The 57,671-nt window shown below is 62.5% G+C and carries 53 protein-coding genes (2 of these 53 cut by a window edge); 32 read left to right on the top strand and 21 right to left on the bottom strand.

The features are described from left to right. From BTW07_RS08810 to BTW07_RS08820, 3 genes are all read left to right on the top strand, one after another. A protein-coding gene (locus tag BTW07_RS08810; RefSeq protein WP_075569810.1) for an ABC transporter ATP-binding protein crosses the window boundary here: on the top strand, positions 1-490 show its 3' portion. Its footprint begins 215 nt before the window's first position; 490 of the gene's 705 nt are visible here — the last part of the coding sequence; its start codon lies beyond the left edge, outside the window; it ends in the stop codon at positions 488-490. Between the two features lie 69 nt (positions 491-559). Next, positions 560-1,558: a branched-chain amino acid ABC transporter permease gene (locus BTW07_RS08815; protein WP_075569811.1), complete on the top strand. Its 999-nt coding sequence runs from the start codon at positions 560-562 to the stop codon at positions 1,556-1,558. Continuing rightward, positions 1,558-2,901 carry a branched-chain amino acid ABC transporter permease gene (locus BTW07_RS08820; protein ID WP_075569812.1) on the top strand — a complete coding sequence of 448 codons (1,344 nt, stop codon included), beginning with the start codon at positions 1,558-1,560 and terminating at the stop codon, positions 2,899-2,901. The genes BTW07_RS08815 and BTW07_RS08820 overlap by 1 nt, the downstream gene beginning before the upstream one ends. A 107-nt stretch (positions 2,902-3,008) precedes the next feature. Here the strand turns inward: BTW07_RS08820 and BTW07_RS08825 are convergent, their stop codons facing one another. Further along, entirely contained in the window at positions 3,009-4,211 is a 1,203-nt protein-coding gene (locus BTW07_RS08825; RefSeq protein WP_075569813.1) for an ABC transporter substrate-binding protein, read from the bottom strand. Between the two features lie 309 nt (positions 4,212-4,520). On the opposite strand from BTW07_RS08825, the gene BTW07_RS08830 reads away from it, so the two are divergent. The 3 genes from BTW07_RS08830 (at position 4,521) to BTW07_RS08840 (ending at position 7,376) form a co-directional block, all read left to right on the top strand. Further along, complete coding sequence (locus BTW07_RS08830) at positions 4,521-4,823, top strand: hypothetical protein (RefSeq protein ID WP_075569814.1); 303 nt, start codon at positions 4,521-4,523, stop codon at positions 4,821-4,823. 126 nt (positions 4,824-4,949) lie between these two features. After that, positions 4,950-5,732 carry a trehalose-phosphatase gene (gene otsB, locus BTW07_RS08835; RefSeq protein ID WP_075569815.1) on the top strand — a complete coding sequence of 261 codons (783 nt, stop codon included), beginning with the start codon at positions 4,950-4,952 and terminating at the stop codon, positions 5,730-5,732. A gap of 261 nt (positions 5,733-5,993) precedes the next feature. Continuing rightward, positions 5,994-7,376: an alpha,alpha-trehalose-phosphate synthase (UDP-forming) gene (locus tag BTW07_RS08840; RefSeq protein ID WP_075569816.1), complete on the top strand. Its 1,383-nt coding sequence runs from the start codon at positions 5,994-5,996 to the stop codon at positions 7,374-7,376. A 210-nt stretch (positions 7,377-7,586) separates the two neighbouring features. Here BTW07_RS08840 and BTW07_RS08845 read toward each other — a convergent pair whose 3' ends face one another. Then, positions 7,587-7,961 carry a hypothetical protein gene (locus BTW07_RS08845; protein WP_075569817.1) on the bottom strand — a complete coding sequence of 125 codons (375 nt, stop codon included), beginning with the start codon at positions 7,959-7,961 and terminating at the stop codon, positions 7,587-7,589. Positions 7,962-8,203: 242 nt separating this feature from the next. Between BTW07_RS08845 and BTW07_RS08850 the strand changes: the two genes are divergently transcribed. The 10 genes from BTW07_RS08850 (at position 8,204) to BTW07_RS08890 (ending at position 17,944) form a co-directional block, all read left to right on the top strand. Continuing rightward, the gene (locus tag BTW07_RS08850) at positions 8,204-8,911 is read left to right on the top strand and encodes an SIMPL domain-containing protein (protein WP_075569872.1); all 708 of its coding nucleotides are present in this window, start codon (positions 8,204-8,206) and stop codon (positions 8,909-8,911) included. Between the two features lie 468 nt (positions 8,912-9,379). Beyond that, positions 9,380-9,526 carry a hypothetical protein gene (locus tag BTW07_RS20005; protein ID WP_167369282.1) on the top strand — a complete coding sequence of 49 codons (147 nt, stop codon included), beginning with the start codon at positions 9,380-9,382 and terminating at the stop codon, positions 9,524-9,526. Positions 9,527-9,549: 23 nt separating this feature from the next. Further along, positions 9,550-10,248, top strand: coding sequence for a metal ABC transporter ATP-binding protein (locus tag BTW07_RS08855; RefSeq protein ID WP_075569818.1), 699 nt, complete (start codon positions 9,550-9,552; stop codon positions 10,246-10,248). After that, positions 10,245-11,129, top strand: a complete 885-nt coding sequence (locus tag BTW07_RS08860) for a metal ABC transporter permease (protein WP_075569819.1) — start codon at positions 10,245-10,247, stop codon at positions 11,127-11,129. The genes BTW07_RS08855 and BTW07_RS08860 overlap by 4 nt, the downstream gene beginning before the upstream one ends. Before the next feature lie 64 nt (positions 11,130-11,193). After that, positions 11,194-12,204, top strand: coding sequence for a metal ABC transporter substrate-binding protein (locus BTW07_RS08865; RefSeq protein ID WP_075569820.1), 1,011 nt, complete (start codon positions 11,194-11,196; stop codon positions 12,202-12,204). A 119-nt stretch (positions 12,205-12,323) separates the two neighbouring features. Then, positions 12,324-13,583, top strand: coding sequence for a winged helix-turn-helix domain-containing protein (locus tag BTW07_RS08870; RefSeq protein ID WP_075569821.1), 1,260 nt, complete (start codon positions 12,324-12,326; stop codon positions 13,581-13,583). Between the two features lie 154 nt (positions 13,584-13,737). Further along, the gene (locus BTW07_RS08875) at positions 13,738-14,451 is read left to right on the top strand and encodes an OmpW/AlkL family protein (protein ID WP_083941702.1); all 714 of its coding nucleotides are present in this window, start codon (positions 13,738-13,740) and stop codon (positions 14,449-14,451) included. Positions 14,452-14,681: 230 nt separating this feature from the next. Further along, complete coding sequence (locus tag BTW07_RS08880) at positions 14,682-16,781, top strand: FUSC family protein (protein WP_075569822.1); 2,100 nt, start codon at positions 14,682-14,684, stop codon at positions 16,779-16,781. Continuing rightward, on the top strand, positions 16,771-16,986 hold the full coding sequence (locus BTW07_RS08885) for a DUF1656 domain-containing protein (protein WP_075569823.1): 216 nt from the start codon (positions 16,771-16,773) through the stop codon (positions 16,984-16,986). The genes BTW07_RS08880 and BTW07_RS08885 overlap by 11 nt, the downstream gene beginning before the upstream one ends. Positions 16,987-16,999: 13 nt before the next feature. Next, positions 17,000-17,944, top strand: a complete 945-nt coding sequence (locus BTW07_RS08890) for an efflux RND transporter periplasmic adaptor subunit (protein WP_075569824.1) — start codon at positions 17,000-17,002, stop codon at positions 17,942-17,944. 102 nt (positions 17,945-18,046) lie between these two features. Here BTW07_RS08890 and BTW07_RS08895 read toward each other — a convergent pair whose 3' ends face one another. Continuing rightward, positions 18,047-19,192: a M42 family metallopeptidase gene (locus tag BTW07_RS08895; RefSeq protein WP_075569825.1), complete on the bottom strand. Its 1,146-nt coding sequence runs from the start codon at positions 19,190-19,192 to the stop codon at positions 18,047-18,049. A 119-nt stretch (positions 19,193-19,311) separates the two neighbouring features. Here BTW07_RS08895 and BTW07_RS08900 point away from each other — a divergent pair, with 119 nt between their 5' ends. Further along, positions 19,312-20,217, top strand: a complete 906-nt coding sequence (locus BTW07_RS08900) for a polysaccharide deacetylase family protein (RefSeq protein ID WP_075569826.1) — start codon at positions 19,312-19,314, stop codon at positions 20,215-20,217. Positions 20,218-20,232: 15 nt separating this feature from the next. Here BTW07_RS08900 and BTW07_RS08905 read toward each other — a convergent pair whose 3' ends face one another. Together BTW07_RS08905 and BTW07_RS08910 are read right to left on the bottom strand one after the other, a co-directional pair. Further along, positions 20,233-21,594, bottom strand: a complete 1,362-nt coding sequence (locus BTW07_RS08905) for a Na+/H+ antiporter family protein (protein ID WP_075569827.1) — start codon at positions 21,592-21,594, stop codon at positions 20,233-20,235. A 188-nt stretch (positions 21,595-21,782) separates the two neighbouring features. After that, positions 21,783-23,435, bottom strand: coding sequence for an OpgD/OpgG family glucan biosynthesis protein (locus tag BTW07_RS08910; RefSeq protein ID WP_075569828.1), 1,653 nt, complete (start codon positions 23,433-23,435; stop codon positions 21,783-21,785). A 249-nt stretch (positions 23,436-23,684) separates the two neighbouring features. Here BTW07_RS08910 and BTW07_RS08915 point away from each other — a divergent pair, with 249 nt between their 5' ends. Further along, positions 23,685-24,941: an alpha-hydroxy acid oxidase gene (locus BTW07_RS08915; RefSeq protein WP_075569829.1), complete on the top strand. Its 1,257-nt coding sequence runs from the start codon at positions 23,685-23,687 to the stop codon at positions 24,939-24,941. Here BTW07_RS08915 and gloA read toward each other — a convergent pair. Next, positions 24,938-25,471 (bottom strand): lactoylglutathione lyase, encoded by a 534-nt coding sequence (gene gloA / locus BTW07_RS08920; RefSeq protein ID WP_075569830.1) that lies wholly within the window; start codon positions 25,469-25,471, stop codon positions 24,938-24,940. The two genes, BTW07_RS08915 and gloA, sit on opposite strands and share 4 nt — an antisense overlap. A gap of 336 nt (positions 25,472-25,807) precedes the next feature. On the opposite strand from gloA, the gene BTW07_RS08925 reads away from it, so the two are divergent. After that, positions 25,808-26,260: a C40 family peptidase gene (locus tag BTW07_RS08925; protein WP_075569831.1), complete on the top strand. Its 453-nt coding sequence runs from the start codon at positions 25,808-25,810 to the stop codon at positions 26,258-26,260. A 263-nt stretch (positions 26,261-26,523) separates the two neighbouring features. Further along, on the top strand, positions 26,524-27,159 hold the full coding sequence (locus tag BTW07_RS08930) for a peroxiredoxin (RefSeq protein WP_075569832.1): 636 nt from the start codon (positions 26,524-26,526) through the stop codon (positions 27,157-27,159). A gap of 161 nt (positions 27,160-27,320) precedes the next feature. Here BTW07_RS08930 and hutG read toward each other — a convergent pair whose 3' ends face one another. The 5 genes from hutG to hutU all read right to left on the bottom strand — a co-directional run bounded on the left by hutG (position 27,321) and on the right by hutU (position 34,338). Next, the gene (hutG, locus tag BTW07_RS08935) at positions 27,321-28,157 is read right to left on the bottom strand and encodes an N-formylglutamate deformylase (protein ID WP_075569833.1); all 837 of its coding nucleotides are present in this window, start codon (positions 28,155-28,157) and stop codon (positions 27,321-27,323) included. Then, a complete protein-coding gene (gene hutI, locus BTW07_RS08940) occupies positions 28,154-29,359 on the bottom strand; it encodes an imidazolonepropionase (protein WP_075569834.1) in 1,206 nt (401 codons plus the stop codon). Before hutI ends, hutG begins: the two co-directional genes overlap by 4 nt. Before the next feature lie 34 nt (positions 29,360-29,393). After that, positions 29,394-30,953: an HAL/PAL/TAL family ammonia-lyase gene (locus BTW07_RS08945; protein WP_075569835.1), complete on the bottom strand. Its 1,560-nt coding sequence runs from the start codon at positions 30,951-30,953 to the stop codon at positions 29,394-29,396. A gap of 4 nt (positions 30,954-30,957) precedes the next feature. Further along, positions 30,958-32,559: a BCCT family transporter gene (locus BTW07_RS08950; protein ID WP_075569836.1), complete on the bottom strand. Its 1,602-nt coding sequence runs from the start codon at positions 32,557-32,559 to the stop codon at positions 30,958-30,960. Between the two features lie 111 nt (positions 32,560-32,670). Next, entirely contained in the window at positions 32,671-34,338 is a 1,668-nt protein-coding gene (gene hutU, locus BTW07_RS08955; protein WP_075569837.1) for a urocanate hydratase, read from the bottom strand. Positions 34,339-34,596: 258 nt separating this feature from the next. Between hutU and BTW07_RS08960 the strand changes: the two genes are divergently transcribed. Both BTW07_RS08960 and BTW07_RS08965 read left to right on the top strand, forming a co-directional pair. Continuing rightward, positions 34,597-35,967 (top strand): formimidoylglutamate deiminase, encoded by a 1,371-nt coding sequence (locus tag BTW07_RS08960; protein WP_075569838.1) that lies wholly within the window; start codon positions 34,597-34,599, stop codon positions 35,965-35,967. A 160-nt stretch (positions 35,968-36,127) separates the two neighbouring features. Then, the gene (locus BTW07_RS08965) at positions 36,128-37,342 is read left to right on the top strand and encodes a YjiH family protein (RefSeq protein ID WP_244158337.1); all 1,215 of its coding nucleotides are present in this window, start codon (positions 36,128-36,130) and stop codon (positions 37,340-37,342) included. A gap of 63 nt (positions 37,343-37,405) precedes the next feature. Here the strand turns inward: BTW07_RS08965 and hutC are convergent, their stop codons facing one another. Together hutC and BTW07_RS08975 are read right to left on the bottom strand one after the other, a co-directional pair. Then, complete coding sequence (gene hutC, locus BTW07_RS08970) at positions 37,406-38,164, bottom strand: histidine utilization repressor (protein ID WP_075569840.1); 759 nt, start codon at positions 38,162-38,164, stop codon at positions 37,406-37,408. Between the two features lie 9 nt (positions 38,165-38,173). Next, positions 38,174-38,833, bottom strand: a complete 660-nt coding sequence (locus tag BTW07_RS08975) for a HutD/Ves family protein (protein ID WP_144076875.1) — start codon at positions 38,831-38,833, stop codon at positions 38,174-38,176. A gap of 215 nt (positions 38,834-39,048) precedes the next feature. Between BTW07_RS08975 and BTW07_RS08980 the strand changes: the two genes are divergently transcribed. After that, positions 39,049-39,909, top strand: coding sequence for a glycine betaine ABC transporter substrate-binding protein (locus BTW07_RS08980; protein WP_075569842.1), 861 nt, complete (start codon positions 39,049-39,051; stop codon positions 39,907-39,909). Between the two features lie 68 nt (positions 39,910-39,977). Here the strand turns inward: BTW07_RS08980 and BTW07_RS08985 are convergent, their stop codons facing one another. From BTW07_RS08985 to BTW07_RS09020, 8 genes are all read right to left on the bottom strand, one after another. Then, a complete protein-coding gene (locus tag BTW07_RS08985) occupies positions 39,978-40,184 on the bottom strand; it encodes a hypothetical protein (RefSeq protein WP_075569843.1) in 207 nt (68 codons plus the stop codon). A gap of 173 nt (positions 40,185-40,357) precedes the next feature. After that, positions 40,358-41,389 (bottom strand): histone deacetylase family protein, encoded by a 1,032-nt coding sequence (locus BTW07_RS08990; RefSeq protein ID WP_075569844.1) that lies wholly within the window; start codon positions 41,387-41,389, stop codon positions 40,358-40,360. Positions 41,390-41,406: 17 nt separating this feature from the next. Beyond that, complete coding sequence (locus tag BTW07_RS08995) at positions 41,407-42,402, bottom strand: 2-hydroxyacid dehydrogenase (RefSeq protein ID WP_244158338.1); 996 nt, start codon at positions 42,400-42,402, stop codon at positions 41,407-41,409. A gap of 24 nt (positions 42,403-42,426) precedes the next feature. Beyond that, on the bottom strand, positions 42,427-44,079 hold the full coding sequence (locus BTW07_RS09000; protein ID WP_075569845.1) for an ABC transporter ATP-binding protein: 1,653 nt from the start codon (positions 44,077-44,079) through the stop codon (positions 42,427-42,429). A 10-nt stretch (positions 44,080-44,089) separates the two neighbouring features. Next, positions 44,090-44,923, bottom strand: coding sequence for an ABC transporter permease (locus BTW07_RS09005; RefSeq protein ID WP_075569846.1), 834 nt, complete (start codon positions 44,921-44,923; stop codon positions 44,090-44,092). 9 nt (positions 44,924-44,932) lie between these two features. Then, positions 44,933-45,913, bottom strand: coding sequence for an ABC transporter permease (locus BTW07_RS09010; RefSeq protein WP_075569847.1), 981 nt, complete (start codon positions 45,911-45,913; stop codon positions 44,933-44,935). A gap of 66 nt (positions 45,914-45,979) precedes the next feature. Further along, on the bottom strand, positions 45,980-47,545 hold the full coding sequence (locus tag BTW07_RS09015) for an ABC transporter substrate-binding protein (RefSeq protein WP_075569848.1): 1,566 nt from the start codon (positions 47,543-47,545) through the stop codon (positions 45,980-45,982). 112 nt (positions 47,546-47,657) lie between these two features. Continuing rightward, positions 47,658-48,422, bottom strand: coding sequence for a class II aldolase/adducin family protein (locus tag BTW07_RS09020; RefSeq protein WP_075569849.1), 765 nt, complete (start codon positions 48,420-48,422; stop codon positions 47,658-47,660). Positions 48,423-48,588: 166 nt separating this feature from the next. Between BTW07_RS09020 and BTW07_RS09025 the strand changes: the two genes are divergently transcribed. The 9 genes from BTW07_RS09025 to BTW07_RS09065 all read left to right on the top strand — a co-directional run. Then, positions 48,589-49,272: a GntR family transcriptional regulator gene (locus BTW07_RS09025; RefSeq protein WP_075569850.1), complete on the top strand. Its 684-nt coding sequence runs from the start codon at positions 48,589-48,591 to the stop codon at positions 49,270-49,272. A 138-nt stretch (positions 49,273-49,410) separates the two neighbouring features. Further along, positions 49,411-50,436, top strand: a complete 1,026-nt coding sequence (locus BTW07_RS09030) for a histone deacetylase family protein (RefSeq protein WP_075569851.1) — start codon at positions 49,411-49,413, stop codon at positions 50,434-50,436. After that, positions 50,436-51,524, top strand: coding sequence for a phosphotransferase (locus BTW07_RS09035; protein WP_075569852.1), 1,089 nt, complete (start codon positions 50,436-50,438; stop codon positions 51,522-51,524). Before BTW07_RS09030 ends, BTW07_RS09035 begins: the two co-directional genes overlap by 1 nt. Positions 51,525-51,526: 2 nt before the next feature. Continuing rightward, entirely contained in the window at positions 51,527-52,825 is a 1,299-nt protein-coding gene (locus tag BTW07_RS09040; protein WP_075569853.1) for an aspartate aminotransferase family protein, read from the top strand. A 288-nt stretch (positions 52,826-53,113) separates the two neighbouring features. After that, positions 53,114-53,722: an HAD family hydrolase gene (locus BTW07_RS09045; RefSeq protein ID WP_075569875.1), complete on the top strand. Its 609-nt coding sequence runs from the start codon at positions 53,114-53,116 to the stop codon at positions 53,720-53,722. A gap of 543 nt (positions 53,723-54,265) precedes the next feature. Beyond that, positions 54,266-55,207 carry a metal ABC transporter substrate-binding protein gene (locus BTW07_RS09050; protein ID WP_075569854.1) on the top strand — a complete coding sequence of 314 codons (942 nt, stop codon included), beginning with the start codon at positions 54,266-54,268 and terminating at the stop codon, positions 55,205-55,207. Further along, positions 55,204-56,136, top strand: a complete 933-nt coding sequence (locus BTW07_RS09055; RefSeq protein WP_075569855.1) for a manganese/iron ABC transporter ATP-binding protein — start codon at positions 55,204-55,206, stop codon at positions 56,134-56,136. Before BTW07_RS09050 ends, BTW07_RS09055 begins: the two co-directional genes overlap by 4 nt. Next, positions 56,136-57,080: a metal ABC transporter permease gene (locus BTW07_RS09060; RefSeq protein WP_083941714.1), complete on the top strand. Its 945-nt coding sequence runs from the start codon at positions 56,136-56,138 to the stop codon at positions 57,078-57,080. Before BTW07_RS09055 ends, BTW07_RS09060 begins: the two co-directional genes overlap by 1 nt. Beyond that, a protein-coding gene (locus tag BTW07_RS09065) for a metal ABC transporter permease (RefSeq protein ID WP_075569856.1) crosses the window boundary here: on the top strand, positions 57,077-57,671 show its 5' portion. The gene runs 248 nt beyond the window's last position; only the first 595 of its 843 coding nucleotides appear in the window; the start codon lies at positions 57,077-57,079; its stop codon lies beyond the right edge, outside the window. Before BTW07_RS09060 ends, BTW07_RS09065 begins: the two co-directional genes overlap by 4 nt.

Consider the following 57,671-nt stretch of genomic DNA (forward strand, 5'->3'; position numbering starts at 1 on the left):
GCACAAGCTGGTCGAGATGGGAATGGGCTTCGTCCCGCAGGAGAAGAACATCTTCCCCAGCCTCTCGGTCGAGGAAAACCTGGAGATGGGCGCGTTTCTCAAGCCCGCCACCGCCTCGCGCCTGAAGGCACAGATCTACGAATTCTTTCCTCCCCTGCTCGAAAAACGCCGCCAGCCGGCCGGCGAGCTCTCCGGTGGCCAGCGCCAGATGGTGGCCATGGGCCGGGCGCTGATGAACGAACCCAGCTTGCTGCTGCTCGACGAGCCAACCGCCGGGCTGTCGCCGCGCTACATGAACGAGATATTCGATCGGGTGAAGACCATCAATGCCGCCGGCGTCGGGGTGCTGATGGTCGAACAGAACGCCAAGCAGGCACTGCGCATCGCGCACAAGGGCTTCGTGCTCGCGGCCGGACAGAATCGCTTCAGCGACACCGGCGAGGCGCTGCTCAACGATCCCCAGGTGGCCAAGAGTTTTCTCGGAGGCTGACGCCGCCACGGTGGCCCTATTCAAAAGCGCCCGTGTTCGAGAGAGCCCGTATTCCAGAGAGATTTTGTCGTGAATGAGCTGATCTATTTCTTCAACTACGTGGTGGTCGCCGGCAGCGTGACCGGCTGCATCTACGCCATCGGCGCCGTCGGGGTGACGCTGATCTACAGCATCCTGCGCTTCGCCCACTTTGCCCATGCCGACATGATGACACTCGGCACCCTGGCCGTGCTGTTGCTGACGCTGGCCTTTCCCCATGCCGGCGATCCCCTGGGGTTACCCACCGCGATCGTGATGCTGCCGGTGGCGATGGCGTTGACTTCGCTGGTGGCCGTGGGCATCGATCGCGCCTTCTATCAGCCGCTGCGCAGCCATGGCGTCAAACCGATCGTGATGGTGATCGCCTCGCTCGGCGTCACGCTGATGCTGCAGGGGCTGATCCGGCTGTTCGCCGGCACCGGGTCGCAGAATCTCTACGTCGATGCGCGCAAGGAGATATTCCGTATCGACGTCCCCGGCGTGACCCGGCCGATCATTCTCACCGAACCGCAGATCATTCTGTTCGTGATCACCATCGTCGCCGTGGTCGGGCTGCATCTGTTCCTGACTCGGGCGCGGCTGGGCAAGGCGATGCGGGCGATGTCGGACAACCCCGATCTGGCTCGCGCCTCCGGTATCAATACCAGGCTGATCATCACCCTGACCTGGATCATCGCCGGCTCGCTCGCCACCATTGCCGGTACGCTGCTGTCGCTGGATGTTGCCTTCAAGCCGGATCTCAGCTTCTTCCTGCTGCTGCCGATCTTCGCTGCCGCCATCGTCGGCGGGGTCGGCCATCCGTATGGCGCCATCGCCGGCGGCTTTCTGGTCGGCTTCGCCGAGACGCTGGCGGTGTTCAACTGGTCGGTACTGCTCAGGCCGGTGCGGGACAGCCTGCCGACCTGGCTGGAGCTGCCGAACAATCTGGCGCTGGTGGGTACCGAGTATAAAATCGTCGTGCCCTTCTTCATTCTGGTGGCGGTGCTGATCTGGCGCCCGACCGGCATCTTCAAAGGGAAGGTGATCTGATGACGGCCTCTTCATCACAACGACCTGCACCTCAGCAACCGGCACCCCAAGGTGCAACGCCGCCGGAAGCGCCCGCGCCACGCACGCTCCCCGTTCGCGAGCTCGCACTGTTCGGCGGCCTGGCCCTCGTGGTTCTCGCCGTGTTCGCGACCATGGGTCCGGCCTACTCCACGCGCATGCTGGTGGAAGCCTCCTGCTATGCCATTCTGGCCCTCGGCCTGACCATCCAGTGGGGCTACGCCGGCCAGTTCAATGCCGGGATCATGGGCTTCGTGGCGCTGGGAGGGTTCTCGGCCACCTTTTTCAGCATTCCGGTCAATCCCGCGTTCTGGGCCAGCGATCTCCCCGGCCGGCTGGGCTGGGTGCTGCTGGCGATGGTCGTGGTCACGGCCATCGTTTTCGGCATCAGCCGGCTGGATCGCATCGGGCTGCCCAAGCTGCTGCGCACGATTCTGGCCATCGCCGCGGGGCTGATCGGTTATCTGGTCGTGATCAGTTGGCTGCGCAGCGTCACCGGCGATATCGAATCCCAGGTGGAGTTCATCGGCGGCCTGGGCTTGCCGGTCTGGCTCGGCTGGATCGTCGGTGGCGTGCTGGCCGGTGGTGTCGGTTACGTCATCGGCCATATCTGTCTGGGGCTGCGCAGCGACTATCTGGTCATCGCCACGCTGGGTATCGCCGAGATCATCAAGGCGTTCCTCAAGAATTCGGACTGGCTCACCCGCGGCACCGCGACCATTTCGCCGCTGCCTTGGCCGGTACCGGATCCTGGCGAGGTCGGCTTCCTGACCGCTCGCGCGCTCTACCTGTCGGTCACCGTGGTGATGATCGCGGTGATCTTCTTCCTGCTGCATCGCGCCTATCACGCCCCCTGGGGCCGCATGATTCGAGCCATCCGCGACAACGAAGTCTCCGCCGCGGCCATGGGCAAGTCGATCAACCGCCGGCGCCAGGAGATCTTCGTCTTCGGCTGTATCCTGATGGGGGTCGGCGGTGCGGTGCTGACCAGCTTCAACGGGCTGTTCGATCCGCAGGGTTACCTGCCGCTGAACCACACTTTCCTGGTGCTGGTGATGGTGATTCTCGGCGGCCCGGGCAACAACCTGGGCACGCTGTTCGGCGCCGTGCTGGTCTACGTGATCTGGATCATGTCGGGCCCGTTGGCGCTGGCACTGATGCACGCCGTGACGGCGTTGGGCGACAGCTGGTTCGACTGGCAGCCGGGCAATCTCGACAGTCGCGCGCTACAGGCGAGAGTCTTCGTGATCGGCCTGCTGATCCTGCTGGTACTGCGCTTCGCCCCGCGCGGGTTGATACCGGAAAAGGTCGCGCATCACGATTGAGCGATTCTACGAAGCCTGAAACGCAAAAACCCCGAGCCTGAGCTCGGGGTTTTGCTGTCTGAACATTGACGCCGATCAGTCGTCGATGGCGCCCTTGGTGACGCTATTTATTCACCGATCGCCCCCTTGGTCACAAACTTGCCATCCTCGACGGCCATTTCGACCACGATACCCGGCACGTCGCCGTTGTCATCGAACTCCTGGTTGCCGGAAGCGCCTTCGTAGTTGATCTCCTTGCCCTCCTTGATCAGCTTCTTGGCCTTCTCCCACTCGCCCGGCAGGATCGTCTCGCCGGGCGCGGTGGCAACGTCACGCAACGCCTTGGACAAGCCTTCGCGATCCGCGCTGCCGTTCTTCTCGATGGCAAGCGCCAGCAGGAAGGCGGCATCGTAGGACTGCGCCGCAAACACCGCGCTCGGATCGATATCGGCTTTCTTGGCCAGCTCGTTGAAGACGTCACCACCCGGCGCATCCGGAGAGCCCGGGCGCGTCGCGATCATGCCCTCGAGCACGTCGGCACCGACAGCGTCGACCAGCGAGTTGCCAACCATGCCATCGCCACCGGCGTACTGGGTGAAAGCGCCGCTTTCATAAGCCTGACGCAGAATCGTCTGGCCGGAAGTATCAGCATAGGCGAGCACGACCAGTGTCTGTGAACCGCCGGAAGAGAGCTTGCCGACTTCCGAACGATAGTCCGCCCGGTTGTCTTCATGGGCCAGATTGGCGGAGATCGAACCGCCTTCCGCTTCGAAGGTCTTGGTGAAAGCCTCGTCGAGACCCTGACCGTAGTCATTGTTGACGTAGGTCACGGCGACATCCTCGATCCCCTTGGAGAGCAGCAACTTGGCCAGCTGCTCGCCCTGGAAGGCATCGGACGGCACGGTGCGGAAGACCAGATCGTTATCGTCCAGATCGGTCACCGCCGGCGCCGTGGAGGCCGGCGAGACCATCACCACGTTACCGGGGATCGCGGCGTTGTTGGCTGCAGCGATGGTAGCGCCGGTACACAGCGCGCCCACGATCGCGGTCACCTTCTCGCTATTCACCAGACGGTCGGCGGCGTTGGAGGCGGCCGAGGCATCCGAGCAGGTCGTGTCGCCGGAGGGCATGACCATCTCTTCGCCGTCCAGCAGGCCGCCCTGATCATTGACTTCCTGCACGGCGAGCTTGGCGCCATCGAAAATCGGCGGTGTCAGGCTTTCGATACCGCCAGTGAAGCCCCCGAGAAATCCCACTTTGACTTCCGCCTGCGCGACACCGGCGCACGCCGTGGTCGCCGCAATGGCGAGTGCAAGTACTGTCTTCTTCATCGCTGTTGTCGCTCTTTGTAGGGTTGCGAAAGACTTTTATCAGGTCGTGAAAGACTTTTATTAAGTCGTGAAAGACTTTTATTAAGTCGTGAAAGACTTTTATCAGGTCGTGAAAGACGATGTTAACTCTGCTGGCACGCCGCCCAAAACACAAGCTTTCGTAACCGTACGTGTCTCCACCTTTTGGCGTGCCCGTCCCGCTCATAGTAATGCATGGCGTCGGGGCGCCTCGCCACCTTCGTGCAACGACAGACAGCGCGATTAACGGCTACGCTGAACACGCACGCTTACCAATGTTAAGGAATCACTATGCACAAGCATGTTGAATGGGACACCCCGGGCGGCGCGAGTGTCGACGCTCACTATGCCAAGGACGAACAGCATCGCGTCACGCCGCAACCGGGGATGATGCTGACCGCTCGCTACCACGGCTCCACCGTGCGAGTGAAGGTAGAAGCCTACAAGGACGGCGTGACCATCGGTGAAGTCGCCGCGCTCGTTGGCGACGACGGCGACCGTCACGATACTCATGGCGATCTCAGCGTCGGCGACATGGTCCGCCTTCCCGACGACAAGCGTGCGTTTCAGGCAGCCGCCGACGACGACGATTGAGACACGGGACTTAACGCTTCCAGCCGTCTACGACCTGGAAGTCCGTCTCGGACAATGCCAGGGCAACGCCGGCACGCAGCCGGTGTTGCCAGTCGACCCTTCATCCAGATGAGCGTGTGCAGGCCAATGCCCAAATCTCCAACACCTTCTTATTCCTCGCCGCCGTCTTCGCAGCTTCCCGTGCCGCGCCGCGACTGGGCGCTGTTTCTCGACTTCGACGGCACCCTGGTGTCGCTCGAAGCCCATCCCGACGATGTCCACGTATCGCCGCGTCTGAAGGCGCTGCTCGGCGAACTCGACAAGACTTTCGGCGGCGCGGTGGCCGTGGTCAGCGGGCGGCCGCTGGACCAGCTCGAACGCCTGCTCGCACCGGTTTCCCTGCCGATGGCAGGCATTCACGGGCTCGAATGGCGCGAGGCCGACGGTACGCGCCACACGGCGATCGACCAGCCCGCCCCACTGGCATCGTGCCGCGACGCCCTGGCGGGCTTCGTCGCGGCCCATCCCGGGCTTCACTACGAGGACAAGGGCGTCACACTGACCCTGCACTACCGCGGCGCCCCGGAACTCGCTGAAACGTGTCGCAAGTTCTTCGAGGCCCAGCATCAAGCGCTTGGCGACACGTTCGAGCTGATCCTCGGCAAGTGCGTGCTCGAGCTGCGTCCCGGCGGATACCACAAGGGGACTGCCGTTGCCCGCCTGCTCGACGAAACACCGGCCTTCCAGACCCGTACGCCGGTTTTTATCGGCGACGACGTTACCGACGAGGATGCCTTTCGCGTCGTCAACGCCCGCGATGGCCATTCCGTGCGCGTCGGCAGCCAGGGTGAGACTGCCGCGACCTGCTATCTTGAATCAGTACAGGAGGTACTGACATGGCTGGAGAGCCTGACAACGCAAGGTCCCTGAGCGGCGTATCACGACGCGTCGCCACCCCGCGCATCCGGTCACACCGGCAGTTGCGAGATCGGCGCACCGATCGATGACCCGGCTCACCGCCAGAGGCGGCTCCGCCCCGATCTCGACACCACCGATCTCGACATCACCGATCTCGACATCACCAATTTCGAAACGACCGATCACGAACTGCGGACCCACTTTTCGCAGCCTACCGCATGGTCGAGTGATCCACTCGGCGTCACACCTCAGTCTTGGCTGGGAGGAGACCGTATGACCCGCCTCGTCGTCATTTCCAACCGTGTATCCATCCCGGAACCCGGCAAATCCGAAGCCGGTGGCCTCGCCGTGGCGATCACCGGCGCCCTCGACGAATATGGCGGGCTGTGGTTCGGCTGGGACGGCGAGGTCAGCGAAACGGCCGTCAGCGAGCTCACCACCGTGCAGCGCGAAAACATCACCTACGCCACGCTGCCGCTGCCCAAAGAAGACTATGAAAACTATTACCTGGGCTTCTCCAACGAAGTTCTCTGGCCGGTCTTTCACTTCAACCTGGGCGCCATGGACTTCCAGCTGGAGTACGCCAAGGCCTATCAGCGCGTCAACGAGCGCTTCGCCGGCGCCCTGAGCACCCTGCTCGAAGGCGGCGAGCTGATCTGGGTACACGATTATCACCTGCTGCCGCTGGGCAAGGCGCTGCGCAAGGAGGGCGTCAAGGACCCGATGGGGTTCTACCTCCACATCCCCTTCCCCAGCTACGATCTGCTGCGCGCGATGCCCGGCTACCGGGGACTGCTCGATGACCTGCTGCACTACGACCTGCTCGGCTTCCAGACCGACAACGATCTGCACGCGTTCCGCCAGGCAGTGATCGAAACCTTCGGCGCCGAAATTGCCGGCGACACCATCGAGTGCAACGGCCGACAGGTCCGTACCGGCGTCTATCCGGTAGGCATCGACGTCGACGAGCTCATCGCCGAAGCCGAGCACTCCCGAGACAACGAACAGGCGCGTCAGCTCGAGGAGGACCTCGGAGAGCGCGATTTGATCATCGGCGCCGACCGGCTCGATTACTCCAAGGGCCTGGTGCAGCGCTTCAATGCCATCGAGGCGCTGCTCACGCAATTCGAGCATCGCCGCCAGAAGACGATTTTCATGCAGATCGCCAGCCCCTCGCGCAGCGCGATCCCCGAGTACGACGATCTGCGCCGTCAGCTCGAGGAGATGGCCGGGCACATCAATGGCACCTATGCCGATCTCGACTGGATGCCGGTGCACTATCTCAACCAGACCTTCCCCCGCGAAGCGCTGATCGGCCTGTTCCGTTCTGCCCGGGTCGGCCTGGTGACCCCGCTGCGCGACGGCATGAATCTGGTCTGCAAGGAGTTCGTTGCCGCCCAGGACCCTGAAGATCCCGGCGTGCTGGTACTCAGCGAGCTGGCCGGCGCCGCCAGCGAATTGAGCGGCGCACTGCAGGTCAACCCGTATGACGTGGACGCCATCGCCGCCGCCATCGAACAGGCGCTGAACATGCCGCTCGATGAGCGCCAGGAACGCTACCGACAGATGCTTGGCGTGCTCAGGCGCAACAGCCTGCTCGAATGGCGTCGGCGCTTCATGGAACATCTGAGCCAGCAGAATTCAGACGCCGACTGAACGCAGCCAGCGGCAGGGCCAAAGCCTGCCTGCATGCCGAAAACCGGGCACAAAAAGCCCCGGTCCAGGGGATGGACCGGGGAAGTTGGAGGTACGGGGGAACCTTGGATTACCAGAAGTGCCGTGCCGACTCGAGCGTCATTCGGCTCGAGTGTCAATTTCTGTCAGGGCGCCCGATGACTCGGGCGCGAACTGCAACAGCGGTCTCGATCAGTCGAGGCTCGCAAAAGTCACTTCGACGTTGCCATGGCCGGTATCGCCGGCGCCATTCACGTTCTGCAGTGCCCGGGCAGCGGCAACGCTATGGCCTTGGCCTGCGAGTTCGCCGTTGCCGCCAATGAGATGCGTCCCGTGACGAGTGGACTCTTCGACACTCGCCAGCGCACGACCGGCTTCAACGCTGTAGCCGCTGGTGAAGGTGTTCACACGGTACTCGGTCGGCAGCGCCTGATAGCCGGACGTCGTCTGTGTATTCAACGCTTCATGCTGCTGAGCGAATGCCCGTTGCTCCATGACACTGTTGGCCTGAGCGGCAGCAGGTAGTGCAACAGCCAGTGCGATAGCGGCGAGAATGCGAGTTTTCATGGTGAACCTCCAATCATCTTCGTTTCAGTGGCCGGCCCCTTGGCCTGACCGATGAATGGATTATGGGAGTCATCTTATTAGCTGGCTAATCAGTTGACCCGAAGTCGAGTATCAGCGAGATTGATGGAACGATTTATCGGATTGCCAGGCGACGGAGAACTATCCCACGGCGCTGATAAACGGCTACGATGACCGTCTACGACGACAATGCCAGCAGACGGGTACCGAAACAGGGGGAAGCAATGCTACCGACACGGAGCGCGGTGATTCTGGGAGGCCTGCTGGCAATCGGCATGATCTGGGGTGGCAGCTATATCGAAGATGCCGCCGAAACCTGGCGCGATGCCGGCCGCAGCGTCACGGTCAAAGGCCTTTCGGAGCGCGAGGTGCCGGCGGACATGGCGCTATGGCCATTGCACTACACCGTCACCGCCAACGAGCTGGAAACGCTGCAGCAGGAACTGACGAGTCAGGAGAGCCGCATTCGCGAGTTTCTCACGCAGCGAGGCTTCGAAACCGACAACATCACCGTGACCTCGCCCCAGGTCACCGACCGATTCGCCAACCTCTACGGTGCCGACCGGCCCGACGAGCGTTATCAGGCCGAAGCCACAGTGCTGCTGCGAACCCAGGCAGTCGATGACGTCAAGAAAGCGATGCCCCAGACCGGAGAACTGGTGCGTGCCGGCGTCGTGCTGTCACCCAACTACGATTACCGCACCGAATTCCTCTTCACCGGCCTCAATGATCTCAAGCCGGAAATGGTCGCCGAAGCCACCAAGGATGCCCGTGGTGTCGCCCAGCAATTCGCCAGAGACTCCGGCAGCCGCGTCGGCGCGATCCGCAGTGCCAGTCAAGGCTACTTCTCCATCGAGGATCTCGACAGCTACACCCCCGATATCAAGCGAGTTCGCGTGGTGACGACGATCGATTACGCGCTGGAGGAGTAACTTTACGACCGTATTAGCATCTATACGAATTGAATTCCCGCGTCTGCGGGGAACGGCCATTGACATGCTCCCCAAGATGACAGACGGCCGGTTGATCCCCGCGCCTGCGGGGAACGGGATATCGCCTATGCGCTGGCCCGCGCCGGCCGCGGTTGATCCCCGCGCCTGCGGGGAACGGTCTAATTTTAGGTATTTGTTTTTAAAGAGCAAAATAGAGTCGCAAATTTTTACCGGTAAATTTCTGCTATTTTCGTTGATGCCAAATCCGCAAAAAAATTTAATTATCAGATGGTTACAAATTAGCCAAGTTTTTCCATCAACAGCAAGAGATTGAGCTGCTGATTCTCTAGACTTCTTCCAAGAAGATCCGCCAATGGACGAGGTAGCTGATGGGTATCGGAAAACTGCTTGGCAGCCATTTTGTTATGATATAACCTTTCCGCCTGTTTTCTTCAGGTAGATCTGTTCATGTCACATCGTCACCGGCATCGCCCCGATGGGCCGTGCCACTTTTCCTTGATGTCGCTGGGCGCGGGGCGGCGCGTGCTGCTCGCGCTCATTCCCCTGGCGGTGCTGTGGCTCATCGCCGGTTGGGCGGGCGGGGTGTTGGGTTGATGGCTCCGTTGCAGACACGATCCATGGCAGAGCCCGACACGCTACTGACGCTGGAGTCCCTATCGCTGGCGCAGGGCAACCGCATGGTGCTGGAGAATATCGACGGTCATTTCGAGGCCGGCACCATTACTGCCTTGGTGGGTGCCAACGGGGCCGGCAAGAGCACGCTGGTTCAGGGGATCATGGGCGAGCTGCGCCCGGTCAGCGGCCGCGTTCGCTGCGAGGTTCCCAATGCACGGCGCGCGTGGTTGCCGCAGCAGCTGGCGCTGGATCTGACATTCCCCATGAGCGTCGAGGAGCTGGTGATGAGCGGCTGCTGGCCGACCCATGGCAGCTTCGAGCGTTACGGCGCAGCGGAGTATCGGCGGGGCCAGGCAGTAATGCAGCGCCTGGGGCTGCAGGCGTTCGAACACCGCCCGCTGGGCGAGCTTTCCGGGGGCCAGCGCCAGCGTGCCCTGCTCGGCCGTACGCTGATGCAGGAAGCTCAACTTCTGTTGCTCGATGAGCCATTTGCCAATGTCGATGCCGCGACCGTCGAGGTGTTGATCGACGTGCTGCGCACCATGGCGGCCGAGGGCGCGGCGATCATCATCGTGCTGCACGATCACGATCAGATGACGCGACTAGCCGATCGCATTCTGCGCCTGGATCGCGGGCACGGCACCTGGTCGACGCCCTCTCGGGCCGGCGACGCCTCTTCATCGGCGGAGACGCTGACATGATCGATTGGCTATTCTCTCCGCTGCTGGATTTCGGCTTCATGCGTCGCGCGCTGGTGGCCGGGCTGGCGTTGTCGCTGGTGGCGCCGCCGCTGGGCGTGTTTCTGACGTTGCGCGGCATGAGTCTGGTCGGCGATGCCATGGCCCACGCCGTGCTGCCCGGCGTTGCGGTGGGCTTTCTGCTGGCGGGTTTTTCGCTGCCGGCGATGAGCTTCGGCGGCCTGCTCGCCGGGCTGCTGGTGGCGGGGCTGGCGGGCAGCGTGTCGCGCCTGACTGGCCACCGGGAAGACTCGGCCATCGCCAGCTTCTATCTGATTTCGCTCGCCGCCGGGGTGATGTTGATCTCGATGCGCGGGAGCAGTGTCGACCTGACCCACGTGCTGTTTGGCTCGATTCTGGCCGTCAACGGCACTGCGCTATGGCTGATCGTCAGCGTGTCGAGTCTGACCCTGATCGTGCTCGCCGCGATCTTCCGCATCCTGGTGGTCGAGTGCCTGGACCCGCTGTTTCTGCGCGGCCAGGGCATTCGCGGCGGCGCCGTGCACGGGCTGTTTCTTGGCCTGATGGTGCTCAACCTCACCGCCGGTTTTCAGACGCTGGGCACGCTGATGGCGGTTGGCCTGATGATGCTGCCGGCAACGGCGGCAAGGTTCTGGTCGAAGCGGCTCGAGGGATTGATGGGGCTGGCGATCGCCATCGGCATGGCCTCGAGCGTCGGCGGGCTGCTGCTCTCCTACCACGCCGGCTTGCCCTCCGGGCCCTGCATCATTCTGCTGGCCGGCGTGATCTACCTGCTTTCCGCGCTGTTCGGGCGTTATCACAGCGTCTTTGCCCGCTGGCGCCGCCGGGTGCAGCCGATGCTGCCGCCGGACGCCCACGGCTGAATCGACACTCATCACTCGCCAATCACTATTCAGCACCCCGTTCCACTCTTCACGAGGATTCACGATGTCCCGCCAATCGATCTCTTTCGCGCTGTTCAAGAGCCTGCTCGCCGGCAGCCTGAGCATTGCTGCCCTGACGCCGATCTACGCGCATGCGGATCCGCTCAAGGTCGTCACCAGTTTCAGCATCCTCGACGATATGGTCGAAACCATCGGCGGCGATCATGTCGATGTCCAGTCACTGGTCGGTCCGGATGGCGACGTGCATGCCTTTTCACCCAAGCCTGACGATGCCCAGTCTCTCGCCGACGCGGACCTGATCGTGGTCAACGGCCTGCAGCTCGAAGGCTGGATCGACCGGCTGATCGACGCCAGCGAATATGAGGGTGACATCGTCGTCGCCAGCGACGGCATCAAGACGCGGCCTTTCGAGGGTCATGAGGAAGAGGAAAACGGCGATCATGACCATGACCATGACCATGACCATGACCATGACGATCATGATCACGCCGCTGGCGGCGAGGAAGGCCATCATCATCACGGCGATGTCGATCCGCACGCCTGGCAGGATCTCGAGAACGGCGAACAGTACGCCCGCAACATCCGCGACGCGCTGGTCAAGCTCGACCCCGATAATGCCGACGACTACCAGGCCAACGCCAAGCAGTACATCGAGAAAATGGAGGCGCTGGACGCCGAGGCCAAGCAGCGCATGTCGCAGATTCCCGAGGCCAACCGGCTGATCATCACCAGCCATGATGCCTTCGGTTACTTCGCCGATGCCTACGGCCTCCAGCTGCTCTCGCCGGTGGGCATCAACACGCTGGCCGAGCCCAGCGCCAGCGACATGGGCAATCTGATCCAGCAGATCGAGTCCAGCCACGCCAAGGCGCTGTTCCTGGAAAACATGAGCAACCCGGCGCTGATCCATCAGCTGCATGAAGAGACCGGCGTCGCCATCGGCGGCACCCTCTACGCCGACGCCCTGACGCCGGACGGCGAGGGCAGCACCTATCTCGGCATGTTCCAGCACAACGTCGACACCCTGCTCGACGCGCTGGAAGCCGACGACTGAATCTGTCCAGCCAGCGCCGCGTCGGCGCTGGTCAGTCCCGGCGCTGGTCAATTGCCTCCGCTTGAACGACACTTTCCCGGCAACCTCCCTTGCCGTTTCGCCGAGAAAGTGTCCCTCGCATGTCGTCAGTGATTCCCCCGTTCCAACGCCGTCTCACGCTCGCCCAGGCACGTCGCCTTGCCCTGAAAGCGCAGGGATTCACGTCTCGGTCTCCCGATGCCGTCAACCGGGGCCATCTCAAGCGTCTGCTGGATCGCCTCGGCGTACTTCAGATCGATTCCGTCAACGCGCTGGCTCGCTCCCACTATCTGCCGCTCTTCTCGCGCCTCGGCCCTTACCCGACCGCGCTGCTCGACGAACTGGCATGGAGTCGCAACCGGCACCGGGCCCTGTTCGAATACTGGGGCCATGAAGCCTCCTTGCTGCCGATCTCGCTCTATCCCGCGATGCGCTGGCGCATGCGCCGCGCACAGGATGGCGTCGGCATCTACAAGCATCTGGCACGATTCGGCCAGGAACGCCGGGACGTGATCGATCGCGTCCTGGCCAGCGTGCACGATCACGGTCCGCTCGGCGCCGGCGCGCTGAATACACGGGAAGGCCCGGCCGGACCGTGGTGGGACTGGAGCGACGAAAAGCACGCGCTGGAGTGGCTGTTCGCCGCCGGCGAAGTCACCGTGGCCCGCCGCCGAGGCTTCGAGCGGCTTTACGATCTGCCCGAGAGAGTGCTGCCCGCCACGATACTGAATCAGGCCGAGCCCGATCTACTCGAGGCCCATCGTCAGCTGCTGCGCCAATCCGCCAGCGCGCTCGGGGTGGCGACCGAGAAGGATCTGCGCGACTACTACCGGCTGACACCGCAGGATACGCGTGCCGCGCTGCAGACATTGATCGAGGACGGCACGCTGACGCCGGTATCGGTGGAAAGCTGGCGCCAACCGGCTTATGTCGTCGGCGAGCCACGAATTCCCCGCCAGATCGAGGCCTCCGCCCTGCTCTCGCCGTTCGATTCGCTGATCTGGTATCGCGAACGGACCGAGCGCCTGTTCGATTTCCGCTATCGTCTCGAGTTCTACGTGCCGCCGGCCAAGCGAGTCTACGGCTACTACGTCATGCCCTTTCTTCATGGCGACCGCCTCGTGGCGCGTCTCGATCTGCGCGCTCGCCGGGTAGAGGGCGAGTTGACGGTGCTGGCAGTTCACCCGGAGCCGGACATCACGCTGGATGCGCCGGCATTAAAGGCACTCACGGAGCAGCTCGAAGCGTTGGCCCGATGGTTGGGGCTTCCGCGCATCCATCTGGCCTGCGAACGTCCGCTTGCCCAGAGGCTCGCCGCGCTGTGGCCGGTGGACCTCAAGCGGCGACGCCATCTGCCGTGATGATAAAACCTCTCTTCCTCTCTCTTTGCTTAAGAATACTTTTGCGACAAATAACCACATTAAAAATGTGGTTATTCCGGCGTAGGCTAATCCCGATGTCACGGCCTGAGTCGGTCGTGGCAACCCACCAGGGATCGATCAGGGAACGCCATTCATGAACACGACGCTTCTACGCCGAGTCAGACCACGACATCCAAGACTGCGACATTCCAGACTACGACATTCAAGACCACGACATTCAAGACTACGCCACGTTGGCATCGCCGGGCTGGCGATCGCGACCTCGCTCAGCGCCGGTAACGTCTTCGCTTACGGCGCCGGCGACTGGTTCACCCACTTTGGCATCGCCAAGGTTTCACCCAAGAGCGATAACGGCAACTTCGATGCCATCGGCGTCGACAGGATCGATGTCGACGATGAAAGCGGCTTCGCCTTCACGCTCGGCTATCGCTTTCTGGACAACTGGGGCGTCGAACTGCTCGCTGCCCAACGCTTCAAACACGACGTCAGCCTGGACGGGACGGAAATGGCATCCACCAAGCATCTGCCACCGACACTGACGCTGCAGTACTATCCGCTCGGCGGCACCCAGTCACGGGTTCAGCCTTACGTGGGCGCAGGCCTGAACTATACCCACTTCTCCGACGAGAAGGTCGATGGCGGCAGTCTGGACATGGACGACTCCTGGGGCGCCGCCGCCCAGTTGGGTATCGATCTGCTGATCGACGATCATTGGTCGCTGAATGCGGCCGCCTGGTATCTGGATATCGATTCCGACACCACTGCGACGATAGGCGGCAACGATTACGACACTACCGTGCATATCGACCCCGTCGTGGTCATGGGCGGTATCGGTTACCGCTTCTGAAGCAACCAGTATCCAGATTCGTCAGTTGAAGCCATGGCCACCGATCGGTGGCCTTTTGCGTTATCTACCTTTCACCGTGTCAAATCCTCTGACGCTTTCAGACGTAGCTATAGACATACGTCCAGGACAATGAGATCATTCGCAGCCTAACTTTTACTGCGCTTTGATATCATCACCGCGCTCCCATTCAGTGACTCGTGGATGTCCGCATTCATGAGTCTTGGTCGTTTATGACTCGAATTCCTGCCGATCACTGGTTACTGGCGTTGAGAACCGTGCTGGCCGTCTGGCTGGCGCTGTTCCTGTCGATGCGTCTCGATCTCTACCAGCCCGCCTGGGCCGTTCTGGCAGTCATGATCGTGACGCTGCAACCGGTCATGTTCACCGGCGGCACGCCGCCGATCGGTATCATCATCGGGCGCAGCGTGGCGCGACTGTTCGGCACGCTGTTTGGCGCGATCGTCGGTCTGGTGCTGATCGCGCTGTTCGGTCAGCAGCCGATGCTCTACCTGCTGTTTGCCGGGGCGTGGCTGGCGTTTTGCATGTACTGGGTCATGCTCGAGCCGGATGAGCATATCGGCTACGTGATGATGCTGAGCGGCTACACCGCAACATTGGTGTCGCTCACGGCGATCGGTACCGGCATCGAAAACATCTGGTCGGTGGCTCAGGGGCGGTTCAGCGAAACGGCGCTGGGCATCGGCTGTGGCCTGCTGATGCACGTGGTCATCGCCCCGCGCTTCGGCAGCCGTGCGCTACCGGGCGCGCTGTCTCGGTTCCTCTCCCAGGCCGCCACCGAAACGCTGGCCACACTCGCTGAAAGCCGTCCTCGCGAAAGCCGCGACGCGCAGTTGAAAGGGCTGTTCCAGCATTACCAGCAGTTCGAGAAACTGCGCGGGCTCACCCGCCTGGAAACCCGCCGCCTGAGCCATTTCATCCCGGCGCTGGACCGTTTTGCCAGCGACGGCCTGGCGCTGATCACTGCCGTGCGAGAGCTGGAAACGGCGCTGGACTATTTAAGGGAATGCGACGGCCCGCACGAATGCGACCGCGGCGAATACTGGCTGGCCGAATTGAGACAGCAGGCGCTGCCACTGCTGCAGGCCATCGAGTCCGAACCGGATGGCAAGCCGACCGAACGCCTGTTGCTGGCCGATTTCGACTGGGCCGATGATGCCGTCGCGCCGCGCACCCGCGCTCGGGCGGAGCTGGTTAGGCAGCGCCTGGGCGAAGTGCTTGGGCTACTGCAGCACGGTCGTCGGCTGCGCAATGCGCTCGACGACCCGACCTCGTCGAAGGTCAAGACGTTGCCTCGCGAGCGCCGCTCACGCACCACCCACAACGAGCACTTCGTGGCGCGTTTCAACGCCTTTCGCGTGTTCATCGCCTTCGAGCTGCTGGGTCAGGTCTGGATCCATAGCGGCTGGCATTCGGGCTATCTCGCCATGATGCTGCTGGGCGTCTTCACCATGCTGTTCGCCAAGGCGCCGAACCCGGCAGCCGTGGTGAGCCAATTCCTGTGGGGGTCGATCGCCGCGGTCATCCTGGGCGGTGTCCTGCTCTTTCTGGTGCTGCCGGTGATCAACGGATTCCCGCTGCTGGCCATTGCCATCGGCATCCCTGTCGCCATCGGCACCTTGATGACGCCTCATCCGCGCTGGTCGCTGATGGGCATGGCGGGCGCCATCACCATGATGACGCTGCTCAATCTGCATTCGACCTATACGTTTTCCCCCTCGAGCTACATCAATGGCGGGCTGGCTTCGATCATCGGCACCGTTGCCGCCATGATCACCTATTCGCTGTTCCGCCAGCGCTCGCCCAACGAGCGCATCGAGACACTGATGGCGGCCTACTGGGGCGGCCTGAGCCGGCTGCTGCGGGAGAAGTCGCTCCCCAATCGCGCACGCCTGGAGAGCCGTCTTTACGACCGGCTGGGTCGGCTGGTCGCGCTGGGCGGCAGTGACAGTGTCGTTCGCGAAGCCATCGACTTGAACGCCCTGGCGCTCTGCGTGTGGCGAATTCGGCGTCTGCGCGGTGCGCTCGGCCCCCACCGGTCGGAAATCGAAGCCTGGCTCGACGAGATCGGCATCCGCGTGGCGGCGCGCCATCGGCATGACCCGGCCGTCTGGCGTCAGCTCGCCGATGAGGCGATCGCCTGGGTCGAGCGTCTCTATCGCGAAACTCACCTGCCGATCGCCAGCATCGGGGAAATTGCCATGCTGGGCCATTTGATGCGCGAGGCCCCGGGCGTCGAGCTCGAAGCCCACGCCAAGCATGACATCGATGCGACCACGACACCGACCGGAGACCCCCGACATGCTCACTGAATGGTCATTCCTGGGGTTTCTGATACCGCCGTTGACGGTGCCGGTGCTGGTGGCGCTGGGGCTCTACTTGATCTTGCGCCGCCTATTCGTGCGCCTGGGGCTCTATCACTGGTTCTGGCAACCGGTGCTTGCGGATATCGCGATCTACGCTTTGCTGCTGTGGTCGGTACTGGCCTTGACGGGCTCGCTGCCGATCGCCGAATGAGGAAAAGACCTTGATGAATTGGCCTACCGGACTTCGCAAGACGCTCCGCCTGCTGCTGACCGTGATTCTGGTCATTGCGGCGATCGTCGCCGTCGCCCAGCTCTGGGATCACTACATGCATGACCCGTGGACCCGCGACGGTCGCGTGCGTGCCGATGTGGTGAATCTTGGCACCGATGTCGCCGGACTCGTCGACAGTCTCGACGTGCACGATAATCAGCGGGTGGAGAAAGGCGACGTGCTGTTCACCATCGACCAGCAGCGCTATCAGTTGGCGCTGGATGAAGCCCACGCCAATCTCAACCAGCTGGAACAGCAACGCGACGAAGCGCAGGCGGCCAACAGCCGTCGCCAGCGCCTGAAGAATTACGTCTCCCAGGAGGACAAGGACAACGCCCGCTTCTCGCTGGCCACCGCCCAGGCCGGAGTCGAGCAGGCAAAGGTCGAGGTCAACCAGGCCAAGCTGGATCTGGAGCGCGCCACCGTCCGTGCACCGGTCGACGGCTACGTCACCAACCTGCTGCTGCGCCCCGGACAATACGTGAGCGTGGGGACCGACGCGATGACGCTGGTCGATGCAGAAAGCTTCTACGTGCTGGGCTATTTCGAGGAGACCAAGCTCGACAGCATCGATATCGGCGCACCGGTTCGCGTTCAGTTGCTCTCCGGCGGCGAGGCCATCTGGGGGCATGTCGACAGCTTCGCCCGAGGCATCAGCGACAGCAGCCTGAGCAGCCAGGCCAACGGCCTTGCCTCGGTCAACGCCTCGTTCGACTGGGTTCGCCTTTCCCAGCGGATTCCCGTGCGCATCGCGCTGGACGACATTCCCGAAGGCACCAAGCTCTCCGCCGGCCTGACCGCTACCGTCTATCTCGACAGCGACCGCCACAACCGCGAAGACGCACCCGACTGGTGGAAGCCGATTCGCCAGTGGTGGGAAGGTTTGATCAGTATCTGACCCGTACGCAAACGCCCCGACGATCTCTCGGCGGGGCGTCTGGTCATCGCGGCGAACGCGACACGATCAAAGTCGCTGCCCGTTCAATTACGACATGCCAGTTTAATCGAAGTAGCTGAAAGTCTCGCCGGGTTTGATATCGAGCAGGGTGTGATAGATCAGCTCGATCACGTTTTCGACATCCTGCTTGTGGACCATCTCGACGGTGGTGTGCATGTAGCGCAGCGGCAGCGAGATCAGTGCCGAAGCGACACCGGAATTGCTGTAGGCGAAGGCATCGGTATCGGTGCCGGTGGCCCGCGAACGCGGCAGGCGCTGAAACGGGATCTTCTGCTCGGTGGCGACCTTGATCAGCCGCTCGCGCAGCTTGTTCTGGATCGCCGGGGCATAGCAGATCACCGGGCCGTCGCCGATCTTGTTGGCACCCTCGCGCTTGGGCTCGATCATCGGCGTCGAGGTGTCGTGGCTGACATCGGTGACGATGGCGACATTGGGATCGAGTCGCTCGGCGATCATCTCCGCCCCGCGCAGGCCCACTTCTTCCTGCACCGCGTTGACGATGTAGAGGCCGAAATCGAGCTTCTGCTTGCGCGCCTTCAGCAGCCGCGCCACTTCCGCGATCATGAATCCGCCGATGCGGTTGTCGATCGCCCGGCAGACCAGCTTGTCGCCGTTGAGCACGAAGAATTCGTCCGGGTAGGTGATCACGCAGCCGACGTGGACACCCAGCGCCTCGACTTCATCCTTGGTGCTGCAGCCGACGTCGATGAAGATGTTGTCGAGCTCCGGCGGCTTCTCCTTCGGCCCCTGGCGGCGGGTATGGATCGCCGGCCAGCCGAACACGCCATGCACGATGCCATTGTCGGTATGGATGTTGACGCGCTTGGACGGCGCAATCTGGTGGTCGCTGCCGCCGTTGCGGATGACGTAGATCAGACCGTTGTCGGTGATGTAGTTGACGTACCAGGAGATCTCGTCGGCGTGGCCTTCGATCACCACCTTGTACTCGGCACCCGGGTTGATCACGCCGACGGCGGTGCCGTAGGTGTCGGTGATGAACTCATCCACGTAGGGGCGCAGATACTCCATCCACAGTTTCTGACCCTCCCACTCGTAGCCGGTGGGCGAGGCGTTGTTGAGGTAACGCTCCAGAAACGTCATCGCATCCGGACTCAGCGGCGCCGTGTCCCGTTTCGTCGTCCTGGTGACTTTCGCGGCCTTGGGATTCTTGTCGCTGCTCTTGCTCATGCATCTTTCCTAACGAGTCATGAAGGTGTCTCTAGCTTAGCAGCCTATGAAGCGTGATTGCCTCATCGGTGCTCGTTCGTGTCTACGCTAGAGGTCTCACGCGACTTGGAGAGACAAGGATGACGCTTTCACCGCTACACCACCATCACCGCTTCGGCTACCGCCCGATCACCGATCGTGACAGCTGGCACTGGCCGGGCGAGACCGACCTCGCCGTCTATATCGGCTTCAATCTGGAGCATTACGCGTTCGGCGAGGGGCGCGGTGTCGGCATTGCACCGCCCGCGCCGGCCGGCGAGCCCGACGTACTCAATTACGCCTGGCGCGAGTATGGCAACCGGGTCGGCGCGTGGCGCTGCCTCGAACTCTTCGAATCGCTGAACCTGCCGGTGGGGGTGATCGCCAATACGGCGATTCTCGATCACTGTCCGGCGCTGCTGGACGCCTTTGCGGGACGGGGCGACGAGATCATCGCCCATGGCTACACCAATGCGGAGCGGCAGGGCCAGCTCGGCATCGACGAAGAGCGCGAGCTGATCCGCCGTTGCCGAACGCGCCTGGCCGAGCGCTACGGCCAAGCGCCCGAGGGATGGCTATCGCCATGGATTTCGGAGCGCGAATCGACGCCCGATCTGCTGCGCGAAGCCGGATTTGGCTACTCCCTCAACTGGGCTCACGACGATCGTCCGATCGCCATGCAGACGACTCACGGCGACCTGTGGTCGATCCCCTATCCGCAGGAGCTCAACGACATTCCCTCCATTTCCACCCATCGGGTCGGCATGGCCGAATTCGCGTCCATGATCCACGACCAGTTCCACGAGCTTCGCGAGCAGTCACGTCATCAGCCGCTGGTGATGGGCATCGCGCTACACCCCTGGCTGGTGGGGCAACCGTTTCGGCTGCGCCAGTTGCGCGAGGTGCTCGCCGAGCTGGCCGACTACCGCGAGGCCGAGCGGGTTTGGTGGACGACCCCCGGGGCGATCGCGCGACACGTCTCGGCTCGGTCGCGCCTCGACCGGTAACCGTCTCCTGCCCGACTAGAGCGTCATTGCCGCGATCCAGCCGAAGATCAGCAGCGGCACGTTGTAATGCAGAAAGGTCGGCACCACGCTGTCCCAGATATGGTCGTGCTGGCCGTCGGCGTTGAGCCCGGCAGTCGGACCCAGGGTGGAATCCGAGGCCGGCGAGCCGGCATCGCCCAATGCCGCCGCCGTGCCGACCAGCGCGGTGGTCGCCAGTGGCGAAAAGCCGAAGCTCAGGGCCAGCGGCACGTAGAGCGAGGCGATGATCGGGATGGTCGAGAACGACGAGCCGATGCCCATGGTGATGAACAGGCCGACGAGCAGCATGATCAGTGCCGCCAGGCCCTTGTGATCGCCGATCATCGCCGCGGAGCTCGACACCAGGCTATCCACCGAGCCGGTCGCCTGCATCACCCCGGCGAACCCGGCCGCCGCGATCATGATGAAGCCGACCTGCGCCATCATCCGCATGCCTTCGGTAAAGACGTCATCCTGCTCTCGCCACCGAAACACGCCGCTGACCGACAGCAGCGCGAAGCCGAACAGCCCGCCCAGCACCATCGAATCCGTCAGCAGCTGAACGACCACCGTGCCGATCAGGGAGGCGGCCAGCACGACCTTCTGCCAGCCGCGCAGGCGCCCATCGGCGTCGGCGGCCGGCGCGGACTCGTCATCCTCCCGTTGCCCCACCAGCGCCCGATCTTCATAGCGTCGTTGGCGGCGGTAGCTGAAAAAGACGGCAACGACGAGACCCAGCGCCATGCCGCCGATCGGCATCGCCATGGCCAGCGGCACCTGGGCCGCTTCGATCCGAAGTCCGAACTCCGCGCCGCTGGCGTTGAGATTGCCGAGCAGAATATCGTTGAGAAAGATCGCCCCGAACCCCACCGGCAGCAGCATGTAAGGGGCGGTGATGCCGAAGGTGATCACGCAGGCCACGGCGCGACGATCGAGCTTGAGCCGGTTCATCAGCGTCAGCAGCGGCGGCACCAGGATCGGAATGAAGGCGATGTGCACCGGGATCAGGTTCTGGGAACTGATCGCCGCCAGCAGCAGACAGCCCAACAGCGCCAGCACCACGCGACGCTGGCGCTTGCCGGCGCCTTCGAGATGAAATCGCTGAACGGCGCGTCGAGCCAGCGCCTGGGTGATGCCCGAGCGTGACAGCGCCACCGCGAAAGCCCCCAGCACCGCGTAGGAGATCGCCACCGTGGCGCCGTTGCCCAGTCCGCCGTTGAAAGCGTCGAGAATCCCGTCCAGCGGCATTCCCGCATAGAGCCCGCCCGCGAGCGCTGCGACGATCAATGCAAACACCACCGAAACCCGCGCCAGACTCAACGTGACCATGATCAGAATGGCCAGCACCACAGCATTCATGTATCGCCTCTTTTCAAACCGTGAACCCTGTCTGTCGAGCCTTGCCGCCAGACGAAGCCGCCGATGATATCGACCCAGTCGGTGAACGCCAGAGAAATTCGGAAAAAGCGGATTGCCGCAAACGAAACGGGGCGGCCAACTGGCCGCCCCGTTCGTGATCCGATTGGGCATCGTCTACCAATCAGCACCTAGACTGCTGCAGGGTGCTTGGGATACTCCCGTTCTTCCGGTGGTGTCGGGAAGTACTGGAACAGCCAGGTTTCGCTCACCGTCTTGTTGTCGGCGACGAGATTCAGACGCATGTTGATCGGATCGGTGGAATCGCTGACCGGGTACCAGTCGAACTGGATACGGAAACCCTGGATCTCCTCGATCCACAGAATATCGAGCTGCTTGACCTCGCCTTCGGGTACGTCGAGCTGGGTCTTGATATCGATGTCGTTGTCGTAGAAGTGCTTGAGCTCACCGCCGATGAAATCCACCGCAATGCGTTTGGCCCAGACCTTCGGATAGTGCTCGCCCGGCGCCCACCCTTCGGGGAAACCGCCGATGCCGGTGAACGTCTTGCGCACACGGGCCAGATCGGGCTTGACCGGCGGTTGCGCGCTCCAGTAGAGCTTGTAGCCGTAATTGAGTTCCTGGCCCGGCTCGATCGCCTGCTCGGGTTTCCAGAACGCCACCACGTTATCCATGGTCTCCCCGGTCGTGGGGATTTCGAGCATCTGGATCTCGCCCTTGCCCCACTGCCCTTTCGGTTCGACCCACAGGCTGGGGCGCTTGTGGTAGTTGCCGACGATATCTTCGTAGTGGCTGAAGTCGTGATCCGTCTGCAGCAGTCCGAAGCCCTTGGGATTGTCGTCACCGAAGGTGTTGAACTGGACCCGCGGCGGATTGTTGAGCGGGCGACACACCCACTCGCCATTGCCGAGCCACATCGACAGCCGGTCGGAGTCGTGGATCTGCGGGTGGAAGGTCAGGCACATGTCGCGCTGCTGCGTGCCGCAGCTGAACATGCTGGTCATCGGCGTGATGCCGAGCTGGGCGATCGACTCGCGCGGATAGAGATACTTGTCGATATCCATCACCACGCGCTCGTCTTCGCAATGGATCACGAAGCGATAGGCGCCCGCCAGACTCGGGGAATCCAGCAGCGCATAGGCAGTGAACGTGGTCTCACCGGGCTTCGGCGTCTCGAACCAGAAGCGGGTGAACGCCGGGAACTCCTCGGTCTTGCCGTCGCTGTACGTATTTACCGTCACGCCGCGGGCGGAGAGCCCGTACTGATAGGTGTCATCGACAGCCCGGAAATAGCTCGCCCCCAGGAAGGAGACAATATCGCGCTTGGTCAGCGACGGCTCCTTGAACACCCGGAAGCCGGCAAAACCGAGATCGCCCTGCCCTTCGAGCTGGGAGACGTCGACATCGGCCTTCGAGTAGTCGAACAGATCCGGGCGGAAGTGGATTTCCTTGGCTTTCTGGGTATCGGGATCGATCGAGTACATCCGCACCGGCTGGTTGAACGCCATGCCGACATGGAAAAACTGGATATCGAGCGGCCCATTCATGCTGTTCCACAACGAATGGTCGGGATCGTAGCCGATGGCGTTGTATTGCTGCGGCGTCAGATTGGCCAGCGTCGGCGGCAGTTTTTCGACGGTGCTCTGGTAGGCCTTGGCCGCCAGATCCCGGGCAAAGCCCTGCAACCCATCGAAACTGAAGGACGACGCTTCACCATCGGCGATATCGCTGGCGGCACGCGCCGCCGCGAACAGCGGTGCCGAGGGAAGGCCATACCAGGCAGCCAACGCAATCGCGCTTTTCAGCACACTTCTACGATCCATGAACACCCATCCTTTGTGTGGCGGCAGTCGAGAAGGAAGCATACCCGATCATCACGAATCAGGCTGCACCCGGAGAATCCTGAATCAGACGTTTTCTCAAAGGATGGGTTCCCCAAGCGTTATCGGACCGTCAGCAAAGCGCGAGACGCCTCTCACCCCACCCTTGGTGGCATCGTCGACCGGCGAGACGCGTGCTAACGTCGATCGCAGTGGAACGCTTTGATCCCCCAGCCGACATCGAGAGGTCTCGTGAAACGTCGCTACTCCTCGCACTATTCCTGGCGCCGCGCCCACAGTATCGATGAACTCGCCTGGATGGCGCGCCAGCGTCTTCCCGCCTTCGCCTGGGAGTATGTCCACGGCGGCTCGGAAGACGAGATCACCCTCGGCGACAACCGCCGTGCCTTCGCAGCCTGGGGCTGGCAGCCGCGCACCCTGATCGATGTCGAAACCCGAGACAGCCGCACCCGGCTGCTGGATGGCCCCGCCGAACTGCCCCTGGCGATCGCACCTACCGGCTACAACGGCATGCTGTGGCGGGACGGCGATATCGCGCTGGCGAAGGCTGCGGCCAGTCGCGGCATCCCGTTCACCCTGAGCACGGTCTCCTGCGCCAGTCTGGAGCAGATCGCCGCTGCGGTGCCAGCGGTGAGGCTCTGGTTTCAGCTCTACGTGCTGGACGACGAAGCGGTTCGCAATGACATGCTCGAGCGGGCGAAACACGCCGGCGCCGAAGTACTGATGGTCACCACGGACACCGTGGTGCTGGGACGTCGGGAGTGGGATTCGCGAAGCTATCTCAACCCGCGGCGTCTGGCGTGGCCCTACCTGCTGGACGCCGGTCTGCATCCGCAGTGGGCCTATCGTGCGCTCTGGCCCCAGGGATTGCCGACGCTGGGCAACCTGATGAAATATCTGCCCAGGGAACAGCAGAGCGCCGGCAGCGCCGCCGGCTATATCAATCAGCGCATGACGCGTCGGCTGACCTGGGAAGTGCTGGCCGATATCCGCAAGCGCTGGCCCGGCAAGCTGCTGATCAAGGGAATTCTCAACGCCGAGGATGCGCGCGAGGCGAAACGCATCGGCGCCGACGGCGTGGTCGTCACCAACCATGGTGGACGCCAGCTCGACGGCGCCCCGGCGACCCTGGACGCCCTGCCCGAAGTGGTCGACGCGGTGGGCGATTCGATGCACGTGCTGCTGGATAGCGGCGTTCGACGCGGCAGCGACATCGCCAAGGCGGTCGCGCTGGGCGCCGAGGGCGTGCTGTGCGGACGCGCCACGCTCTACGGCCTGGCGCTCGGCGGCGAAGCGGGCGCGGCCCACGCCATCGATCTGCTCAAGGATCAGCTGCACAACGTGATGGCCCAGCTCGGCCGGCCAACGCTTGGGCAGCTCGATGCCAGCTGTCTGCGCCGCTTACCCTATGCGTCGACCCAAGGCGACTCACCCCAACGCCCGAGCGACGCCTTGCCGGGTGGAGAGACGCCGGGGGATATGCCCTAGCTTCCCAGCCCTTTCGACAGCGAGGGCTGGACGACTTCGATCCAGTAACCGTCGGGATCCTTGACGAAGATCACGTTTTTCATCTTGCCCTGATCCGAACGCTTCTTGAATTCGACGGCGTTGGCGTCGAACCACTGCTCTGCCGCTGCCAGATCCGGCACCGAAAAGCAGATATGTCCGAAACCCTGGGGCTCGGCGTTGCCGTCGTGATATTGCAGTGCCGGATCGTCTTCGCTGCCCCAGTTATGGGTCAGTTCCAGCACGCCCTTCTGGGCAAAGGTGTAGGCGGTACGCTCGCCGTCGTCCTCGGGGATGGCGCTTTCGTCGTCGACCCGCGCCAGGAAATAGAGCGTGAACTGCATCTCGGGGAAATCGAGCTTGCGCAGCAGGCGCATGCCGAACACGCGGGTATAGAACGCGAGCGACACCTCTGGGTCCTTGGCCCGCAACATGGTGTGATTGAACACGAATCCTCGGGTTTCCGTCGGCGCGGCCTGCACGCCGGCAACCTGATCTTCGGCGATAGTCATGGAAGACTCCTTGGGTTGACGATAAAAAGACGGACTGAAGAGAGGGATGATGACGGCGTCGTGAGTGAAGGCATCGATGGGAAGGATGAGGGCACCGGCCGGCCGTCACAAGCGTCGGCGTCGATGCCTGCCATGTCGGCGTCGGATCCGGCCAACGGCTTTGCGCGACCCGGACTCTGCTCTACACTCGGTTGAAACCGGCAAACAGGGCCCACGGGCATGGCGACAGGCACGATCCCCCACCTCACGACGCAATGCGCTGTCACAGCACGCCCCCTTCGAACCCGCGCTTGCCGACCGTCGGCTCTGTCTCGCCTAAGCCTGTTATTCACCGGGATGCTGTTACTGCTGCTCGCTGGCTGCAGCACGCAGAAGGCGATTGTCACCCGCGACGATGGCCCGGCCATCGATGGCAACAACCTCTCCATCGATCGCATCCTGGTGATGTCCGCCGCCAAGGATGCGCTCGGCACGCCCTACCGATGGGGCGGCACGACGCCCAGCGGCTATGACTGCTCGGGACTGGTACAGATGGCCTACGGCAAGATCGGCATCTCGCTGCCACGCACCTCCAACGAGCAGTTCCACGCCCTGGACGAGATCGATGTGGCCCGTCCCGGCGACCTGCTGTTCTTCGGCTCCGGTAGCCACGCCACTCACGTTGGTATCTACATGGGCGATCGTCGGATGATCCATGCCCCCGGCAACGGTCGCACCGTCAGCGTGTCGTCGCTGGACGTCCGTTACTGGCGCAAGCATTATCTGGGCGCCGCAGCACCCGCGAATTGATCCGAACCTGGTGACCGCCGCTGGATCAGCACCGCCATCGCAAGCCGATCCAGATAGCCTTGCAGGAACGCAAAGCGGTCTTACCCTTGAGATATCGGGCCATGGCTACCACGTTGTAGAAACGTCACGGACACATCGCACGAGCGCAGTCGGCATGTCGTTATTGCCATCGATTGTTTCACAGCGCCGCTCGCGTTCGTCATGATACGTGTCTGACTCAAGGCTTCGAACAGAAGTCGCCACTGGCAAACGGAGAATGCGTCATGGCTTTGCAACTCGGCGATACCGCCCCCGATTTCACCCAGGAAAGCACCGACGGTCCGATTCACTTTCACGACTGGGCCGGTGACAACTGGGTCATTCTGTTTTCCCACCCGGCCGACTTCACCCCGGTCTGCACCACCGAACTGGGTGAAGTCTCGCGTCTGAAGCCGGAGTTCGAGCGGCGTAACACCAAGGCGATCGGTCTCTCGGTCGATCCGCTGGAAGACCACACTCGCTGGGTCGGCGACATCGAGGAGACCCAGGGTTGCGGGCTCAACTTCCCGCTTCTGGCCGACGCCGACCGCTCGGTGAGCGAGGCCTACGGCATGATTCATCCCAATGCCAGCGGCACCAACACCGTGCGTTCGGTATTCATCATCGACCCGGCCAAGAAGGTGCGCCTGACGATCACCTATCCGCCCAGCACCGGCCGCAACTTCGCCGAGATTCTGCGCGTGCTGGACAGCCTGCAACTGACCGACAGCCACAAGGTCGCCACGCCGGTGAACTGGCAGGACGGCGACGACGTCATCATCGTGCCGTCGATCGACAACGAGAAGGCCAAGGAACTCTTCCCCAATGGCTGGGACGAGAAGAAGCCCTACCTTCGCGTCACCAAGCAGCCAAACAAGTGATCGCGATGGGATGGCGTCGATAACGTCATTCCATAACGATGCCTTGCAGAAACGACAACGCCCGCGCTCTTTCGAGTGCGGGCGTTTTTGTGACTGGCAGCAGAGTCGGCGAAGAACCGAAGACCAAGGGCGGTGCCGTCGACAAGATGTGGGCGATTGGATCAGCCGATGGTCTCGGGCTCGCGGCGTGGACGCCATACCAGTAGTTCTTCGACCAACGCTATCAAAAGCGCCTGTACCTGCTTGGCCTCTCGTTCCCGATAGGGAAACGTCGTCGAAGCGTCGACCAGCGCCCCCTCCCGAGGCTCTTCCATGTAAGTCACTTGGGAAAGTTCAAGCTGGACGGCGTGCACATCCTTGTTCGGAGTTCCGTAATGTCGGGTAATGAAGCCACCCTTGAAGCGTCCGTTGACGACCCACGAGTAGGATGACTGCGCGGCGCAGACGCTCTCCAGTCGATCGCTCAAGGTTGCATCGCAACTCCCGCCATCGTTGGTCCCCAGGTTGATGTCGGGAAGCTGGCCGTCGAAAAGTCTCGCTACCTGTGAGCGAATCGAATGGGCGTCGAACAGCACCGCGTAGCCGAAACGCCGGCGAAGCCGCGCCAGCTCCTCACTCAAGGCAAGATGATAAGGCCGCCAGACGTTGTCGAGCGCCCAGTCGCGTGCGTCTTTTGAAGGCGCATGCCCGGCCCGATAGAGCGGCTCGCCGTCGAAATCGACCTCAGGAAACAGACCGGTGGTCGCCCCCGCATAGAGCGGTTTGTCGTCTGCCGAGCGGTTCAGATCGACGACATAGCGGGAGTATTTAGCTTGTAGCCGACCGACGCCCTGCGCGTCGAGAAAGTCATAAAGCCGCGGGATATGCCAGTCGGTGTCGATCAACGACAGCCCACGGTGGCTGAGCCCGGCCTCGACTTGTGGCGTCAAATGCGTTCCGGCGTGGGGCATCGATACCAAGACTGGCGTATCCCCCTGGGTCAAATGGAAACTGCTCATGCGGTGATCCTCTCTCCGTGGCGGAAGCGGACGCCTGGCAGTTGCCCCCCCAACCAATAAGCGAGTTCGGCCGGCCCGGTGACGTCCCACGCCACGGCGTCAGCCACTTTGCCAACCTCGAGCGAACCGTGGGTTGCGTCAATACCGAGTGCCTTGGCGGCATGCAACGTCACGCCCGCCAGCGCCTCCTCGGGCGTCAAGCGGAACAGCGTACAACCCAGATTCATCATGAGTCGCAGCGACAGCACCGGCGACGTGCCGGGGTTGAGATCGCTGGCCAGCGCCATCGCGACCCCGTGCTCACGAAACGCGTCGATCGGGGGCAATTGCGTCTCGCGCAGCGTCAGAAACGCCCCGGGCAGCAATACGGCAGTAGTGCCGCTGGCGGCCATGGCACGCGCATCTTCGGCATTGGCATATTCGACGTGATCAGCCGATAACGCACCGAATTCGGCTGCCAGCCTGCAGCCACCCAGACGCGACAGCTGCTCGGCATGCAGCTTCACCGGTAAGCCGAGATGGCGGGCCGTGTCGAATACCCGCCGCATCTGGGCCGGAGAAAACGCAATGCCTTCGCAGAAGCCGTCGACAGCGTCGATCAGCCCCTCCGTTGCCAGTGTCGGCAGGATCGTCTCGCACACCAGCTCGATGTAGTCATCGCTACGCTCGGCGTACTCCGGCGGCAGGGCGTGGGCGGCGAGGCAGGTCGTCTTTACCGTGACGGGCAAGCGCCGTTCCAGCTCGCGCGCCACCTGCAGCATGCGCCGTTCGCTGTCGAGATCGAGACCGTAGCCGGACTTGATCTCGAGCGTGGTAACCCCCTCCGCCAGCAGCACGCGCGCTCGCGCTTCGGCGCGTGCGTAAAGCGTCTCGAAATCGGACTCCCGGGTCGCTCTGACACTGCTGACGATACCGCCGCCCTGGCGTGCGATCGTCTCGTAGTCGGCACCCTCCAGGCGCTGTTCGAACTCACCACTGCGATCGCCGCCGAAGACCAGATGTGTGTGGCAGTCGATCAACCCCGGGGTCAGCCAGCGTCCTCCGAGGTCGTGGCTTGCGTCGAAGTGCTGCTTGGGCAGGTCGATTTCACGACCGATCCAGTCGATACGCCCATCGACGACGATAAGCGCCGCGTCCTCGATGAGGGAGTAGCGTCCGCCAACCATGGTGATGGCGTGACAGTGGGACCAGAGCTGATTCATGGGCGATGGCATCCCTTCGGTCGTGGGCAAAAGATTACGTCAGTGTCAGTGCACGGGCTTCCGGTGACCCGCCAAGCGTCGAGGCGATCACCGGAGGAATCGACGCGCGACGGATAGCCGCGTAGATCCTCTCGATATCCAGCGAGAGCGGATGCTCTTCTTCGTAGATCCCAACGATTCCGCGCAGCCAGCCCCACGCGGCACTGGTGCCGGTCGCAAAGCGCTCGCTGGGCAATAGATCGAACGCCTGGGCCGCGCACAGCCACTCGATGGCGATGATTCGAAAGGCATTGTCGATCGCGGCATCCAGCTTCAACGCGGCGCTGTCGCCGAGGCTGAGATGATCCTCCTGCAGAGCGGAAGTGAGGTAGTTGTCGATCACCGCGGGCTGGGCGAGTCGCTTGTTGTCGGCGGCGAGCGAAGCTGCCGTGTACTGCGCGATCATCATGCCGGATTTCATCCCGCTCTCTGACGAGAGAAATGGCGGCAGGCCACTGTAAAGACTGCTCACTTCGGGCGTCACGAGCCGGTAGATACGTCGCTCGGACATTGCGCTCCATTCCGCCACCGCCATCGCTAACTGATCGCAGGCCAGGGCGATGGACTCGCTATGAGGGTTGGCCTGGGAAACGACCCGGTATCCGTCGGCGTTTTTCAGCAGCAGTGGATTATCCGTGGCGCTGTTCAACTCGCGATCGATCTGCTGTGCAGCGTGCGCCAGCTGGTCGCGGCAGGCCCCATGCACCTGCGGAATCGCACGCAGACTCAAGGCGTCCTGCAGATGCCCGCCTCGGCGAGTCGCGAGCCATTGGCTGTCGTGCAAGAGCTCACGCAGCGTACGCCCGCATATCTGCATGCCCAGCTGCGGCTTGAGTGCCAACACGTCAGCATCGAATGCCTCGAGTTGGCCACCCAGCGCATCGAAACTCATCGCCGCGCCGATATCAGCCCAGGCGCTCAAGCGATTGGCGCCATCCAGCGCCAGGCAGGCCAGGCCCGTCATGGCCGGTGTGCCATTGACCAGGCTCAGGCCATCTTTAGCGCCCAATGTCACCGGCGGTTTTTCAATGCTCGACAGCACCGCTTCAGCGCTCAGCGTCTCGCCACGGTAACGCACCTGTCCTATACCGATCATGGCGAGACCGATGTGGGCCATGTGCGTGAGATAACCGACCGAGCCCTGCCCCGGCACCACGGGCGTTACGTGGTGGTTCAGAAAGTCGATTAGCCGCTCGACGATTTGCGGGCTGATCCCGGAATGACCGTGGCTGTAGTTGACCACGGCCGTCGCCATGATCGCGCGAACCTGATCGTCGCGTAAGGGCGCGCCAACGCAGCAGGCATGGCTCATCAAGGTGTGATAGGAGAGCCGCTGAAGCTGATCCGGCTGGAGCCGCACATGGCAGAGCGCCCCGAGCCCGGTATTGATGCCGTAGTAACGGGTTTCCCCGCGAGCGAACTCCTCGACGGCATGGCGAACGTCGCGAACTCGCTTCCAGCGTTCCTCCGAGAGCCGAAGCTCGGCACCATGACAGGCCACGTCCACAATGGCGCGCCAGGACACCGCTTCGTTGCCAAGCGTGATCGCGGTCATCGTGTCACTCCTTGTCAACGCGCTGGAGCGCGGCAGCGTCATTCCCTCGCTGGGCCTCATCGATGGCGGCCTGGCGGCCGGAGATCAGCTCCTTGACGCCTGAAGCCAGAACGAGGACGAACAGGAACACCACGAAGAATCCGCCGGCCGCCGCCAGATACTTGATGCCATCGACACCCTGTTCCCCGCCCCCAAAGGCCACCATGACGTAAGCGATGACGCTGATCGACACACCCCACAGAATTTTCTGAAAGGTGGGTGATTCATCGTCGGCGGTCATGCCTCGAGTGCAAATCGTCGCGATCGTCGCCGACATCGAATCCGCCGCCGTGGCAAATGACAGGATCAGCGCGAGGATCGTTGCCGGTACCAACAACCAGGCCAGCGGTAGTTGGTGTAGAAAGCCCCACAGGCCCGCCACGGCCCCGTCTTGCGTGATGATCGCAGCCAGATCGAGCGTGCCATCCAACTGCCACTTGATCGCGCTGCCACCCCAGACCGTGAACCAGACGATGCCAAAAATGGCTGGCAGCACCCAGTTGATCATCAGGAACTCTCGCAACGTGCGTCCGTAGGAGATGCGCGCCAGAAATAGCCCCATCAGCGGCGCGTAGGCGATCCAGATCGACCAGTCGTACATTGTCCACCAGGTCACCAGCGCTTCCCCACCCAGTTCCTTGGTGTCGAAAGACCAACTGAAGAAGTTGTCGAACCAGTAACCGATGCTGGTCATCGACAGGTTCAACATGTAGACCACCGGCCCGACGATCAGCAGCAGCGCCAGCATGCCGTAGTAGAGATAGGCATTGAGCGAGGAGAGATAGCGAATACCGCGCTTGAGTCCTGACACCGAAGAGGCGATGAAGATCACCGTAATGATGGCCACCAGCACCAACCAGGCGGTTGGTCCGACACTGACGCCATACTCTTCCTGAACCCCGGAGCCAATCAGGGCAACGCCGGCACCCAACGAAGACGCCAAACCGAGTGCAATCGCCAGCACTGACACGATATCGATAATGGCGGTGATTGCCGGCCGACGGTGATGATCGCCAATAATCGGCGAAATCGCCGCGGATATCGAAAATCGTTGGCGGCGATTGTAGTGCATGTACGCAATCATCATGCCGACCACGGCATACATGGCGTAGGGAATGAAGCTCCAGTTATGGAAACTGCGCGCCAGCGCGAACACGGCGGACTCGCCACTGCCCGGCGCGAAGGCCTGATTATCGATTTCGCCATAGACATTACCCATATAGATGATGGGTTCATTGACGGCGTAGGTCACCACGCCCGTCGCAATGCCGCCAGTCAGCGCCATGGCGAAGGTCGACATCAGCGAAAACTTTGGCTTGGCTTCCGGCCCGCCAAGTCGAATATTCCCGACCTTCGAGAAAAATACGAAACCAACCACAGCCAGAGCCGCCATGGCGACCAGCTGGTAGAGCCAGGCAAAGTCGGACAGCGTGAAATAGAAAATCTTCTGCGTGACGTCGATCAGCAGTTCGTTGTCGACCAGACCGATGATCGCGGCGACGGCAACGATCAAGAACGTCGGGATGAACACGCTGAGCTTGATACTTCTTGGAGCGGGTTTTGACATTTTTATACCCTGACACGAAAGGCTGAAGGTCCGCGTGAAACCGCCACCACGCGACCAATGTCGTCAATGAAACCGGGGAGAGCCTCCCCGGTGATTTCCGGAGTCGATGGCCTACTTGATCATCGGCAGATCGAGACCTTGCGCCTTGGCGCAATCGATGGCGACGTCATAACCCGCATCGGCGTGGCGCATGACGCCGGTGGCGGGGTCGTTGTGCAAGACACGGGCAATGCGACGCGCGGCATCGTCGCTACCGTCGCAGACGATCACCATGCCCGAGTGCTGAGAGAAGCCCATGCCGACACCGCCGCCGTGATGAAGAGAGACCCAGGTCGCCCCGCTGGCAGTATTGAGCAGCGCATTGAGCAGTGGCCAATCGGAGACGGCGTCAGAGCCATCCTTCATGCTTTCGGTTTCCCGATTGGGACTGGCCACCGAACCGGAGTCGAGATGATCGCGTCCAATGACCACGGGCGCGGAGAGTTCGCCACTACGCACCATTTCGTTGAACGCCAATCCCAGCTTCGCGCGCAGACCCAGACCCACCCAGCAGATACGTGCAGGTAGTCCCTGGAAACTAATGCGCTCGCGGGCCATGTCGAGCCACCGGTGCAGATGCTCGTCATCGGGGATCAGTTCCTTGACCTTGGCATCGGTCTTGTAGATGTCTTCCGGGTCACCAGACAGCGCCACCCAACGAAACGGGCCGATGCCGCGGCAAAACAGCGGGCGAATATACGCCGGCACGAAACCCGGGAAGTCGAAAGCATTGGAGACACCTTCATCCTGGGCCATCTGTCGGATGTTGTTGCCGTAATCGAAAGTCGGCACGCCCTGCTCGGCGAACGCCAGCATGGCGCGCACGTGCTCCGCCATCGACGCCTTGGCGGCTGCAATGACCATCTGCGGCTCGGTCTTGCTGCGCGCTCGATAGTCCTCCCAACGCCAGCCGGCCGGCAGATAACCGTTGAGCGGATCGTGGGCACTGGTCTGGTCCGTGACCATATCTGGCCGCACGCCACGGCGAACCAGTTCAGGCAAAATCTCGGCGGCGTTGCCGTGCAAGGCGATGGAAACCGCCTTGCCTTCGGCGGTGTAGCGCTCGATCCGGGCCAATGCGTCGTCCAGGTCATCCGCCTGCTCATCGACATAGCGCGTGCGCAGCCGAAAGTCGATGCTCGACTGCTGGCACTCGATGTTGAGCGAACAGGCGCCCGCCAACGTTGCCGCCAGCGGCTGCGCCCCGCCCATGCCTCCAAGCCCTGCCGTCAGGACCCAGCGCCCGGAGAGCTTGCCGTCGTAGTGCTGACGTCCGGCCTCGACGAATGTCTCGTAGGTGCCTTGCACGATTCCCTGAGAGCCGATGTAGATCCATGATCCGGCGGTCATCTGACCGTACATCATCAACCCCTTGGCATCGAGCTCGTTGAAGTGCTCCCAATCGGCCCAGTGTGGGACCAGGTTGGAGTTGGCGATGAGAACGCGTGGCGCATCGAGGTGAGTCTTGAAGACGCCGACCGGTTTGCCCGACTGAACCAGGAGCGTCTCGTCCACTTCCAGTGTTTTCAGCGTCGAAACGATCTTGTCATAGCACTCCCAGTCCCGCGCGGCACGACCGATACCACCGTAGACGACCAGCTCTTTCGGGTTTTCGGCCACATCCGGATCGAGATTGTTCATCAGCATGCGCATCGGCGCTTCGGTCAGCCAGCTTTTGGCAGTCACTGTCGAACCGCGTGGGGCACGGATGTCGACGTCGCGGAAACGGAAATCAGTCATGGGAACTCCAAGCAATCGATACGCAACGAGAATGAATGGCCGCGGTTGCGGATGACCCTATTGAATATGTATATACATTACGCTGTCAAATACTAGCGTCGCTATGGCGAACCTTCAGCTCGAACACGCCAAAAATCCCAAAAATAGTGCAACAACCGGCTATACGCACCTTTATAGCGCATAAAAACCCCCACTTGAACTGTCACCACCGCCGCGATATATGTATATACAAAATCCAAATCCAAGGATAACTCGTCGATGTCCAGAACCTACTTCGCCCCTGCCGCGCTTCTGCCTGACGGGTGGCACCATCATGTCCGAATCCGTGTCGATGATCAGGGGATGATCGAGAGTATCGGGAGCGATGCCACGGCCGACGATGCCGAGTGCCTGAAAGGACCCGTGCTTCCAGGTATGCCCAATCTTCACTCCCATGCCTTCCAACGTGCCATGGCCGGCATGGCGGAGGTGGGATCGGCCAGGCCAGACAGCTTCTGGAGCTGGCGGGACAACATGTACGCGCTGGTCGACCGGCTCACGCCAGACCAGGTGGCGGTGATCGCCCGTGCGCTTTACGTCGAGATGCTCAAGGGCGGCTACACCCAAGTCAGTGAATTTCATTACCTGCATCATGCCCCCTCCGGCCAGCCCTATGCGGGCCCCCAGGCCATGTCCGAGGCACTGCTGGAGGCGTCGGCCAGCAGCGGTATCGGCATGACATTGCTGCCGGTCATGTATGCCCACAGCGACTTCGGCGGCAAGCCGCCAACCCAAGGCCAGCGGCGCTTCGTTCATACAGTCGATGCCTACCTGCGCCTGCTGGATGAGCTGGACACGCGGTGCCAGGCCGATTCGCGTCACACTCTCGGCATTGCGCTGCACTCGTTGCGCGCGGTAACCCCTGAAGAGATCGCTGAAGTACTCGCCGCCAACCCGACTGGGCCCCGTCACATTCACGTGGCAGAACAGCAGAAGGAGGTCCAGGCCAGTCTTGCCTGGTCCGGTCAGCGTCCCGTGCAGTGGCTGTTGGACAACGTCGATATCGACGAGCGCTGGTGCTTGATTCATGCCACGCATCTCGACGACAGCGAGGTCCGCGGATTGGCCGACAGCGGCGCCGTCGCCGGACTTTGCCCCACCACCGAAGCCAATCTTGGCGATGGATTCTTTCGCGGCGAGATGTATGCCGCTCGGAGTGGCCGCTGGGGCATCGGCTCGGATAGTCATGTATCCCTGAACGTCGTCGAGGAGTTGCGTCTGCTGGAATATGGGCAACGTCTGACAACGCAGCGTCGCAACGTGCTGCAGAGTGAGCATCAGCGCAGCGTCGGCGACTGGCTATATACCCAGGCAGTCGCCGGTGGCGCTCAGGCATCGGGACAACCGATTGGCGCGCTAGCGCCCGGCAAACGCGCCGACTGGATCGTGCTGGACGGAAACGACCCTTACCTCGCCACCACCAGCGACGGCAACCGGATGGGGCGTTGGCTCTTTGGTGGGTCCCAAGCGCAGATACGAGACGTGATGGTGGCCGGTATCTGGCAGATCGAGAACGGCCATCATGCCCGAGACGATGATAACCAGCGGGATCTTCGCGACGTATTGCAGGCGCTTCAACGCCTCGACTGACGCCTTCATCGATGACAACAATCAAGAATGCCCTCAGGAATACGCCATGCCATCATCAGCCCCAGATCCCTTACGCTCACCCAGCCCAACGCCGAAGCAGCTTTTCAAGCTCTTCATTCCCAGCGCGCTCGGCATTCTAGTGTTTTTCGTTCCCATATCGATGGATGGCAGACGTACGATCCTGCTGGATCATCTCGTAACCGGCCTTCGTGCGTTGATGGGAAGTGGCGTGACGTTCTACGCGCTGGCAGTCATCCTGGCCGGTGCCATCTACCCGCTATGGACCCAGCGTTGGCGTACCAGTCACACCGAGACCGTGCTGACGATGTTCAAGATCATCGGTGCGATCGTGGCGATCATTGCCGTCACTGGCTGGGGGCCAGCGGCGCTGTTCGCGCCGGACATGCTGCCGTTCCTGTTCGACAAACTCGTCATTTCGGTCGGGCTCATCGTGCCGATGGGTGCGATTTTCCTGGCATTGTTGATCAACTACGGGCTGATGGAAGGTGTCGGTGTACTGTGCCAACCGTTGATGCGGCCCATCTGGCGCACGCCAGGGCGCTCGGCGATCGATGCCGTGGCTTCTTTCGTCGGCAGCTATTCGATAGGACTGCTCATTACCAACCGGGTCTATCTGGCAGGCCGCTACTCCGCGCGGGAAGCCGCGATCATCGCCACCGGCTTCTCGACGGTATCGGCAACGTTCATGATTATCGTGGCCAAGACGCTGAACCTGATGTCGATGTGGAATCTCTATTTTTGGCTGACGCTGCTGATCACTTTTATCGTCACCGCCATCAGCGTGCGCCTGCCGCCGCTGGCCATGATGGATGACCAAAAAGAGGATGCGGAAACCGATGTCCCTCAAGGACAACGACTGCAACAAGCCTGGCGCGAGAGCTTGGGCGCCGCTGAACGCGCACCGAGACTTGGCGATAGCGTCATGACCAACCTGCGGGAAGGTATGTTGATGACCATGAGCATCCTGCCTTCCATCCTATCGGTAGGCCTGCTGGGTCTGCTGCTGGCCAAGTACACACCGGTCTTCGAATGGGTGGGGATGATTTTCTATCCCTTGATCGCACTCTTCGGTATCGATGAAGCGCACCAACTATCCCAGGCAGTGGCCTCTGGGCTGGCGGAGATGTTTCTACCCGCACTGCTGATGACCGATGCCTCGCTGCCGGCTCGCTTCACCGCGGGTGTCGTTTCGGTCTCCTCGGTCCTTTTCTTTTCGGCCTCAATACCCTGCATTCTGTCGACGCGCATACCGCTGTCGGTAGGCCGAATCGTGATGATCTGGTTGATACGAACACTGCTGAGCCTTGCCCTGGCCATTCCCGCAGGGTTGATGGTCGCCGCCATCGTCGACTGACAGGCGTCGCGGGCGGAGCTCGGCGCACCGATCGTCGTGCGGGCCGACCGACTCCGCGCCAGGTTACCGCCCCGGGGTGTGGGCCATCGACCGCAGCTTGTAACGATCCCCGGGGTGCAATAGATGCGCATAACTGATGAGACGGTCTTTCGACCACGTACGACGACGAACGCTCAGGCAGGGAGCATTCGCATCCACATCGAGATAATGCGAGGTCATTGGATCCGACAGCACGGCTTCGACGATATGCTCCATGTCACTGATCGGACAGGCTGCGACCAGGATCTCGTTGGGCGTCTGGTGATGAAAGTCAGCATTCAGATACTCGGGCACCCAGCGGGGATTGACGTAGCGGATTTCCAGCTGGATCGGCATGCCGTCCTCGAGATGGACCAGCCGGGAATGAAATAGCGAGCTACCCACTTTCACCCCCATACGCATGGCGATTTCGTCGTCTGCCACCACGCTTTCCAGCACAATCAACCGGCTGGAATAGGTATGGCCGCGGTCTCGAACTTCGTCAGCGATATTGTTGATCTCGACCAACGGCGACTCTGAGCGGCGGTCGGCGACGAAAGTCCCGATGCCCGATTGACGCCACAGGTAGCCTTCCTGAACCAGATCGCGAATCGCCTTGTTGGCCGTCATCCGGCTGACACCAAACGTAGCTGCCAGCATTTCTTCTGGTGGAATCTGATGATCTACCGGGAAATCGCCGCTCTGAATGCGCTCCAGTAAATACTGCTTGATGATCTGATAGCGTGGGGGCTGCCGATTCACGCCTGCTCCTTGTGGTAGGCAAGAGCCTGTAATGAGGGTCATCACTGACAGCTACATTCGCTGGAGAGAACTGACAGGATCAAGGTCTGTGGAATGTCTCTTGAGCTGGACCCCAAAACCGACGAGGCCATGGGCGCTCTCGTCGATCGGTCGAAGGTTTCCCGGCAACGCATGCCCGCACTCGGTCAGCGGGTATCGCAGCGCATCGCCGGGTCCGACAACGACAGGATTGGGCGTCGACGGATCCAGCATCAAACGCCCACGTGACAGGATATACCAACACTCCTCCCAAGGCGCCTCCCCGCTTTCGTGCAGCGGCCATGCCCAAGGCTCGCAAAGCATCAAATGCCCATCCCATCGCTTTGCGTCGAACATGAGATTCAAGGCTCGACTCGGCCCGTCAGGTAACTCGCACACGACGGGCTCGTCTCCCTCAAAAATCAGCACGTCACCGGTTGCGAGCGTGACCTGACGGTCAGGAAACGACAGCACGACCGGTCTCTCTCCAAGCACGCCGAAGTGACGCTGGCGTCCTTCAAAACAGGAAAATGCACCCGGATGCTCCAGATCGGCGATCGACATTCGCCAGTTTGGAGACAGACCCTCCCTGTCACGAGCGACCTCTCGCGTGACGCCACCGCCGTTTTTCCACGGCAAGGCTGTCATGTCATGTGATTGGTAAACAACCCGCTCTTTCTGATAGTCATTCATGCCGAAGATCGCATCGCCTTTTTGCTGTGCCCATCCGCCATCCGCGAAACCGCCTCTCTCGCGACCCACGTTCCAGATGGATCGGATGGGCAACTATCTTCATGAGTGGCATCTCTCGCCCGCATAATGTATATACATTATGCGGGCGAGACTCAACCGACAAGAATAACGTTGAACCAACGCCTACAATGCCAACAACCTCACAAGGATATCGAATGTCTCCCATCAGATTACTGCTGGCTGGTGCCAGCCTCGCCATGATCGGCATAGCTCCCGCAGGCGCGGCGGGCAAGCCAGTCACCATCGGCACCAACAATTGGGCCGAAAACATCGCAATTTCGCATATGTGGCAACAGCTGCTTGGCGAAAAGGGTTACGACGTCACACTCAACGAAGTCTCGAAGCCGATACTGTTCGGCGGCCTGGCCGAAGGCGACATCGATATCTCGCTTGAAGTGTGGCTGCCGAGCGACAATTCGTTCGTCGAACCCTACAGCGATCGCATCGATCTCCACGACACTTGGTACGACGATGCTCTCGACGCGCTAGTCGTGCCATCCTACGTCGACGATATCAATTCCGTTGCCGATCTCGAGCGTCATGCCGAGGATTTCGAGTATCAGGGCGAGCCGACGATCTTCGGCATCGAACCAGGCTCGACGATTGCCGATGAGGCCGACACTGCCATCGAACAATATGCGTTGCCGTTTCGCCAACTCAGTAGTAGTGAGACCGCCATGATGGCGCAGCTCAAGGAAGCGTATCGCGAGAAGCAACCTATCGTCGTGACGCTGTGGCAGCCGCATTGGGCGTTTGCCGAGTACGACCTCAAGGTGCTTGAAGACCCCAAGAAGACCTTCAGTGCCGGCGAGCAGATCAAGTGGGTATCGCACCATGGTTTCGGCGATGACAACCCCGAGCTCAAGGCGATGCTGGATGCCTGGCACATGACACCGGAACAGCTGTCCCAGTTGATGCTGGAAATCGAGAACACGGGAGACCCTGACAAGGGCGCGGCCCAGTGGATTGCCGATAACCGCGAGTTGGTCGATGGATGGCTCGAGGCAAAGCCATAACTACCGCGACCGGCAGGAGTGATTCCCCCGGCCATGAGCCGGGGGTCAGATCAAAGCCTCGCTGCCCGTCAGCAGCGCGTGCAGTGCTTCAACGTTTCCGCGTCATCGCGTTCGAGACGCGGCGTTCGTGGTGGCAGTTGCGACGAACGCCGTGCAGGATGCAGCAGCGGATTCGAGCGCAACAGCGTCATCAGCATGGCGCGGACCACGTGCGCGAGCACGTAGACGACGACGGCCATAATGATCAACGCCTTGATGCGCCCTGAAATCTTCACGCTGCTTCTCCTCGAGTGATGGTGCCGGTGGGATGGCACACAGGATATAACCACACGATTGTGACGAGAAATTGAAGGCGTCGATAAGCGGTATGCGAGTCATCGATGTGGGTGGTGTTCGAAGGATTTCCGAATGCAGAACCTCTAGGCAACTATCCTGAGACGCCGATCTGTCATCGGCCCGACAACCCTTCGAAGAAGCTCACCGCATTCGCTTCGAGCCCTTCCAGGTAATAGCCGCCCTCCTGCACCATCAGCGTGGGCAGGTTCAAGCCCGCCACCGCGCGACCGAGCCTGCCGAATCCCGGCGTGGAGACCGACACCTTGGCCTGCGGGTCCTTCTCGTGGATATCGAAGCCCAGTGCCAATACCAGCGCATCCGGTTCGAACAGACGAATCGCCTGGCAGGCCTCTTCGAGACGCTCGAAGAACATCGCTTCCGGTGAGCCGTGGGGCATCGGCAGGTTGAGGTTGTAACCCAGCCCCGCACCGCGCCCGCGTTCGTTCTCGAAGCCGGTGACCGCCGGGTAGAAGTTGGTGGTGTCACCATGGATCGAGATGTACATGACGTCATCGCGCTCATAAAAGATCTCCTGCACGCCCTGGCCGTGGTGCATGTCGGTGTCGAGCACGACGACGCGCGGATAGCGTGAGGTGAGATACTGAGCGGCAATGGCGGCATTGTTGAGAAAGCAGAAGCCACCGGCGGAATCGATGCCCGAGTGATGGCCTGGCGGGCGCGACAGCGTATAGGCGAAGCGGTCACCTGCGAGCAGGGCGTCGGCGCCGGCCACCGCGCTCTGGGCCGCCCAGTAAGCCGCCTGCCAGGTATGCTCGCCCACCGGGGCGCTGCCATCCGCCAAATAGCGCGCGGCCTCGGCGAGAATCCCGCGCAGCGCATTGGGCGAGCGAACGAAGATGCTGGAGATCACCTCTTCGCCCCAATCTTCGCCTCCGTTCTCGCTGACATCGTGCCAGCGTCGATGGGCACTCTCGAGAAAGCGCAGGTAGGGCAGCGAATGCACGGCACGCAGCGGCGCAGTGCCGTGATCCCTGGGCGCCTGAATCGCGAAGCCGAGTCGCCTGGCCGCCGTCAGCAGATGCTCGGCACGATCGCGGACTTCCTGGGGTTGGCGCATCCTGCCGCGGGAGAAATAGGTCTGCGGTTGATGCAGCAGCTGATCGTCGTGAAAGAAGGTCTTCATGGATTGTCCTTGTTCGATCAATACCCTGCCTCTCGATCCACCACGCTCGTGGGCAACAGATCGTCGTCCAGGCGCTGCATGGCCTCAGAGACCTCTTGAGCCACCTGGTTCGGCGTCGAATCGCAGGCGTCGTGGGGCGTGATCACGATTTTTTCGTGATGCCAGAACGGGTGATCCTGCGGCAGCGGTTCGACGGCGAAGACGTCCAGCGAAGCACCGCCGAGCCGGCCGCTCTGCAGTGCCGCGAGCAGGTCGGCCTCGATGAGATGCTCGCCGCGACCGACATGGATCAGCGCCGCGCTTTCGGGCATCCGGGCAAACAGTTCGGCGTTCAGAATGCCGCGGGTTTCAGCGGTCAATGGCAGCAGGTTGATCAGGATGTCGCTGCGCGCCGCGAGCCGTTCGAGACCGTCGGTGCTGCTGAATCCTTCGGCGCCAGCCGGCAGATTGCGCCCGCTGCGCGAATAGATTGCCACATCGTAATCCAGCGCCATCAGCGCCCGTGCCACCGCGCTACCCATCTTGCCCGCCCCCAGCAAGCCGATGCGGACATCGCTGGCATCGCGCATAGGCAACCGCTGCCAGTGTCGCTGACGCTGATTGGCCAGATAGTCGCCGAAGCGGCGGTGGTGCCACAGCACATGCCAGGTCACGAAACCCGCCATCATCTGCGCCTGGGACTCGCCGGCAATGCGCATCAGCGGCACGTCTCCAGGCAGGCTCTCACTCGCCAGGATGCCGTTGACGCCGGCCGCGATCGACGATACCAGCCGCAGGTTGGGGTACGGCAGGAAATCCTCGGCACCCGGATCCCACGCCAGTGCCAGCGTCACCGCTTCAGGGTCGACGACGTCCTGCGGCAGCGCCAGACGGATATGCGGCGCCACCTGCGCGAAGGCCTCGATATAAGGCGTCATGACCTCGGGCGTGCCCAGCAGCACCCCCTGCATGGTTGGTGCGCGGTGCTGTTGTCCAGGCGCACGTCCGTCCTGTTCGGTTTCCATCATCGTCATGTCTTCCACTGGTCTTTGATCGGTTCAAACCGCACCGGCAGTCGCCGGCTCAGGCGCCTCGCGGCGACCCGGTATCGCCTCCAACAGTTCTCGGGTGTAGGGGTGTTGCGGCGAGAGAAATATCTCCAAGGCGCTACCGTGCTCGACGATACGACCCTTCTGCATCACGATCAGGCGATCGCAGATCTGGGCCGCCACCCGCAGGTCGTGGGTGATGAACAGTAGCGAGAGATCGAGCTCTCGCTTCAGATTGTCGAGCAGCTTCAGCACTTGCGCCTGGATCGACACATCCAGCGCCGAGACGGCCTCGTCGGCGACGATCAGTTCGGGGTTCAGCGCCAGTGCCCGGGCGATGCCGATGCGCTGACGCTGCCCGCCGGAGAACTCGTGGGGATAGCGCTCGGCGGCGCCGCCATCGAGCCCCACCGTGGCCAACAGCGCCCTTGCCTGTGCCAGCGCCTCGGCCTTGGGCACGCCGTTGGCGATCGGTCCCTGGGCAATCGCCATGCCGACGCGGATGCGCGGGTTGAGCGAGGCGTACGGGTCTTGAAAGACCATCTGGATTCGACGTCGATGCTCGCGCAGCTCGCGGCCTTCCAACGCGCTGAGATCCACCCCGTTGAGACGAATCTCGCCGCTGTCCGGCGTGTTCAGACCGACGATGCAGCGTCCCAGCGTCGATTTTCCGGAGCCCGATTCGCCGACGATGCCCAGCGTTTCGCCCTTGCCGAGCGAGAAGTCGATACCGTCGAGCGCGACGACTTCCCGCTTGGGCTGGAACCAGCCACCGCTGGATCGATAAACCTTGTCGAGACCACTGACCGATAGCAGCGGCGTCGAATCCCTGGCGTCACGCTGCGGCGGAATCGCATCTCCCGGAATGGCTTCAATCAAGGCCCGGGTGTATTCATGCTGCGGATTCTCGAGCACCTCGCGGGCGATCCCCATCTCGACGATCTTGCCTTCCCGCATGACGCAGACGCGATTGGCGATCTCCGCCACCACCCCGAAATCATGGGTGATGAACATCACCGCCATGCCGCGACGCGCCTGCAGATCCTTCACCAGATGCAGGATCTGCGCCTGGGTAGTGACATCCAGCGCCGTGGTCGGTTCGTCGGCAATCAGCAGCTCCGGCTCGAGAGCCAGTGCCATGGCGATCATCACCCGCTGACGCTGACCGCCGGAAAGCTCGAACGGATAGGCACGCAACGCCGATGTCGGGTCGGGCAGGCGAACCTCCTCGAGCAGCGCCAGCGCCCTTTCCTTGCGCGCTTTCGGAGTCAACAGGCCGTGCGCCTCGAACACTTCGGCGATCTGCTCACCGACTCGCATCAGCGGATTGAGCGCCGTCATCGGCTCCTGGAAGATCATGCCGATGCGTCGCCCGCGCAGGGCGCGATGGCTGATCTCGTCCATCGCCAGCACGTCCTGGCCGTCGAACAACGCCCGCCCCTTGGAGACGTGGACACCGGTCGGCAGCAGCCCCATGACCGCATTGGCCGTCATCGACTTGCCGGAGCCGGATTCGCCGACCACACACAGAATCTCGCCGGCGCTCAGGTCATAGCTGACGTTATCGACGGCGTAGAGCCGGTCGGCGCCGTCCGGCAGCGCCAGCGACAGACGCTCGATGCGCAACAGGGGCGCGCCAGACTCGCGTATGGATTCACTCATGTTCGACCTCCTAGCGTGCTCTGGCGAGCTGCGGATTGAGCGCATCGTCCAGCCCTTCGCCGACCAGATTGAGCGCCAGCACCGTGAGCAGGATCGCCACCCCCGGAATGACCGACAGCCACCAGGCCTGGCGCATGACCGTGCGCGCCGCACCGATCATGTAGCCCCAGGACATGGTGTCCGGATCGCCGAGACCGAGAAACGACAGCGAGGATTCCAGCAGAATCGCCGTTGCCACCATCAGCGAGGCCAGCACGATCACCGGCGACAGCGTATTGGGCAGGATCTGCTTGATGATGATGTCGCGATGGGTCTGGCCGACCAGTCTGGCGGCCTCGACGTACTCGCGATGCTTGATCGACAGGAACTCGCCGCGTACCAGGCGCGCCACTGGCGGCCAACTGACGATGGCAATCGCCAGCACGATCGAGAACGTGCTCGGCTCCATGATCGCCACCAGCACGATCGCCAGCGCAAAGTTGGGGATGGTCTGGAAAAACTCGGTGAAGCGCATCAAGGCATCATCGACCCTGCCGCCGAAATAACCGGCCAGCGCGCCGAGCGGCACGCCGATCGCCAGTGCCACGACGGTGGAAATCAACCCGATCAGCAGCGACACCCAGGCGCCGTGGGCGAGCCCGGCGGCAACGTCACGCCCCATCACATCGGTGCCAAGCCAGAAGCCGGATACCTCGCCGGGGGCCAGAAAAGGCCGCTGCACCATGCGCCAGGGCGAGTCGGGATACAGAAACGGCGCCAGCAAGGCCAGCAGGGCCACGAGTCCGAGAATCACCAGTCCCACCAGCGCGCCGCGGTTCTGGGAAAAGCGTTTGAAGAAACTCATGCGGCCTCCTTATGCGGCACTATGCTTGATGCGCGGATCGGCGAGCCGATAGATCACGTCAGTCAGCATGTTGAACAGGATCACCAGCAGCGCACAGAAGAAGAAGATGCCCAGCAGCAGGTTGTAGTCTCGCTGCATCAGCGCCTCGTACATCAGCCGGCCGATCCCGGGCCAGGCGAACACGGTCTCGGTGAGTACCGCGCCGCCGACCATCTGCCCGGCCTGCAGGCCGGCCAGGGTGATGATCGGCAATAGCGCGTTGCGCAGGATATGACGCCGCTGGATCACCCCCGGCGCCAACCCCTTGGCACGCGCCGTCTTGACGAAGTCCTGCTGCGAGACGCTGAGCATCGAGGTGCGCGTCATCCGGGTATAGACCGCCATGAAGAACAACCCCAGCGTCAGCGCCGGCAGAATCAGATGCACCGCGACATCGCCGACGTGAGTCAGGCCGGTATAGCCGGCGCCCACCGTCGAGTAGCCGTAGGCGGGCAGCCAGTCGAGCGTCACCGAAAAGACCAGCACCGCCATCATCGCTACCCAGTAGAGCGGCGTGGCGTAGAACAGCAGCGACAGCCCCATGATGATTGAACCCGATGGCCGCTTGGCGCGCATGGCCGCCAGTGTGCCGGCGAGGATGCCGAATGCCAGCGAGATCACGAACGCCGCCCCGGTCAGCAATAATGTCGCCGGCAATCGATCCAGGATCAGGTCGAGCACCGGCATCTGCTGGCGATAGGAGTAGCCGAAATCAAGCTGCAGCACGCCACTCATGTAGCGCCAAAGCTGAACCGGCAGCGACTGGTCGAGACCGAAGCGCTCGCGCAGATCCTCGAGGAACTGCTGATCGGTGGCGCCCGCCTCGCCGGCCATGACTGCCGCGGGATCACCGGGTGCGGCGTGAATCAGGAAGAAATTGAACACCAGGATCGCCAGCAGCACGATGACCGCCTTGACGACGCGACCCAGGATCAGAGACACATAGGGCATTGGCTCGTCCTCGCCGAGCGCCGGCAACCCAAAGTCGCCGGCGCTTGCTACCGAAGTTGGGGTCGTTTACTGCTCGATCCAGGCGTTCTTGAATCCATCGTTGAGCCCGATACCGGTGGTGATCAGGTCATGCACGCTGCAGCGATAGAGGGTCGGCTGCGCCAGTTCCATGATCCATGCCAGCGGCACGTCATCGTGGAGGATTTGCTGAACCTGGTCGTACATCGCCTGGCGTTGGTCGGGGTCGTTTTCCACCGCGGCGTCCGCAAACAGCTTATCGACCTGCGGATTCTCGTAGCCCTCGACGTTGTTCCACGGCGAGCCCTTGGCGATATTGCTGGAGAGGTAGGTCCGCGCGATGCCCAGCGACGGGTCGCCATACTGGAACAGGTAGGTGAAGGCGATGTCGTAGTCCCAGTCGCTGATCTTCTGGTTCCAGCCCGCCACGTCCGAGGATTCGGTTTCGATGTTGATGCCCACGTCCTCGAGGTTCTGGCGCACAGCTTCCGCCCAGCGGGTCCAGGTCTCACCGTAGGGCAGCGGCAACAACCTCACCGGCTCGCCGTCGTAGCCCATCTCGTCGAGCAGCGCTTCGGCCTTGTCCGGGTCGTAGGGGTAGGGTTCGAGATCGTCGTCGTGGGATGCCAGCGTCGAGCTGAACGGACCGTTGGGCACCTTGCCCAGCCCATTCCAGAGCACGTTCTTGGCGAAGTCGCGATCGATGGCGTACATCACCGCCTGACGGAAACGCTTGTCGGCGGTCGGCCCCTCGCGATTGTTGAGCCATAGCATGGCGAACGGATTGAAGTACTCGTTGCCCGCCTCCGTCATGCAGCTGTTATCCATCTCGGACAGACGCGGAATGTCGAAATTCTCTACTGACCCCGCCGGCATGACGTTGAGCGTGCCGTTTTCGTAGGCGGCAGCCCGTGACGCCGCATCCGGGATCACGTGCCAGTAGATCTTGTCGAGGTAAGGCTTGCCGGCCTCGTAGTAGTCCGGGTTCTTGTCCAGCTCGATCACCGAGCCACGATCCCACTTGGCGAACTCGAACGGACCGGTGCCGATCGGATGATTGTTGGCCGGATTGTTGTAGAAATCGGTGCCTTCATAGATGTGCCTGGGCACCATCGGCAAGGTGCCGACCTCAAACGCCTGAATGAAGGCCGGGAACGGCTGCTTGAGCGTGAAGACCACCGTCTTCTCGTCCGGCGCCTCGATACTGTCGACGTGATCGAGAATCGCCCGGGTTCGCGGGTTGGTCTCACGCAGGAACACATCAGCCGAGAACACCACGTCGGCAGCGGAGAACGCTTCGCCGTCGTGCCACTTCACATCGGGATGCAGATGGAAGGTGTAAGTCAGGCCGTCGTCGCTGATGTCCCAGGACGTCGCCAGTTGAGGCATCGGCTTGAGGTCGGCATCATAACGCAGCAACCCCTCGAAGATATTGCCGGCCACCCGCTGGGTCGGAGCATTCTGTACCAGCGGCAGCATCAGCCCAGGGGGCTCTGGCTGGATGGCGACGTTGGCGACACCGCCGGGTTGAGGCGTCTCCTGGGCGACGGCGGGCGCCGCGAAGGCGAGCGCGGCCGCCGTCAGACGGCCAGTCACGGACGATAGCAGGGTCATGGCAGATCTCATCGTTATTGGATTTGTCGAATCTTCGAACCACTGGTAAAGCGATGTTCAGAAAGCACTTGATGTATTCAGCGTCACCGCTCCGCTTCTTATTTTCAGCCCGTCAGCCCTCGAAATCGGGCTGAATGCGTTTTAACAGGCGCAGGTAGGCCTCCCACTCCGGATCGTGATCGGTCACGCCGTGGTCGGAATCCCACTTTTCGTACTGCTGCGCGGTGTGCTCGGCCAGGGCGTCGTCCACACGGCGAATCGTCATGCCGCTGCCCATCAGCGCGAGCTGCGCCCGACAGCTGCGCTCGAGGTTGTGCATGCGTTTGAACGCCTCGCCGACCGTACGTCCACATACCAGCATGCCGTGGTTGCGCAGCACCATGACCGGCTTGTCACCCAGATCCGCGACCAGTCGCTCGCGTTCGGCCAGATCCAGCGCGATCCCTTCATAATCGTGATAGGCGGTGCGGCCGTGGAACTCCATCGACCACTGGTTCAAGGGCAACAAACCCTCTTCCAGACACGAGACGGCGACACCGGCCACAGAGTGGGTATGCAGCACACAATGAACGTCCGGGCGCGCCTCGTGGATCGCACTGTGGATCGTGAAGCCGGCCTTGTTGATCCCGGCACGCTCCGGATCATCGATCACGTTGCCTTCGAGATCGACGGTCACCAGGTTAGCCGCGGTCACTTCCTCGAAGCGATAGCCGTAAGGGTTGATCAGGAAGTTCTCCTTGCCCGCCTCGGCACGCGCAGAGATATGCGTATAGATACTGTCATCCAGGCCGAAATGCGCGATCAGCCGATAGGCTGCCGCCAGGTCGCGACGTGCGGCCAGTTTCGAGGCCTGGTGAGCGTCAGTCGCCATATCCATCATCGATCTCCTGTGGGGGCATGCGGCAATGCCGTTAGCGTCGGCGACCGCGGATTCAGTCATTAACCTATCAGGCAATTTTCAAACTGTCGACACTCGACAGTCGACTCGCTAAGATCGCCACAGAGTCTGTGGACGATGCCAACCGCCAGCCAAACGAGATGACATGACGACGACCACACAGGGATTCGCCACCATTCAGCAGCGCGATCTGGTCAATCAGATTGCCGACATGCTGACGGAAGCGCTGCTCAAGGGAGAGTTCTCACCCGGGGTGCATCTGTCCGAAGCGCAACTGGCACGCGACTTCGGTGTCAGCCGCGCCCCGGTGCGGGAAGCGGCACGCCTGCTCGAAAGTCGTGGCATGCTGGTCTCCCAACCCCGGCGCGGATTCTTCGTTCGCACCTTCAACGCCGACGAGCTGGATGACGTCTACGACCTTCGCCTGTGCCTCGAACGCCACGCCGTTCGCCTGCTCGCCGGCAAGTTGACCGCCGAAATGGAAGCGGCGCTCAGCCATCAGCTCGAAACGATGCGCCAGGTGGCCCGCGACGGCACCGCCGTTCAACAGATCGAGGAGGATGTCGCGTTCCACCGCATGCTGTGCGAGTTCAGCGGTAACCAGCGCCTGGTGCGCGTATTCGACGAGCTTTGCCACGAGATGCGCTTCTGCATTCTGCTGATCGGTCAGCTCTACGATGACGCCATGCGCGTCGCCGATACCCACGAGCCGATTCTGGAAGCGCTGCGCACCCGCTCACCCGATGCCGGCGAGGCGGCGCTGGATTACCACATCGGCGTCGCCCAGCAGCGGGTAGTGGAGATGTTCCGGGAACGCACCCAGGGCTGACCGTGACCTCGGCGCCCGTGGGCACGGCTGATGTTTCTGGCCGCGCAGCACTGGCCTGCACGCCGATATAGCAGCCTGTCTGGCCAGTGGCGAAGACCTGCCGCCGATATCGAAACCCTTCCAACAAGGGAGACCACTATGCATGTCTTCGCCTGTGACGCTCACCGCGATCACGACCCGCAGTTCTTCGTCGTGCGCGGTCAGGTCCGCCGCAGCAACGAGCAGCCGGAACGGGCCGATCGCCTGCAGCGCTCTGCGGTCAGCGCGGGCCATACTCTCGTCACTGCGGAGGCGGAGGTCGACCACGACAGGCTGGCAACCGTGCACACCTCGCGCTATCTCGATTTCCTCGAACACATCCACACCCGCTGGCTGGCCCTGGAAGACCGCAACCCGGAGGAGGTGGTCGCCAACGTCCACCCCTTTCCCGGCGAGCCCTGCACCTACCCGGACCATCTGGTCGGGCGGGTCGGCTTTCACCTGGGCGATATGGCCGCCTCGATCGGGCCCGGCACCTGGCGTGCGGCGAGAGGTGCCGCGCAGTGCGCCCTGGGCGCGGCTCGCCACGTCCAGTCAGGCCATCGCCTCGCCTATGCGCTGTGTCGCCCGCCGGGGCACCACGCCTACGCAGAACGTGCCAACGGTTTCTGCTATCTCAACAACGCCGCCATCGCAGCCAGCGAACTGCGCCGCCATCATGCGCGGGTGGCGATACTCGATATGGACGTTCACCACGGTAACGGCACCCAGGGCATCTTCTACGACCGCGACGATGTGCTGACGGTCTCTCTGCATGCAGACCCCCACTTCATGACGCCCTTTTTCACCGGTCACGCGCATGAAACCGGGCGCGATGCCGGCGAGGGCTACAACCTCAACCTGCCGCTGCCCCAGGGGCTCGAGACCGATGGCTATCTGCGCCAACTGACCCGCGCCTGCGAGCGCATCGCCGACTTCGCCCCCGGCGCGCTCGTCGTCTCGCTCGGCCTCGACATCTACGAACACGACCCCTACCAGGGCGTCGCTGTGACCACGCAGGGATTTGCGCGGATCACCCGACAGATCTCCCAGCTCGGCCTGCCCACCGTCATCGTGCAGGAAGGTGGCTACCTCTCCGATGCCCTCGGCGACAACCTGGTCAGCGCGCTGTCGGGGTTCGAATGATGACGAGTCACACAGACGACACCACGGACGTCCTCGCGGCCACGGCCCTGACGGTGTCGCCAGAGACCGCCCAACGGGTGCTGGCCGAGCGCTTCGGCCTCGCTGCCACCCTTGAGCCGCTCAGCGGCGAGCGCGACTGCAATTTTCGCGCGGCGACGGCCGACGGCCAGCGCTACCTGCTCAAGTTCACCCATCCGGCGGAGCGCCAGGCGGTGAGCGATTTTCAGGTCCGCGCGCTGATGCACCTGGCCGAACACGACCCGGCCCTGCCGGTTCCGCGGGTGCTGCGTGACCGCGATGGCGATCCGGCGCCACCGCTGCGCCTCGATGACGGCCGCGTCAGTCACGTGCGTCTGTCGACCTTCCTGCCCGGCACGCCGCTGGCCGACCGCGTGGCCTCCCGGTGCTTCCAGTCCAGGCTTGGCGGCTGGCTGGCGCGGATCGACGTCGCCCTGGCCGACTTCGACCACCCGGTTCGCGAGCTGTCGATGCCATGGGACCTGCAGCGCGCCGACGACCTGCTGCCACAGACCGATAGCCTCGATGACGCCTCGCGCCAGCGCATCCGCTACCTGCTCCAGCGCTTCGCCGAGCAGCTGCGTCCGCGCCTGGTGGCGCTGCCGCGTCAGCCGATCCATAACGACCTCAACGGTCACAACGTGCTGTTCACCCCGACCGCAGACGACGCCCTGCCCGAGCACCCCGCCGCGATCATCGATTTCGGCGACATGCTGTTCGCCCCGCGGGTGGTCGACCTCGCCGTGGCCGCGGCCTACCAGATGAAGGATGTCTCCGATCCGCTGGCGGGAGCCCTGGCGCTGGTCGCCGGCTATCATGCCCATTCAGCGCTCGACGATGCGGAGTGCGCACTGCTGCGCGGCTTGATCGAGACCCGGCTGGCGATGGCGATTACCGTCTCCACCCATCGCGCCAGACGCTACCCGCAAAACGCCGACTACCTGCTGCGCAATACGGCGGCTTCCCGCCGGGCCCTGGAGCACTGTCTGAATCTGTCCGCGGCGACGTTTCAGCACCGCCTGGACGAAGCCCTCGATTCAACCTTCAATTCACCGGGTACGGGAGCATGAACATGCACGAGCCCAGCGTGAAAGATGACGATGCCGTCGAAGCGTTCCTGCTGGCGCGGCGCCAGCGACTGCTCGGCGCCTCCTATCGCCTGTTCTATCGGCGGCCGTTCCATCCCGTGCGCGGTGAGGGCGTGTGGCTCTTCGACCGCCACGGCACGGCGCACCTGGACGCCTACAACAACGTCGCCTGTGTCGGCCACTGCCACCCAAAGGTCGTGGAAGCCATCGCCACCCAGGCGGCCACGCTCAATACCCATACCCGCTACCTGCACGAGACGATCCTCGACTGCGCCGAACGGCTGATCGACTCGCTGCCGGCGCCCCTCGAACAGCTGGTCTTCACCTGTTCAGGCAGTGAAGCCAACGATCTCGCCCTGCGCATGGCCCGCGCCTTCACCGGCGGCGAGGGACTGATCGTCACCGAGCTGGCCTATCACGGCGTGACCCAGGCGATCGCCGAGGCGTCGCCCTCTCTCGGCAGCAAGGTCAAGCTAGGCACGCGCGTGCGCACCGTGCCGGCGCCCGTGAATCGCGGTGACGGCGCAGCGGCGATGGGCGCACGCTTCGCCGACGGCGTGCAGGCCGCGATCGACGATCTCGCCGCCCACGGCATCCGTCCCGCCGCGCTGCTGCTGGACAGTATCTTCTCCAGCGACGGCATCGTGACCGATCCGGTCGGGTTTCTCGCCCCGGCGGTAGAGACGATCCGGCGAGCCGGCGGGCTCTATATCGCCGACGAAGTGCAGGCCGGGCTCGGCCGCACCGGCGTCCTGTGGGGCTTCCCCCGCCATGGTGTCAGGGCCGATCTGGTCACGCTCGGCAAACCGCTGGGCAACGGTCACCCGGTAGCAGGGGTTGTCGGCCGGCGCGATGTAATGGACCACTTCGGGGAGACGGCACGCTATTTCAATACCTTCGGCGGCAATCCCGTGGCCTGCGCCGCCGCGCTGGCCGTTCAAAGCGTCATCGCCGAGGAGGATCTGGTGGCACAAGCCGCAGCGGTCGGTGCCGATCTTCATGCCGCCCTGCGTCAGCTTGCTGCCACCACTTCCCGACTCGGCGCGGTGCGCGGCTCGGGGCTGCTGGCCGGTGTCGAGGTGCTCGATGCCGACGGCGCGCCGGACGCCGCCCTCGCGCAGGCGCTGGTCGACGGCCTGCGCGAGCGCCAGGTACTGATCAGCGCCACCGGGCCACAGGCCAATGTGCTGAAGATCCGCCCGCCGCTGGTCTTCACCCGCATGCACGTCGAGCGTCTGTGCGAGGTGCTCGAGGAGACCCTGAGCGACGCCCTCGACGAATAGCGCGGCAGCGATGGACCCCAACAATGATAAAGCCCCAAAAAACGAAGCCACGGTCAACAGCCGGCATCCTCAGCCAAACGACGGTGCTCAAGGCGAGTGGCGATGAGTTCGAGCGCGGCTGGCGCCACTGCGATCGGCACGCATACGTTACACAGCGTTGGTTTCAAGTACTCGAAATCGGCGAACTGCTCACGCCTTGACACCTTGCGCACGTACACCGGGAGTGGCGCAACGGACATTCGGCTACGCCCGTGGCAAGATGGCCTTTTGAGACGCGACACGCTCAATATGACCTCTCCCACCTTGACTCAAATACGCCACTGGGTCTTCGACATGGACGGCACGTTGACCGTTGGCGTGCATGACTTCCCCGCCATTCGCCGTCATCTCGAAATCCCCGAGGGCGCCGACATTCTCCACCACCTGGAAACGCTTCCCGCTGCCGAACGTGACGCCAAGCACGCCTGGCTGCTAGAGCATGAGCGCGAGCTGGCGATGCGTTCGACTGCTGCCACCGGCGCCATCGAACTCATTCAGACGCTAGGCGAGCGCGGCTGCCGGCTCGGCATTCTGACCCGCAACGCCAAGGCGCTGGCTCACATCACGCTGGAAGCGATCGGGCTCGCCGACTGCTTCGCCCCCGACGACGTGCTCGGACGCGACGAGGCACCGCCCAAACCCCATCCCGGTGGCCTCGATCACTTCATCCGACGCTGGAATGTCACGCCGGCGGCTCTGGTTATGGTGGGCGACAGCCATATCGACATGGCCTGCGGGCGAGCAGCCGGCGCGCAAACCGTACTGGTCAACGCGCCGCAGGCCCGGGAGACGAGAGACGCCGATTGGCATCTCGCGGATTGTCGGGCGCTGGCCAAGAGACTCGTCAACGGCAGCTGATCATTTCTATCGCTCCCATCATCCCCATCACTCCCGAAGCGTCGCATCAGCGCGCTCGGTGACCAGGCGCTGCCCTCCCTTTCCCTGATCGATAGCGGCCAGATAGGCGTCAGATGCCGGGGATGCCGATTGGGCCTGGCGCATCGGGGATCGGCGAACATCCGCCCAGCACCAGGGTAGCGCCCAGCATAATCGTCACCAAAAACAACACTTTAGCTGCATGCATATCGCCGGCCTCCTGAGTTCATGTGCCACGAGTCTAGACGATAGATGGACGCGCTCCATCGCTCCGCTCGATTTTCGTATTTGCAAGAGGCGAAAGGACTTCACGACAAGCCTTAACCGATGCTACAAATAACAACCTTGGGAATAGAGTTAAACCGTGGTTAATTAGACAGGGTCGCTAATCGTTTGCCGTCGAAGCATGGGCTCTGCGATCCCATGAATCAGCGCGCTGACAGAGAGCTGCCCCCGACACTCATGTGGGTGAGCACAATCGCTGGGTGTCTGAGAACCCAAAGCTCGAGAATCAGGAGATGGACCATGAAGCGAGGTTTACAACGTTCGGTACTGCTCGGTGTCGCGAGCGTGATCCTCGGCATCTTGCTCGCTCTCCCCGCCAGCGCTCAGGACACCGGCCAAAACGTGAGCCAGAACAAGTTCAAGGCAGTGACCACCTTTACGGTCATTGCGGACATGGCGCAGCACGTGGCCGGAGACGCCGCAACGGTGGAGCCGATTACCCGGCCGGGCGCCGAGATCCACAACTATGCGCCGACCCCGCGCGACATCCTGCGTGCCCAGGATGCGGACATGATCCTGTGGAACGGGCTCGATCTGGAACGCTGGTTCGAGCGCTTCTTCCACAATCTGAAGGACGTGCCCAGTGTGGTGGTATCGAAAGGCATCGAGCCGATCAGCATCGCCGAGGGTCCGTATGACGGCAAGCCCAACCCGCATGCCTGGATGTCGCCGACAAGCGCCTTGATCTACGTCGACAACATCCGCGACGCGTTCATCGAGCACGACCCGGCCAACGCCGAGACCTACCGCAACAACGCCGAGCGCTACAAGCATGAGATCGAGACCGCCGTTGCGCCCATCCGCGAGTCGCTGGCGCAGATTCCCGAGGAAAATCGCTGGCTGGTGACGAGCGAAGGCGCGTTCTCCTATCTGGCGCGGGATTTCGGCCTGCGCGAGCGCTACCTGTGGCCGATCAATGCCGATCAGCAGGGCACGCCACAGCAGGTTCGCCAGGTCATCGATGTCATTCGCGCCAACGACATTCCGGCGATCTTCAGCGAGAGCACCGTCTCCGACAAACCGGCGCAGCAGGTGGCCCGCGAGACAGGCATCCACTACGGCGGCGTGCTCTACGTCGACTCGCTCAGCGAATCCGACGGCCCGGTACCGACCTATATCGATCTGCTGCGCGTCACTTCGGAGACGATCGTCAAAGGCCTGACCCAGGGGGCGTCATCATGACAACCATCGAGGCTAACACGACATCGACCAACCCCGAGGCGCCATCGGCCGACGTCGAGACAGCTGGTGCCGGCATCCACGTGACCGATGCTGCCGTGATCTATCGCAACGGTCATACCGCCCTGCGCGACACCAGCTTCGAGATCCCCACCGGTACGATCACCGCGCTGGTGGGCGTGAACGGTTCCGGCAAGTCGACACTGTTCAAGGCGATCATGGGGTTCGTGCGTCTGGCTCGAGGCGACATTCGGGTGCTTGGCCTGCCGGCCAAAACGGCGCTCAAGCGCAATCTGATCGCCTACGTGCCACAGTCGGAAGAGGTCGACTGGAACTTCCCGGTGCTGGTCGAGGACGTGGTGATGATGGGGCGCTACGGCCACATGGGGATGCTGCGAATTCCCAAGCGGGCCGACCACGACGCGGTCGAAACCGCGCTGGAACGCGTCAGCATGAGCGAATTCCGCCAGCGTCAGATCGGCGAACTCTCCGGCGGCCAGAAAAAGCGCGTGTTCCTGGCCCGTGCGCTGGCCCAGGATAGCCGGGTGATCCTCCTCGACGAGCCGTTCACCGGGGTCGACGTCCAGACCGAAGATCAGATCATACGGCTGCTGCGCGAACTGCGCGCCGAGGGGCGGGTGATGCTGGTCTCGACCCACAATCTCGGGTCGGTGCCGGAATTCTGCGACCGCACGATAATGATCAAGGGCACGGTGCTCGCCCATGGGCCCACCGACGAGATATTCACCCAGACCAACCTGGAGCGCGCCTTCGGCGGGGTGCTGCGCCATTTCGTGCTCGATCAATCCCAGCAGCCCGGCGTGCCACCCCATGCCGTGGGCGTGTTCACCGACGACGAGCGCCCGCTGGTGCTGCAGAACGGTATTGCCGCGCGGCGCCACCGCAGTACCGGAAAGGGAGGCTCCCGCTGATGGACCTCCTCATGCCGTTCGGCTATCTAGTCGAGCCCTTCGGTTATGGCTACATGCGCAACGCGATGTGGGTGTCGGCACTGGTCGGCGGCGTCTGCGCGTTTCTCTCCTGCTACCTGATGCTCAAGGGCTGGTCGCTGATCGGCGATGCGCTGTCGCATTCGATCGTGCCCGGCGTCGCCGGCGCCTACATGCTGGGACTGCCGTTTTCGCTCGGTGCTTTCTTTGCCGGCGGACTCGCCTCGGCGGCAATGCTGTTTCTCAACCAGCGCAGCAAGCTGAAAGAAGACGTGATCATCGGTCTGATCTTCAGCTCGTTCTTCGGACTGGGGCTGTTCATGGTGTCGCTGTCGCCGACCTCGGTGAACATCCAGACCATCGTGCTCGGCAACATCCTGGCGATCACGCCCACCGATACGCTGCAGCTGGTGACGATCGGCGTGGTCTCGCTGGTCATCCTGCTGGCCAAGTGGAAGGATCTGATGGTGACGTTCTTCGACGAGAGCCACGCCCGCTCGATCGGGCTCAACCCCACCGCGCTCAAGATCCTGTTCTTTACCCTGCTGGCGGCATCCACGGTCGCGGCGTTGCAGACGGTGGGCGCGTTTCTGGTGATCTGCATGGTCATCACGCCGGGAGCCACGGCCTACCTGCTGAGCGACCGCTTCCCGCGGCTGCTGATCATCGCGGTGACGATCGGCACGCTGACCAGCGTCTTCGGCGCCTACGCCAGCTATTTTCTCGATGGCGCCACCGGCGGCATCATCGTGGTGCTGCAGACATCGATTTTCCTGATGGCGTTCCTGTTCGCGCCCAAGCACGGCATGCTGGCGGCAAGACGCCGTGCCGCGGCGTCCCTGGCTCGTGAGCCGGCGCCTGCGCCACGCGAGCCGATGCCGTCGAGGCGATCTTCGGCAACCGACTCCACGGAGCCCCACCGATGAACTGGCTCGATACCCTGTTGATGCCGTTCCAGTTCGGCTTCATGGTCAACGCCATGGTCATCGCCGTGCTGGTCACCGTGCCGATGGCCCTGCTCTCCTGCTTTCTGGTGCTCAAGGGCTGGTCGCTGATGGGGGATGCCATCTCCCACGCCGTCTTTCCGGGCGTGGTGATTGCCTATCTGATCGGTATTCCCTACGCCATCGGCGCCTTCGTCGCCGGCATGTTCTGCGCCGTGGCCACCGGCTTTCTCGAGGAAAACAGCCGGATCAAGCAGGATACGGTGATGGGAATCGTCTATTCCGGCATGTTCGGCATCGGCCTGGTGCTCTACGTCAAGATCCAGTCGACGGTCCATCTCGATCACATCCTGTTCGGCGATATTCTGGGGGTCGCCTGGCGCGACATTTTGGAATCGGCGCTGATCGCCTTGATCACCGTCGGCGTCATCGGTCTCAAGTGGAAGGACTTCCTGCTCCACGCCTTCGACCCGACCCAGGCCCGGGCGGTCGGTCTGCGAACCCGGATGCTGCACTACGGCCTGCTCTGCCTGATCTCGCTGACCATCGTCGGCGCCTTGAAAGCCGCCGGGA

It is taken from the genome of Salinicola socius, assembly GCF_001937195.1.
Taxonomy (GTDB): Bacteria; Pseudomonadota; Gammaproteobacteria; order Pseudomonadales; family Halomonadaceae; genus Salinicola; species Salinicola socius.

Coding starts and splice junctions, on each gene's coding strand:
- BTW07_RS08820 (WP_075569812.1), top strand. CDS start 1,558: ATGACGGCCTCTTCATCACAACGACCTGCACCTCAGCAACCGGCACCC.
- BTW07_RS08825 (WP_075569813.1), bottom strand. CDS start 4,211: ATGAAGAAGACAGTACTTGCACTCGCCATTGCGGCGACCACGGCGTGC.
- BTW07_RS08830 (WP_075569814.1), top strand. CDS start 4,521: ATGCACAAGCATGTTGAATGGGACACCCCGGGCGGCGCGAGTGTCGAC.
- otsB (WP_075569815.1), top strand. CDS start 4,950: ATGCCCAAATCTCCAACACCTTCTTATTCCTCGCCGCCGTCTTCGCAG.
- BTW07_RS08840 (WP_075569816.1), top strand. CDS start 5,994: ATGACCCGCCTCGTCGTCATTTCCAACCGTGTATCCATCCCGGAACCC.
- BTW07_RS08845 (WP_075569817.1), bottom strand. CDS start 7,961: ATGAAAACTCGCATTCTCGCCGCTATCGCACTGGCTGTTGCACTACCT.
- BTW07_RS08850 (WP_075569872.1), top strand. CDS start 8,204: ATGCTACCGACACGGAGCGCGGTGATTCTGGGAGGCCTGCTGGCAATC.
- BTW07_RS20005 (WP_167369282.1), top strand. CDS start 9,380: ATGTCACATCGTCACCGGCATCGCCCCGATGGGCCGTGCCACTTTTCC.
- BTW07_RS08855 (WP_075569818.1), top strand. CDS start 9,550: ATGGCAGAGCCCGACACGCTACTGACGCTGGAGTCCCTATCGCTGGCG.
- BTW07_RS08860 (WP_075569819.1), top strand. CDS start 10,245: ATGATCGATTGGCTATTCTCTCCGCTGCTGGATTTCGGCTTCATGCGT.
- BTW07_RS08865 (WP_075569820.1), top strand. CDS start 11,194: ATGTCCCGCCAATCGATCTCTTTCGCGCTGTTCAAGAGCCTGCTCGCC.
- BTW07_RS08870 (WP_075569821.1), top strand. CDS start 12,324: ATGTCGTCAGTGATTCCCCCGTTCCAACGCCGTCTCACGCTCGCCCAG.
- BTW07_RS08875 (WP_083941702.1), top strand. CDS start 13,738: ATGAACACGACGCTTCTACGCCGAGTCAGACCACGACATCCAAGACTG.
- BTW07_RS08880 (WP_075569822.1), top strand. CDS start 14,682: ATGACTCGAATTCCTGCCGATCACTGGTTACTGGCGTTGAGAACCGTG.
- BTW07_RS08885 (WP_075569823.1), top strand. CDS start 16,771: ATGCTCACTGAATGGTCATTCCTGGGGTTTCTGATACCGCCGTTGACG.
- BTW07_RS08890 (WP_075569824.1), top strand. CDS start 17,000: ATGAATTGGCCTACCGGACTTCGCAAGACGCTCCGCCTGCTGCTGACC.
- BTW07_RS08895 (WP_075569825.1), bottom strand. CDS start 19,192: ATGAGCAAGAGCAGCGACAAGAATCCCAAGGCCGCGAAAGTCACCAGG.
- BTW07_RS08900 (WP_075569826.1), top strand. CDS start 19,312: ATGACGCTTTCACCGCTACACCACCATCACCGCTTCGGCTACCGCCCG.
- BTW07_RS08905 (WP_075569827.1), bottom strand. CDS start 21,594: ATGAATGCTGTGGTGCTGGCCATTCTGATCATGGTCACGTTGAGTCTG.
- BTW07_RS08910 (WP_075569828.1), bottom strand. CDS start 23,435: ATGGATCGTAGAAGTGTGCTGAAAAGCGCGATTGCGTTGGCTGCCTGG.
- gloA (WP_075569830.1), bottom strand. CDS start 25,471: ATGACTATCGCCGAAGATCAGGTTGCCGGCGTGCAGGCCGCGCCGACG.
- BTW07_RS08925 (WP_075569831.1), top strand. CDS start 25,808: ATGCTGTTACTGCTGCTCGCTGGCTGCAGCACGCAGAAGGCGATTGTC.
- BTW07_RS08930 (WP_075569832.1), top strand. CDS start 26,524: ATGGCTTTGCAACTCGGCGATACCGCCCCCGATTTCACCCAGGAAAGC.
- hutG (WP_075569833.1), bottom strand. CDS start 28,157: ATGAGCAGTTTCCATTTGACCCAGGGGGATACGCCAGTCTTGGTATCG.
- hutI (WP_075569834.1), bottom strand. CDS start 29,359: ATGAATCAGCTCTGGTCCCACTGTCACGCCATCACCATGGTTGGCGGA.
- BTW07_RS08945 (WP_075569835.1), bottom strand. CDS start 30,953: ATGACCGCGATCACGCTTGGCAACGAAGCGGTGTCCTGGCGCGCCATT.
- BTW07_RS08950 (WP_075569836.1), bottom strand. CDS start 32,559: ATGTCAAAACCCGCTCCAAGAAGTATCAAGCTCAGCGTGTTCATCCCG.
- hutU (WP_075569837.1), bottom strand. CDS start 34,338: ATGACTGATTTCCGTTTCCGCGACGTCGACATCCGTGCCCCACGCGGT.
- BTW07_RS08960 (WP_075569838.1), top strand. CDS start 34,597: ATGTCCAGAACCTACTTCGCCCCTGCCGCGCTTCTGCCTGACGGGTGG.
- BTW07_RS08965 (WP_244158337.1), top strand. CDS start 36,128: ATGGATGGCAGACGTACGATCCTGCTGGATCATCTCGTAACCGGCCTT.
- hutC (WP_075569840.1), bottom strand. CDS start 38,164: ATGACCCTCATTACAGGCTCTTGCCTACCACAAGGAGCAGGCGTGAAT.
- BTW07_RS08975 (WP_144076875.1), bottom strand. CDS start 38,833: ATGAATGACTATCAGAAAGAGCGGGTTGTTTACCAATCACATGACATG.
- BTW07_RS08980 (WP_075569842.1), top strand. CDS start 39,049: ATGTCTCCCATCAGATTACTGCTGGCTGGTGCCAGCCTCGCCATGATC.
- BTW07_RS08990 (WP_075569844.1), bottom strand. CDS start 41,389: ATGAAGACCTTCTTTCACGACGATCAGCTGCTGCATCAACCGCAGACC.
- BTW07_RS08995 (WP_244158338.1), bottom strand. CDS start 42,402: ATGACGATGATGGAAACCGAACAGGACGGACGTGCGCCTGGACAACAG.
- BTW07_RS09000 (WP_075569845.1), bottom strand. CDS start 44,079: ATGAGTGAATCCATACGCGAGTCTGGCGCGCCCCTGTTGCGCATCGAG.
- BTW07_RS09005 (WP_075569846.1), bottom strand. CDS start 44,923: ATGAGTTTCTTCAAACGCTTTTCCCAGAACCGCGGCGCGCTGGTGGGA.
- BTW07_RS09010 (WP_075569847.1), bottom strand. CDS start 45,913: ATGCCCTATGTGTCTCTGATCCTGGGTCGCGTCGTCAAGGCGGTCATC.
- BTW07_RS09015 (WP_075569848.1), bottom strand. CDS start 47,545: ATGACCCTGCTATCGTCCGTGACTGGCCGTCTGACGGCGGCCGCGCTC.
- BTW07_RS09020 (WP_075569849.1), bottom strand. CDS start 48,422: ATGGATATGGCGACTGACGCTCACCAGGCCTCGAAACTGGCCGCACGT.
- BTW07_RS09025 (WP_075569850.1), top strand. CDS start 48,589: ATGACGACGACCACACAGGGATTCGCCACCATTCAGCAGCGCGATCTG.
- BTW07_RS09030 (WP_075569851.1), top strand. CDS start 49,411: ATGCATGTCTTCGCCTGTGACGCTCACCGCGATCACGACCCGCAGTTC.
- BTW07_RS09035 (WP_075569852.1), top strand. CDS start 50,436: ATGACGAGTCACACAGACGACACCACGGACGTCCTCGCGGCCACGGCC.
- BTW07_RS09040 (WP_075569853.1), top strand. CDS start 51,527: ATGCACGAGCCCAGCGTGAAAGATGACGATGCCGTCGAAGCGTTCCTG.
- BTW07_RS09045 (WP_075569875.1), top strand. CDS start 53,114: ATGACCTCTCCCACCTTGACTCAAATACGCCACTGGGTCTTCGACATG.
- BTW07_RS09050 (WP_075569854.1), top strand. CDS start 54,266: ATGAAGCGAGGTTTACAACGTTCGGTACTGCTCGGTGTCGCGAGCGTG.
- BTW07_RS09055 (WP_075569855.1), top strand. CDS start 55,204: ATGACAACCATCGAGGCTAACACGACATCGACCAACCCCGAGGCGCCA.
- BTW07_RS09060 (WP_083941714.1), top strand. CDS start 56,136: ATGGACCTCCTCATGCCGTTCGGCTATCTAGTCGAGCCCTTCGGTTAT.